Here is a 57,671-nt window from a genome sequence, read left to right as displayed (position 1 = left end):
TTACATAAGAACCTACTAGACGCCGGGCTTCCCGGACATATATCTGATGGCTCCAACCACCATTATCCCGAAATTCATCCTTCGCGAGGCCCCAGGCTGCCATGTCTGATCGTACCTCAGGAGGTACTCGATCATCATTGGACAAGAAATACATCAGACCTTGCTGATACTCTAGGTGCTCGTTGAATATTTCACGCCGCCGATCGTAGCTACCCTCGGGATAATTATAGTTGTAGCCGATGTTGTCTGTACTGAAGGGACCGTGATTGTTGACATCCGCTTTCAGATTGGGAAGCGGATCGAACTTTTCGAACTTGTCCCGCCAGCCAGTTTCAAAGATGCGCAGCAGCAACTCGTATTGGGCCGGATCGTAATCAGCTGGCTTGAAGAATCGCATGCGGTTTTCTGGGACAGTCGTCAAGCACATGCGGAAGCAGTATGCCTGAACACGGTGATCGCCCTCACCTGGCTTGCCCGGCGGATCGGCGCTAATTCTAGGTAGCAGGCCGCTCGCTGGAACACCCGGAACAACGTAAGGATCTACGGGCCGAGGCAATAATTCAAAGTGATGGTCATGGTGCGCCAGACTGGTTTGAACCCCATTATGCGTTTCATCATAGACCTGATTTGCTTCGCGGCCAACATGGTATTCGACCCCCGCAGCGGCTAGGAGGTCACCTTCATAGGTGGCGTCGAGAAACATTTTCCCTCGATATATGTTGCCACTCAGCATCGTGATAGCCACGATACGCCCGTCCCGCATGGTGACCCCTTCACCACTTGTTCGATCAAGCCACTCGTCGCGATGCACGGTGACATGATGTTCTGCAATCAGGTCCTCAAACACACGTTCGGCTACATGCGGTTCAAAGACCCACATGGTACGAGCCTCGCCATCCATTGCAAGGGATCCTTGTCCCTGATTGCCGAAGTCTGAACGTGCCTGCCAATTCCAAGCAGCATCGTCTTGATAATGTTTCCAGATACGGTGGTAAAACTCGCGTGATAGGCCCCCAATGACCGCTGTTCTGCCCGTATCGGAGAACCCCAATCCACCGCTCGACATACCGCCAAGATGTTTATCGGGGCAGACAAGCACGACGGATTTTCCCATAGATGCGACCTGAACAGCCGCAATTACCCCCGCACTAGTCCCGCCATAGACAACCACATCATACGCCGGTGCTTGGCTCTCTCCCCACGTGCAGGTCGCATGTGCGATCCAGACAAATACACATTTGACTAACAAATACTTCATTTCGATGACCCGAACTTCCGAGAGGGAGCAAACCAACAACGGTAAATTGTATTTGGCATCACAAACTTGGTCCTTGCAATTCGAGCACCACCTCTGGAGTGCCTTCCAGCTGAATGTCCGCTGTCAGCCCGCTCGAATTAGCCCTTGTATATTTCAAAGGAATCAAAGATTTGCCCAGCAGCATTCCTCCCTCTTCATCATCCAGTAGTTTGGCTTTCTCTGAGTCGTGAGCTTCGTAACATAGGACGCTCACTTTATAGTGACCGGGTATTACGCCGTCTTCCTTACGGAATGTTGATAGGTCAAAGGTTCCATCAGACTGAATCTCGGCTTGAGCGACTTGTCCCTTAGGAGGATGAAACATGACTACGCCAAATTTCAGGGGCTCGCTGTTGTAGAGTACTTTGCCTTTGACCGATGTCATCGGGGGCGGTTGAGAGCAGCCATGGATCAAGGTAAAGCCCGCTATGAACCCCATCAAGAGAGCTGTCATTCGAGCTTGCCTCCTAGTCAGCATATGCCACCTCCCCACCATTGACCGTTGCTCGTGCATGGTAAGCTGTGATGTCAATATCATCGGACACGCCATGCACACTGCCGTCGACATGCACAAAGTGGGTGATACCTGGATGATAACTTCCCATGGGCATGCGATTCCATCCCTGTAAACTGCGGGTAAGGCCACGCGTGTTCGGCGAATACTCTAATTCTTTGAATGAATAAACCAACGGAATCTGTCCGATTCCCGACTGAAATCCACTAATATACCAAGGTCGCACGTTTCCAGGAGGATCGCTACATTCTCCTCCTACTGTGCAATCTCGGTGGACGAATTCACCGATCATAAATGTTGCGCTTTGACCATCGGTAATCTCTTTAGCACTGCGTTGATGGCCCACGATCTCCGTGGGGGACTTTTGCTTGAGAGCAAACGCACCGTTATCCGGGTATTCTCCCCCAATCAGTTCGACAGTAGGACTAGAAATTGCCCCTCCGACTCCTGCATACGTGGTTAGGGCTCCAATTTGCGATGGGGTACCCGCTTTCATCACCGCTTGGTCCGGCCAACTTGGGCATAGATAGATGTTCACAATCTGATCGCGAATGGGATCATCAAAAGCCGTTGGGGGATTCGTCTTATCAAATTGGATTTGGTCATATACAGCTTGTTGTTCCATAAAAGGTAATAGGGCGGTGAAGATCCCCAGTTTCTGGAAACTACCTTTGTCTCGCAAGTAACCAGGAGGCAGAAGTCCATGATAGGTAGACATGTGATTCTGACCGCCCAATCCCATCTGCTTCAAGTTGTTAATACACTGAGATTTCCTGGCAGATTCCCGCGCGGCCTGAACAGCCGGCAGAAGCAATGCGACTAGCACTCCAATAATGGCGATCACCACTAACAGTTCCACAAGTGTAAAACCATGTAGGGGCCTCGAGCTATGGGTATCCCTCTCCGAAGGATACCGACTTCTACGCAGCCCTGGACCAAGTGTTCTAATATGTAATTTGCGATGAATCATTTTCGTGCCGCTCCACTGAGTGTCTGTGCAGAATTGTGAGCCGAGGTGTCGATCGTCGTGAGAAGCAGAAGTCGGGCCACTTCTCGGACCAGCTCCTGTCTAGTCTCAGCCTGGAGTGTGAAAGCATGCGATTTCAAATCCTTCGAATTTACTCTTTCGATCTGAACATTCTGCAATCGTTCACTAACTTGATCGAGTTCCTTGCGAGTCACGCGCTTGTTCTCGTTAAAGTCCCATTCGGTAAAGTCGATTAGTTCATAAAGACTTGCCAACTGAACAGCTTTCCAAAGTTCTGTGCCATGGACAACATCCGTATAATAATCTAGTGCCAGTGTGCTACCGGCATCCAACAAAGCTTTTTGTACCAATAGCGGCGGTACCTCACGAGGTTGCAAGCTCATGCGACAAGCCACACCAGCAATAGCCCCAGAGGCTTGCCCGGTGAGCATTGTCACAGGTTGCAAGCGAGTAGCGCCGCTGGCGATGCGCGACTGTGAAAGATTCTTTTCTGCGGGCAACAGCCCATCTACATCCCGAGGAATAAACGATCCGAAGGGAATCTGAAATGGGCCGTAGCCCCATTGAATCCAGCGTTCTGGTAGATCAATCTCCTCATCCAGATCGAGCTCAACCTGTAGATTGCGATTCGCTGCTTCCCCGTGAACATCGACCGGGTAATCACCAATCGCCAAGGCCGTTTCAAAGCGTACCGGCTTAAAAGGAGGTGTTCTACGGATTTCTTTTGCACTGAGTGTGTAGGTTCCTACGATTCGACGACTCTCACGTGCGTAGGCAATAACAGGGAAATGATACAATATCTCGCGATACGGTTCTAAATCGGGAAATTCTTGGATAAGTTGTCCGGTCTTTTCGCGATTGTAAGGAGAATCGTAGCCGACATCGTTCGCCACAGACCAATCATCAATATTCATCACATTTTGAATATAGTACAGGACACCCAACGTCCTCAGGCGGGCACGGTATTCCGCCTGACGGCGTTTATCGCGATCTTCGACATCTAAAACGCTGAAAGGTTGATCATTTGGATGGAAATTGATATGCGAGCGAGTCAGGGTTAAACCCGATCCATTGTGGGCGCTCAGCGGACTCGAAGAATCTGGCATGCCTCGATATTTCAGGAATCGCTCCCATCTCCAAGGAAACTTTGATGTGCTGGTGCCTTTGGGAGAAAGTGAACGACTGATTAGTTTTTCATTATATTCGCGAGGAGGCTCGGTAATCTTCAACTCCTCGGGTAGTCCTTTTGGATATTGTTTGATGCTGGCCGTCCAAGTGATTGGCTGCGCTGGAGGAACCATCTGAGTGGGTGGGTGTTCACGATCCGATAACCACACCCCAACTCGGTAGAGGGCACCTGTAAGTGGGATCACGTCCCCATACTCAGTGGCGTCTATCACGATTTGGCTGCCGACGTTTTCTTCTCGAACGGAACCATCTTCCGCTACGTTCTCTACGGTTACGCCGCGAACCGTTTGACCATCGCGAGCGACGGCAGTCACCTCACCACGTAGCAGCAGATCGAGAACTACGGGCTTGCCCTCCGGAAGGGGCATTTCACGTGTATCGCGAATCATGTCATAGAGCAATCGCTGCGCAACGTGAGGTTCCACGGCAAAATGATCTTCGGAAACTGCGCAGGTATCGGTGGATTTTCCTAAAGCCCGATAGTAGGCAACCGCTCGATGCCAGAATTCGCCATAGATACCTCTTTCACGTAGGCGTTCTCGAGGAGGGTAGCCTTCGTCTAAGCTCGTGACACCCGCCGCCGCTAACTGTCCTCCAATCCAATCGGTAGGTTCAACCAAGAGCACACTTGCCCCCAATCGGGCAGCTTGGAGAGCAGCAGCAACTCCTCCGGTTCCGGCCCCAATTACAATCACATCATATTCGTTCCGCAACCTATTTCCTGCGACTCCATCGACACTTGTACAAATGATGTCGTCTGCCCAGGATGGTGATAATCCCAGTCCCACGCACAGAACCGAGCTGACCATCGCCAACCTGCAGACTCGTACAAAGCACTTCAGGGATTCACTGGTGAAGTGCGACAATTGGCTGCAGCTTTTGTCTAGACAATTTGATGATAGGAAGAGATGAGTTCGCATGGATTTGTAATGCAATTCTGGAAAACTGCCGTCCGACTTTCTTCGTTCGAGGCTAATGGTGTTATTTGTCATCCTTCGCCCCAGGCTGCACGAGAGCGACTCGTCGTTGCAAATCCTCAGCACTCAAGGCTCGACTGTAGATTGCCAATTCGTCCAAATCTCCTACCAACGGCCTCACACTGCCAAAGGAGAATAGCTGTCCCACAAGAAGTGTTAACTTATTTGGCAATTGCGTCTCGTCTAGTTCAGAAGCCACTTCTGTACCATCAACGTATAATCGCATCACGGACCCTTCTTTGACGGCTGCCACATGTTGCCATGCCCGGGGCCGATAAGGCGTTATGGAGAAACACGAAGTCCCTGTCAGCGTCTCACTGGGAGGACTTCGATGCAGGAAGCGAAGCGATTTGGGCCGTATTTCCATTACGTCTGTCGCTAGATTTGCCGATTGCACCTCCAGGAGCAAACCGTGCCTCTCTATGCTGCCAAGTTGATCACTCGATTTTTCGACCAGCGAGACCAGTGTGCCCCGATGAAAGTGGCTCGGCTTTGTCCATAGCTCGACCGTGTAATCACGGCCCGACAGCTCATCAAATGTATCCTCCGATACAAGGCAGCCAGGCTTCTCACGGACAGTGAACCTTGCCACATGATTGTCACCATATTCAACATTTTGGATTTGACCACCTAAAACACGCAGATTGTGTTGCGGACCGATCTGGTTGGGGATGACACGCGAATCGATCGAATCAAATCGCCAATATGCCACGGGATCTGACTCTTTGATAAGCTCCACATACTTCGGTGGAATAGCAAGGTGATCCACGCCATTCCCCGCATCAAACTTAAATGCATTGGGATCGGCTTCGGTGCTGAAAAAAGACAATTCCGAGCGAGCAGTCTTACGAAGCCGGATAGCCTCCCCAGCGACAATGGCTAACCGATCCTCCTCTTGAGCCGTCGGGACTACGGTGGCGTTGCCTTCCAACACATGCACGACTACTTCTTCGCCAAACGCATCCACTCCGACCAGCGATCCACTTGGAATCCAGGCATTCGCCATAGGCATATTCAAATGAAATCGTTCATCGTGGATATTCCTGACAACCAACTTACCGTATTTAATTTCGGGAGTACCAGAAGCACTGAGAGAAAAAATCGCCGGCCCCTTGATGCGTGTCGTCACACCATTCTTAAACTCCACCTCAGCAACACCATCCAGAAGAGCGACCGAATTTCCCGCATGAAGAGAAGCACCTGTTTCCATGGCTACTCTCGCCTGGGGATCCCACATGTAGCTGGTTGTGCTCACCAATGTGGCAATAGGAACGGCCGATTGCTGCGGTTGTATCAAGTCGAGATCCGCCACATGACGATCGGTATCCCAGAAGCTTCTCGAGGAGTTGTTGACCCACTGAGTCACTGCCACACCTACCAGGAATGTTGCGGCCAGCGACAGACACGTCAGCGCTTGCTGCGTCCATTGATGGTTCCACAAACTGCCCGAGGCCAATTCAGAAGTCTCTGATACGCCACCCCGGGTCGAAATTGGGAGGCCAGGAGATGTCTCGGATTTCGTGGTAGCTTGATTGTCGAGGAGTGTGTCCACATTGGTTGGCAGCCGACTTTCCCATTCGAGATCAGCCAAATGCGTAAGCCCTGTGACAACAGCATCTCGGACATCTGGTTCTGTACGTACCAATTCATCGAGATGAGCAAATTGCTCTTCATTGGCGTCGCCGCAGGACATTTCAACCAACAGTTGCAGAATGTCATCGTTGATAGCCGTATTAAGATCCACCCTGAGACTCCTGGGAAAGCATTTGCTGGATACATGCGAGCAGCCAGGCATGGGTTCGTGCCAGACTACGATATAAAGAGGCTAAGGAACTTCCCATTTCACTAGCAAGCTCTTTGGCGCTACGCTCATGATAATACCTCTGTTCGATCAGCCACCTGGACTTCGGGGCCAGCTTCTGTATGCAGCTGGAGAGGGCTGTCAATCGACCTGGGGTATCGTCGCTTCGGGCATGAAACTCTGCATTCAACGCTTCTAGCGCTTCATCAGAGAATAGGTGGCGACGTCTGCCGCTTGATCGCATCTTGCGGATTTCAAAGAGGGCAATTTGGCACCCCCAGGCAAAAAAATTGCCTCCCAATGTGAACTCCTGGAATTTGCGCCACATCACCATACTCGTATTCTGATAGACATCGTCTGCATCATTTCGGTTAGGAACCAGAGAACGAATGTAACAATAGATTCGTCGCGAATTCCTAGCGAATTCAGCAATGAACTCGTCGTGCGTATACGAAGTGTCTTCATTGAATTCTTGAGTCATTGCCTATCCTCCGCCACTACTCTCAACATTCCTTAGCTACACCTACAGCCCCGGTAACATACCCGTCGAGAAGCAGGATTATTCTCATAAAAACGTCGTCGAATCTCGATTCCATAGCAGAATCAACTATTTTCTAACCAATCAGCCTCTGAGGCATACGGCACCAACCGGGACTCAAATTCTGCTAGTATCTCATGATGCTGAGCGAGTACCCTTGGGTAGTCCTCGGCGATGTTGACAGTCTCTCCAGGGTCATCAATGAGGTCGAAAAGCTGCAGCACTCGATCACCCTGATAACGGATGGATTTGAATTGCTTGTCAACCACCATTCGACCGCCAAAGGAAGAACTGGCCACCAACGCCTCATTAGATCGATTTCCCGAATCTAATCGTGCCAGAATACTCTTACCACATAGCCCTTTAGGATGTGGCATGCCTGCGACATCGCAGAACGTGGGAAACAAGTCCACGCTAGAAACGAAGACGTCGTCGTTAGCCACTCCTTCGGCTAGCCGGCCGGGGAACGCCATCACAAATGGAACTCGCACCGATGCTTCGTACATAAAAGCTTTCCAGTAAAGACCATGACTTCCCAGCCCTTCGCCATGATCCGAAGTGAATACAACGAGCGTGTTTTCCTCTTCGCCGGACGCTTCCAGGGCATCGAGCACCCGACCCACTGAAGCATCCACCATCTCACAGTAGCGGTAATACATCCAGTTGTAGAGCTGCCAATCATTCTCCGTCCAGTTCCGAGAGGATAAACGTTTAAATGAGTTGCGAACTTTCTTAACTAGCGTATCTGGCTCCTTCGGCCTGGCACTAAAATTGTCCGGTAATGGTGGTAGTTCAATTTCTCCCGGTAGCGGGAGCGGTCCTTGTCCGGGACGCAAGCAACCGATTTGACATATGTCGTGCGGATTCATCAGCGAAACGTGTATAAAAAATGGTTTCTCTTCCCTGCGGCCAAGTAGATACGACTGGGCACTATCGGCAACCGGATCGTCACAGTATTGCCCCGAAGGATACGTGCCGGTGTAGACGTTAAAACTCCTTCGTGGATCGCGGCCCGGTGAGTGCCACTTCCCTATGTGAATGGTTTCATATCCGTGCTGTCCAAACCACTGACCAATATCAACGATCGAGCTAACCATTTTCGATCTATTTCCAGCCACGCCATGCTCATTCGGCATACGCCCGGTCATCCAGCAGGTCCGTGCCGGCGCGCAGACGGGGTCCGAGGTATAGGACCTTTTGAAGTCAATGCCCCGTGCAGCCAGTCGGTCAGTATTTGGGGTCCGCACATGCATGTTGCCATGGAATCCACCCACGGCATTGTTCCATTGATCGACACTAATTAGCAGGATGTTTGGAGGTTCGGACCGTCCCGTACTCCCTGCGAAGGACGAGTGTGAAAATGCTGCCGAAGCCCCGGCCACGGCACCACTATAGAGAAATTTGCGTCTGGAAATATTCAAGCTCATGCCGTGTCCTCCACCCTGGTGAGGATAAAAGCTTTGCTGACTCCGTTGAACACGTAGACTACGAGCCCATGTTCATTGACCCAGAATTCGGTTGGAAAATTCCCCTGAGCATCAAGCAGAAAACCAGTGAGTGACTTGGCAAGGTGATGGTGCTGCAAAGCTTCGGTGCTACGCAGCATTCGAGCGGAACCGGTCACCACCAAATCTTCGCCCAACAGTTTTGTCGGACTCCCAGGCTCACCTGCTTCAAGCGGGAAACCTGCCATCAGAGCATAGATGCTAAGGAGCCTTTCGGCTGTTTCCGTCTGTACTTGCTGGTGCGCCGAACCAGTGTACGTCTGCTCCAGCTTGCCGCCCTGCCAGCGGCCCTCGACCTCCACTGGATCAAACCGAGCCGCTCTGCTGAACATCGGCTTGAATATCCGACGGAAAGACCAGTAGTGGGGGGAATGCCACGTGCCGGAGCACTTCATGTTACCAGAGAGGTTGCGCACATAGTCGAGTTTCCACGTGTGGTTGATTTCCAATTCCGTTTCCGCATTGACACGGCGAGTAATTTTGAGTCCTGGCAACTCATCCATGTTGACCGGCCATTGCTCAGTCTTACTCGACTTATCGTGAAAGTATGTCAGGGCACGCTCCTCGAACCAGAGTGATCTATTCACCGCAGGCTGTGCAGTGCGCAGTTCGAGAGCAAGTTCAAGCTCCTCCGTAATCAAATCAAACGGATGCCACATAGGTTTATTTCCGTTCTCAATACCCGGTAGAGCGGCTAGATTCCACCAACATCGTAAAGGGAGATGCCGGCAGACCATCGCCGTTAAAGAGAGTCGAGGTGGGATTGTTGCTCCAGGCATAACGCACTGCCGAAGGCTCGGGCACCACTTGTGAGAAGACCACCACCTGGTCCCCTTCGATCCGAGCACCCCCAGGGCGGAACTTTCCGTCTGGGCCGGCCAGTTCAAATCCAGTGAGGGAGCCCGCTTGGTCTTGCAGACCACTGGAAGCTTCCTCGAATTGAAGCACCACTTCGCCATTGTTCAACTTTGCCGATCGGCAAAGGGGTCCCGTGGCATCTCCTTTGGTAATGCCATAGTGCCGCACTTCCGCCAGCCGAGCAAGTCGAGTGCCAACATATTCCTTATCCGGCGGGTGGCCATCGTTTGGTGTCGAGCCGTCGATCACAATAGCGGCACAAACGTTTGGGAGTGTCAGAGCTTCCATCTGCGCTTCGCGAAATTTGGCCCATTTGATTCCAGTCCGGTCGTAGGTCCATTCGTAATTGGGTAATTGAACAAAATAGAACGGCATATTCTTCGAGTTCCATTGGCGGCGTAACTCTTGGATATGAGAGGGAAACATTCGACTATAAGAGTTCGCATTGCCACAGTTGCTCTCGCCCTGATACCAAAGTATTCCGGAAATGGAATAGGGAACAAGAGGCGCGATCATGCCGTTGAACAGTCCCGACGGAGCAAATTTAGTTGCGGGTCCCGGTGGAGGCTTGGGATACTTCCGCCAATTGAATTTGGTGCCAGTTGCTTTGGCCTCTGTCACTTTACTTTGGTATTCTTCAAGCTCTTTTTCGTATGTTATCTGCTTAGTGGGAAGCTCTTCGAGGGTCCGATTCCACTTGTCTGCCACTTCCGAAAAGTTCTTCAGCGCTTGACGGCTCATCCAGGGCTGGATCTTGGTTCCGCCCCAGGTTGCATTGACAATACCGACGGGCACTCCGAGTTTCGGCTGAAGCTGGCGGGCGAAGTAGTATCCAACGGCAGTGAAGTCGCCGGCAGTGTCAGGTGTACAAGGAACCCAGGTGCCTTCTGCGTCGATTGAAGGCTCTTCGAGTGAGTTGTGTTTCACCTTGTACTGGCGAACCAGCGGCAAGTCAGATTCTGCCAACAAGTGTTCGGCACGCGGATCTTGCTTTAGTGGCCACTCCATGTTCGATTGGCCGGAGCAAAGCCAAACTTCACCGACGACGACGTTATCTAAGATAATTTGACCGGCATCTGATTCGACAATGAAAGGCCGCCCCGCTGAACTAGCTTCGAGTGGGGCCAAGTTGGTTTCCCAGCGGTTGTCCGTATCGGCGACGGCCGTGGCGGTTTGACCAGCAAATTGGATCGTCACGGAACTTCCAGATGGGGCGGTTCCCCAGATCGGCAGTTCAGTGTCGCGCTGCAGCACGGCACTATCCGTGAAGAGGGGTGCGAGCTCAACGGTTTCTACCGGTTGGCTCTGATCAAACTCAGAAGCGACTAGCGATACAATTGCAAAGAATGGAAGGCCCAAAAACAGCGAAGTTGCCAGCAGGGTTTTCCCTCCCGAATTCGATCTCTCGGCAAGATGCACTGATTTCTCCAAATGATTAATGGCAACCCGGGAGCCGAACTCGAAACTTTCAGCTCTGCAAGAATATCAGATTCCATCGCGGCGTTCAGTTCTCGTACCACGGTAGAACACTTTTCTCAGGCTAACGTCGCAGAATCCGACTCAGAGCAGGCACTCCGAACAGCAACAATACCAGACTGGCTGGCTCAGGCACGGCCATGGTGACTGGCACAACGGCAGCCGAACCATAGCCACTCGTCCAATAATTGAGATCCGTTTGATCGATTGCACCATCACTGTTGGCATCTCCTTCGCTTCGCAATGCGCCTGTTGTAGCACCGAAGCCGCGCTGCCAGGTGAGAAAGTCGGCACCATCGACGTCGCCGTCGCCGTCGAAATCCGCGGAGCCTCCGACGACATCTTCCCAGGTAGTGCCGAGTCGTGGTTCGTCGAAACTAGCAGCTTTAGAGTAATCGATGCCGGTGAGGGTAAGATGAGTGAGGTCGGCATTGGTATCTAGCGCAAAGGTTCTAAATACCAGCGGTGTTACTGAAGCGGAGGCCGCCGCTTCGGTTGTAACATTCGTAGGATCTTGCCATATGGTCAGCTTGGAATTGCCGTTCAGGTTGCCCGGATCGTCATTGAACTCAAGCTTTACGATTGTGTGGCGGAGGTATGGCGAGGTGGTTTCTGGAATGTTCTGGATGATGTTATCTAGCAAAATGTCATTCTGAACAGTACCTGAAGAGCCAACATGACGCACCACATAATCGGTTCCAGAGACACCATCTCCGGCAGCACCGATCAGCAAGCCCCGAAGCGAATTTCCTGAGATGAGATTGGCATCGGTTTCAGAAACCGTAGCCCCTATATTGGTGAACCCGATGCCCACAAACCCGTCAAGATCGAGTTCATCGGTTAGCACCTGTGCCCCCAGCGAAATGTAATACGTGTCGCTGGCAGTGTAAGGAGACAAAGCTCGCTGCACACGTCTCTGCAGGTTGTCCACGCCAGCAAATCGCGTTCTCCCTCCAAGTTGATAGGGGAATTCAGAGCCCAAAGGATCTAGCTCCGCTGTCCATTGCGCCACTCCTAGTGAGCCCGATGTAACATTTCCAGACCAGGGATCGACAAAGCCTGCGACAGTCGGATCCTGACCGCCGCCATTGGCATTGCCTCTTCGCAATTGATTCTTAAATGCAGTCAAATCGTATTCACCCAGGAGAGGATCGCCGGGAATGCCGCCCAGAAAATGATCCGTAGCAATGAGTTCCGCACGAGTCTCTAAAACCAGTCCAGACAGTAGAGAGACAAACAGTGCGGCGGAGATAAAAGCTGGCAACGGCGCCCACACCACAGCAATTTTCAATGCTGGCCGTTTCAAGTGGCGCTTAAAAATCGACAACATACAGAAGCCTTTCATTTAGTTCGTTCTCAACTCGGATCTGCGAGAAGGAAGATTGTCCGTGACCGCGCAGCAAGCCCAATGCAATTCGAGAGACGGCATCTTCTCTCAACGCAGTTATAGCAATCGCTGCCCCAGCAAGCATGTGTCCCTCATGATCGCGATTGCTGTAAACTGGAAAACGTGTCGTGGCTCCACTGGAAGCCGCGGATTCAGTGGAAGCATTCATACATAATGGAAAAACCCTTAACCAATAGTCATCCGGCGTTTGCGGGTCATACCACTAAACAATAGGACCGATGCAATCAAGACAGCCGTACCAGGCTCAGGAATAACAGAGGCCCAGCTCGTGCCTAAGGTAGGCTCGTCAAAGCTGGCGGCCTTGGAATAGTTGAGGCCGGTCAGTGTTAAGTGCGTCATATCGGCATTGGTTCCCAGAGCAAACGTTCTCAGTACCACTGGTGTTACCGACGCCGAGGCAGCAGACTCCGACGAAAAGTCCGTCGGATTTTGCCAGACTGTTAACTTAGAGTTTCCATTAGGATTTCCAGGGTCGTCATTGAACTCCAATTTCAGGATAGTGAGAGTCGGAATAATATTGTCAATATTTGACTCAAGTACGTCATTCTGCACGAAACCAGTTGAACCAACGTGCCTGACGACGAAGTCCGTAACTGAGCCATCTGAAGAAGCGGCACCAATCAACACTCCACGCAGGGCACTGCCTCCGACAATATTGGCGTCTTGCTGGGTTACGCTAGGATCGCTGTTCGTAAAGCCTGCGCCCACAAAGCCGTCTGCCCCCGCCAGATCACCCGTTGCAATCTGGGTGATCAGCGACATGTAATAGGTGTTACTGGGGGCATAAGAAGAAAGTTCTCGTTGCACGCGGCGTTGTAGCGCATTGACAGCCGAAGAGCCACCAAACCGGGCACGACCACCTTGCTGGTAACCGACGGTTGACCCAGTAGGAGCTGATTCCGCTGTCCACTGAGCCACAGCCAAAGAACCACTTGTAACGTTGCCGGTCCAAGGATCGGTAAAACCTGGAATTGTGGGATCTTGACCGGCACCATTCACTTCGGAACGCCGCAATTGAGTGACAGAATACTCACCATTGGCTGTATTCGCAGGATTGCCGGTGAGAAAATGATCGACAGCAATCTGGCCTGCATCGGCCTGAGTTGTCAAACCACTTCCGAGAAATGTGAGTAGTACCAAGAAATACCCAATGGCGCAGAAACCGAAGGCTGGAGAAGATGCTCTTTGATCGTTCGTTAGAAGCGTACTGAGTACTGGTGTGTCAATAAAGTGCTGTTGCATTCGAAGCATTAGCTATTCCTCCCCCAATAAAGATGACAAAAGACCAAAAATACGTGCAAGCAATTCACATAGCTACTAGTTCAATCTGCTCACACCTGAAATAGTTACTGAAGCTGGTTGACGACAAATTCATAGACAAGAAAACGACAAGCGAGCCAAGGATATGTACTCAGCCACTAAGGAGTAACCCATTTGAAACCTTAAGATTCTCATAATAATACAAAAAAGATCCAAGAAGCAAACTTTTCTTACCAAACAACCCGATTCGATGGACATGAAGAATGGGCCTGAATGCACGTAACTTCTTCATTTTGAAGGATTTACGGACAAGGTCTCCGACAATTGGAATGAGCCGTAAACGTATTTAGCTAGAGAAAAAAGGGCTCGTTCTATGTTTTCCAAAACTAGTTCAATCGCGGCTCACGCTGGAGAACCTGCATCTCCGACTTGGACTATCACATGAGATGTTCTGCAATTAGCATGAATTCTGACGCGTCGAGGCGATTCCCAACAGCTCGAATGCGGTAAACAAGCATCTTTCCAGAAATCAAACAGATCCTGTGAAATCAATGCGCGGCTTAAGTGACGTTTTCGCACTTATAAATGTTGAGTCATATGTTTCCCTATGAAATTGCCTTGCACATTTGAACTGCTCATCATTCCAAATCCGACGAGGGATTGTTCATATTCGTTTAGAATTCAGCTTTGTTCGGAAAAGGGGTTAAATACCCAAACATGAGAAGATTCGAAGTACTTGAAGATCGACACTTATTGAGTGCTGCGCCATTGCTTCTTGAAGGATTCGATACTGAGCAGTACTCCGTCGGTAGTCAACTCGATGGATCTGCTCCGACCGTCTCCGGGTTCGACGGGATATGGGCCGGTTCTGGATCCGCGTCGATCGAGTCTGGTAGTCTGCACTATGCAGGTCTAGGTGTCGCTGGGACAAATCATGTGCAACTGAACGATTCGATTACCATATCTCGCCAATTCTCAGTGGGATCAGGTGATCCACTGGAAAACTTCGTTGATACAAACGGAGACATCGGCATCTCGGCGAATAGTGATCCCTTGTATCTATCCGTGCTGATGCAAGTCGATGGCACTGCCCCCCCCACCTCGACCTTCTCACTCTTTAATAATGGGACTTCTTCAGCCAATCGTGAGTTCCGCATACTTTACTCTCAGACTAACACTTCGTTTCAAGCTATAGCTGGCCCAAGCGGTACTGCGGCTAATCTTGACCCATTAAACAATGCTATTAACCTGTTCGTGTTCAAGTTCGAATTCTCGACAGGGAATGACATAATCAGTGTCTGGCAGAATCCAACGGCGGGTGCTCCTGAATCCACTCCCGATGCTCAGTTTACAACCTTCGACATCGCATTCGATCGCCTGGCATTCACACGGTTTATTGGTACTGGCACAGCGAAGTTCGATGAAGTGCGACTCGGTACCGAGTGGTCGGCGGTGACTGATGAGACAGCTCTAGATTTGGTACCAAAGGCCCCAATCACTACGGATGGATTTAATAACGTGGAGTATCTCGCTGGAGGTCTCATCGATGACGTCTGGTCGTACATTCCTGGTTTTGATGGTGCGTGGGCTACGACCGCGGCATCGGCGACGACCGAAGCAGGGAGCCTAAACTACGCGGGATTTGGCACTGCGGGTGCAAACCGTCTACAACTCAACGGAACCGAAGTAGTGTCGCGATTGATTCTCGATGGCAACAATGGCCCTCTGGCAAATTACTTGGATACTAGTGGAGACATCGCCACTTCCTCGGATAGTTCGGAATTGTATTTTTCATTTTTGATGAAGGTCGATGGCTCCTCGCCCCCAACTTCCACGTTCTCCTTGTATAATGACGGAGTAAGTTCCGAGGACCGGGTCTTCCGCATCCTGTACTCGGCAAGCAACTCTGCTTTCCAGGTCATAACAGGTCCGGCTGGGACGGCCATAAACCTTGATCCACTAAATAACGGCACTAACCTCTTCGTGGTTAAAGTCGATTTCGCTTCTGGCAACGATACGATAAGTGTGTGGCAGAATCCCGTTGTGGGAGATCTGGAAGTTACTCCGGACGCCGTAATCACAGACCATGATTTGGCGTTTGACCGCATCGCCTTCTCACGGTTTAGTGGCGTGGGGACAACGCAGTTCGATGAATTCCGGCTCGGCAGTACATGGTCAGCAGCTACCAGTGCGGCAGCCCTTAATCTATTGTCGGGCCCACAGGCAATTGTCGGCTTGCAAGGTTTGCCTCCTTCGCCGCTAGGAGGTTCACTTTACCCCCAGGGTTTCTTTCCCTTTATCGACGAATTCGGGCAATATCGGTATTTGAACTGGACAGACAAGATTAACTCATTGGATGAACTGATCCAATCTGTCTCAACAGAAGCAGCGGACCTTACTGCGAATCCTGGCCCAGCCGATTTTGATCTCTTCGGTGGGTGGTCCGCAGGGCCACAACTGACTGCCACGGGGTTTTTCTACACCGCAAAAGTGAACGACAAATGGTGGCTAGTCGATCCCGAGGGTCGATTGTTCTTCTCTAACGGAATTACCGGCGTGAGCGACCCCGACCGATTTGAAAGCACCGAAGTAGCAGTCAAGACGGGTGTCACAGATCGAGAAGAATACTTTGCCTATCTGCCTGATGCTGCTGACCCGGCGGAAGAGTTTCTGCAACTCGAAACCAGTACCGTGACTAGCGGCAACTATCAGGGAAGTCGCCCGCTGACGATGAATTTTTTCGCTGCCAACGCACTCAAAAAATATGGCACAGACTGGGAAGCACAATCTCAACAGATCGCACATGAACGACTGCGAAGTTGGGGCATGAACACGATCGCTGGCTGGTCAGATGAAGATGTCTACTTACAGCAACGAACCCCCTATACGATGGTCTTGTTTCCTCAGAATCCTTCTTTGATTAACTCTAATAGCAAGTTTGCCGACTATTTTGATCCAAACTACTTGGTCAATGTGAAAAACCGCATCAACGAAGAAGCGGGGAAGAGTCTTAACGACCCCTGGACCATTGGGTACTTCATCCACAATGAGTTGAATTGGACGCGGGGAACATTGACTGATGATACCGAGGTGGGTTTGGAGGCCTTGGCGGCCGTGTCTACACAGCCCGCCAAGATCGCATTCCGAGATCAAATGCAAAGCAAGTATGGCACTATTCAGAACCTCAACGCACAATGGCAAACCAGTTATGCATCCTGGAATAGTTTCCTGACTCTGCGCAATGTCACTCCTAACTTGGGTGGCGCCAACGCTGACCTCGTGGCCTTCGACGTGTCCTATGCTGAGCAATATTTCAGCTCGACTAAACAGGCAATGCAGGAAGCGGCTCCGAATCACCTTTATCTTGGTGCTCGTTTCACTGGGAGTGTCCGATTGGCTCCGGCCCAGGCGGCCATGGCCTACGCCGACGTGGTAAGCATCAATCGTTATGGCCCAGACATCTCGGTTCTACCTCCAGGTCTCGTAGGCGACGTCCCGCTGATTTCAGGAGAGTACCATTTTAGTGCGAACGACACGGGGTTGTGGTCCGACGGCTTGAAAACTGCCACTGATCAGGCAGACCGGGCTGAAAAGTTCACCACCTATCTGGAAAGTGCCCTCAACAGCGACCGATACGTGGGCGTGCATTGGCTCCAATACTGGGATTTCCCCTCCAGCGGCAAGCTCAACAGCAATAACAACAACAGCAACCTCGGGTTCGTGAGCATCACGGATACGCCATACAGCGAGATAGTTGACGCTGCTCGTTCGGTAGGTGCCAGCCTTTACGAAACGCGAGTTGGTGACTTTGGGATTATTGTAGACCGCACCCTGTATCTCAACGGAACCGAGTCCGCCGATCAGTTCACCCTCAGTGCCGGGGTGAGTCAACTCAGTGTGACCCGCAATAGTATTACCCAACCCTACACGTTGTCAGAATTCGATACCGTGGTTGTTAGCGGCGGATACGATGCGGACTCTCTGTCGGTCTCGGGACTGATCGGCAAGACCCTCATTGTCCGAAACGCCGACTCCAGCGACACGATCGAAATTCTGGATGGCCAATTGATTCTGACAGTTGAAACAGACGCTATGGGGCCAAGTGTCTCGATCTGCTCGGCAGCGGCAATCCAGTTAACTGCTGGCGCGAGATTGAGCGATCTAGATGTCCAAGGGCAAGTGAGCATCGAGTCCACACAGAATTCGCCGGATGTGGTGACCGTGAGTGTACTCACATTGGGACCTTTCGGAATGCTCGATCTGGGGAACAACGGCCTGATCATTGACTATACACTCACTTCGCCGCTGACGGCGATTGGCCTGGCGGTCAGTAGCGCGTATCAATCAGGGAATTGGAACGGTGCAGGCATCACCTCGAGTTACGGTGATGCGTTCCAGTCGGCCGTTGGGTACGGCGAGAGTGCGGTGTTGCTACCTCCGGGAGGTATGTTCCTGGGAACGGCGGTCGATTCCACTTCGATCCTCATCCGACACACACTTTACGGCGATGCCAATTTGAATGGGGCCGTCGACGCCTCAGACTTCAATATTTGGAATCAAAACCGTATAAGTGGCGGCAACTGGTCTGCTGGGGACTTCAATTACGATGGCGCGGTGGACTCGAACGATTTCGATCTGTGGCTTGGCAATATCTTCACTGATGTGAGTAACATTGCACCTCCCATCTTGTCGCTCCAAGTCGAAACGGTAATTTCCCCTATCCCAATTATCCCTCCAACTGATACTGTCGGTCTGATGCCGGATTCATCGCAAACCACGGTCTCCGATGTGGCTAAATCAGTCACTGTCAGTTTTCCCCTGGTTCTTCCCGATAGAATGTCGCTTGCTGGCCGGTTGAAAACGCACTCTACAAGAGCGGATGAGACTGCTGTCATCGACCAGGTGTTTGCTGACTTGGCGTTTGAATCAACGCAACTCTTTGAGCAGGGACACAAAGAATTTGACGAATTGGGGGAACTCCGCAGAAACCGGTTCATTCCCTCTTCAAAAAGAACCAGTCTGACCCAGTCTTCGAATGAACAATCGCCAAAATTGGATGACTTGCAGTGGAGTCCCAATTCAATGGCACTAGAAGTAGAATGGGCAAGGGCGTACATGTCGCGGTGATCAGCGGCTGTCAAAGCCCAAAGCGGAAAGAACTAGAAACTATGTTGATATTTGCCTTCGCTAAACCATGGAGTCGTTGAAATTGTTTGTTGCGGCTTGTCATTCCTTGAGGTATTTCGTGTTTGCGCATTGCAGGTTTCTTCTGTCTGGATTGTTGCTCATTTCGGTGAGTCTGATCGCAACACGCGCCTATTCCGATGGCCTACCTGGTACTGGAATCGCAGATTTCTACTACAATCGCGCCACGGGAGCCATGTTTTTTGATACCGACGGTCAGACAGCCGTTTCGATGCTACTTGAAGGTCCTCCCGCCACGTCGATTGATCGTTTTACTGGTGTCGATTCAGCGACTGGTACCAGCTGGATTCAAGACTATTTTGCCAACAAAGAACAATGGATTGAGCTTTCTCTCACCGGTGTGCAAGGGGTTTTCAAGATCGCCACGTATCCCTCCGGGCTCATTGAGACGGACTTTCTTTCGGCTGAATATGGAACTCTGGGTGGCGGCATCGAGTTCACCGACGTAACTCTCCTAGAGTTTGCAGGGGATTTTGATCGCGATGGCGATGTGGATGGCACCGACTTTCTCGTGTGGCAGCGCAACCCAAGCGTCGGCAGCTTAGCCGAATGGCAGACCCATTATGGCAGTGGATCTCTAGCAGCGGTTGCCGCAGTGCCAGAACCGTCCAGTGTAGTGTTGTTGTTGACACTGGTAACCGTCAGCGGTTTTCATCGACAGCGAACCTTTGCCGTCAATATCCTTTCTTGAAACCGTCCGCTCAAGCTTACCTCGTCTTGGCACTGGGCGTCTTGTCCGTGTCGACCGGGGCGATCTTCGTCCGGTTCGCCCAGCAGGAAGCGGCTTCGCTGACCATCGCTGAGTATCGCTTGGGCATCGGATTTGTAGTGATGTTGATCCCCACGCTCGTTTTCCGCCGCCGAGAGTTGCTTATCTCTCACGTATCGCGATGTGGCACTGGAGAACCGATCTTTTCAACGATACTTGCCTATCTTCTGTTCGATGAAGCACTCTCTATCGTTCAGATTGGCGGCTGCATAATTATCCTCATCGGTATTTATCTCGCAGCACGAGCCGCAAATCTGGATGCTGCTATTGTTCGCAGCTTTGGGAGGTAATATCTCCAGACGCCAACGAGTCTCTTAGTGAGTCTCAAGAATTAACTGATACGTGACACTACCAACACCCCACCCTTTTGCAACTCGATAATCTTGTCGGAACCTGCTGAGGTGTCCGCACCGCTGTCAATTCGCCCTCGCTGAAACTCGCAGCGGATGCATCATCCGACCGCTCGAAGCAATTTTGCTAGGGCGCAGCGGTCTAATTTCTCGGGAGAGACCTCCGTAGATAGCCTTGTGCCCCTCCAGCGGGCGGCTGGTCCAACCTCGCTCAGTTTGGAAATCCGCGAACTGCGGGAGGTCGATTCGACCGAAGTAGGTTTCGCTTGCGCCCAAGGACGGCCTGTCTGTGTGCAATCGTCGAACTTCACACCCCCGAACCGGAACCCCGAAAAAGGGGCAGTTGTTGGGAGTGTCAAGCATCAAAGAGTTCTTGAGACTTGCTAGGTGATTCATCTCCTTCTGGCGAGCTTGCTACCCACCACTGCGAGCGACAAAAGACCCTCCCTGCAAAGACCCCTCATCGTAACAATACGTGCGTGTGCACATTTTAGATGTCGTTATTAGCAATGGACTTGCTGAGTTTGAGTCCCATTCGGTAGGTGCTGAGCGAACGAGACGGTTTGCAAAGTATTGAAACCGCGAAAGACGAGATCGGCGCTCGCTCGCCCTATCTCGCTTTAGGGGTGGCTGCATCATCGATAATGGAGCGGCTAATTAGATTCATTTGGAGTAAAACGGATGTGGCAAGTTATTTATACAGGTCGGTGCTTTGAGCACCGAATCAGAATCTGTCACTCGGGCATGATGGCATTGTTGTGGCTATCGAAATCACTTAACAGTGATAATGGAGGCTCTCGCCGAGTAATGGATCGGCACTTGGCACAGGTGCCGCTTTGGCGAAGGACCGGAAGAACAACCATCCGAATGTGCCAATCAATAGACATCCTCCGGCAAGTTCCCACAGGCCAAAAACCGGCCAGTCACCCATCGTGGTGGGAAAAACCATCACGTAGAGGTCGACCCAACGCCCGATGAGCACAATGACAGCCACTTTCATCATGACGCTTTCGCTCCGTTTGCATGGCCTGGGTAGCAAAAATAAAAATGGAGCGATCCAATTCAGCACAATATTGACGACCATAATGGGTCCCCACGCGCCCTGCATTCTGGGAATGAAATAGGACGCTTCTTCTGGAATGTTGGTGTACCAAATTAGCATGTATTGGCTGAACCAGATGTACATCCAGAAACAACTAAACCCCAGGAGCAATTTTCCTAGATCGTGAAGGTGATCGTCTGTAAAGATACGCCGCAGAGGGCCTCGCGATCTAAGCACAAGTGCCAACACGATCATGGTAGCGAGTACCGCTTGAACCATGCCTGCAAAATTGTACACGCCCCAGATTGTACTAAACCATAAAGGCTCGAGCAACATGAGCCAATCACAACTAGCAAGCGAAAAAGTCACTGCATAGACGAAGAGAAATAGGGCGGACAATCGCTTATTGGCGATGGTTAGGCCCAGTGTTCCGGTGTTGTCTTGGCGCCGCGATACAGTCACCAATGCACGAGACAACAGAATCCATAAGGAGACATAGACAGCCGCCCTGCCAAACCAAAAAGTCGAATTGCACCACATCTCTTTGAACCAGAAGGTACCAGCGTCACCGGTGCCGTGGGGATGCCAGTCGTAGTGCTCGCGTCCCAGGGCAAGGACCGCCAAAAGACCCAAGCCAACCGGCGCAAGCAGGACGGCTAACGCTTCTGGAACTCGGCGAAAACTTACATTCCATGAAGCGTTGCAGACATAAGTCAAGGCAATGAACAGTGCACCACCAAGTCCTAATGTGACAAGGTAGAAATTAATAATCAACAGATTGCTCCATGTGCGAACAGGTGAAATTGCTGCACCAATGGCCAGGGTAATGGCTGAGACTATGGCAAGGAGAGCCAACCGACGGCTTAGAGTTGAGAATGGAGCACTTGCAGGAGTCATGGTTGAGCTTCCGTATTGGCTGAGATTGCCAGAGGCGCTTCTATTTTCCCAGAAGGATTCGAGTACACGGAACTTTCAGTGGTGATTGGAGGCGACTCGTTTTGGATACGTCGGATATAGTTGATAAGATCCCACCGGCTTGCGGGCGGCAATTGGGCTGCGAACTGCGGCATGCTGTTCTGACCATAGGTGAGAATGTGAAATAATTGTCCGTCTTTCATTTCGCGAGACTTGCCAGTCAGAAGGGACGGAGGAGGAGGAAAACCCCACTTCGCCACCGGACCGTTACCTGTGCCGTCAGCACCGTGGCAAGATATGCAAAAGACAGAAAACAGGGCATCCCCCCGATCCGCGGAAGCGATCCCTGCTTCCGAACTAGGATCGAAGGGGTTCGGCAGTTCTGTGCCCGCTCGCAGCGCACCCTCAGGCGTGGCTTCAAAGGAAAACAACTGGGTGCCTCGCGCAATTGTCCCGGGCACGGGATCCTGCAGAGTGCGACCATTGGCGAAGTTGCTATTGGCTTCGAACGGAGTGAAGGCTGGCGAATAAGTCATGTCGTCGCCCAGATTCACTTGGTAATTTGGGCGTGAATTGTCGACTCTCAGAACCATCAACATCACCAGGATTGCTCCCAGCAGGACTAGCAAGCCAATATTCAAACGGTAAATCATCGCTGCAATCCCTCCGTCGTGACAACCCGCTCTTCAAGTGCAGCAAGGTTGAATGGCTTGAGCATCGCTTCAACTTGAGACATGTCGAAGCGAGCATCTGCTTCGTCGAGTACCAGTACAAATCGATCGTCGGTCACACGCTCTAGCACTGGCTGAACCTTCTTTCCCGGATACAAACGAGATACTCCCAACAGCGCGAACACACTGCCAAATCCTGCCAGCAGTACGGCGGTTTCAAAAGCAACGGGGACATTCGAGGGAAGCGAATTCCACGGCTTACCGCCGACATCGATTGGCCAGGAGATTGCACCTATCCAGTATTCAAACCAGAGCATTCCCAAGGCACCCACCATGCCGCAAACAAAACAGACCCAGGTAAGCCGCGAGGGCTTGAGGCCCATGGCGTGATCGAGGCCATGCACGGCATAGGGAGTAAAGGCATCGACGATCCTGTATCCCTTGCTATTGAGCAGTGTGGTGGCTGCCAACAGGTCTTCTTCACAGTCGAAGGAAGCAAGAAGTCTACGGTCACTCATGCTGCATCTCCTCTTGCCGAATCGTGCTTTAGATCACGCTGGGGAGATTTCAGCACTCCCTTTACTTCGGCCATGGCAATCACGGGCATAAACCGGCAAAACAGCAAGAAACAGGAAAAGAACAGGCCAAAGCTTCCTACCAAGGTGGCGACCTCAACAATCGTGGGCACATAACTGGCCCAACTTGAGGGTAAGAAATCGCGATGCAGGCTCGTGACGATAATTACAAAGCGTTCAAACCACATGCCGATATTGACAACAATGCTGATCAGGAAGACGAAAGCGAAGTTCCTCCGCAGCGACCTTAACCACAACAATTGCGGAATCAACACGTTGCAAGAAACCATGGTCCAATAGGCCCAACTAAACGGTCCTAGTGCCCGATTGAGAAACACAAACTGTTCGTAGGGATTGCCGCTGTAGGCCGCGATAAAGAATTCCGTGCCATAGGCCAAGCCCACAATGCAGCCCATTGAGAGCATCAGCTTGCACATCGCTTCGATATGCAGGACGGTTATGTAGTCTTCGAGATGCATTACCTTGCGGGCAATGAGCATGAGGGTCAGCACCATGGCCAACCCGCTAAAGATTGCCCCAGCTACGAAATAAGGAGGAAAGATGGTCGTATGCCAACCGGGAATCATGGCGGTGGCAAAGTCCATACTCACAATCGTATGCACGGAAAACACCAGCGGCGTAGCAAGACCAGCTAGCAACATATAAACCGTTTCATAGCGATGCCAAGTGCGTGCCGAACCGTTCCAGCCGAGACTGAAGAACCCTGTAATGCGTCGACGCCAACCCGGTTTGGATTTGTCGCGAATCGTGGCCAGATCAGGAATCAATCCTACGTACCAGAAGACGGCTGAGATGAGCAAGTAAGTGGAGATCGCAAAGACATCCCAGAGCAGTGGTGACTTGAAGTTGACCCAGAGTGAGCCGCGCGTGTTGGGATAGGGGAACATCCAAAACGCCAGCCAAGGACGTCCCATGTGAATCACGGGGAAGAGACCGGCACAGACGACAGCAATTAGCGTCATTGCCTCTGCTGAGCGATTCACCGAAGTGCGCCACTTCTGCCGAAACAGAAAGAGCACGGCCGAAATCAGCGTGCCGGCATGGCCAATACCAACCCAGAACACGAAATTGGTAATGTCGAACGCCCATCCTACGGTTCGATTCAATCCCCACGTACCGATACCCGTGGCGATTTGGTAGGTGACCGCTATAGTCCCCACGATAAGGGCAGTCATGGACACCGAAAAGGCGGACCACCACAGAGCGCCAGGACTATGATCCAGGGGAGCACAGATATCGCGAGTCACATCCGCGGGCGTCTTTCCGCCAGTGATCAATTGGGGACGCAGAGTCGCCAGCGGGTCGGCAGCTTGCACTGGAGCAACCGGAGTCGTTCGTTGCTTTTTTGACTTAGCCATGCTGAGACTCCTCGTCGCGATTTCTTACGACTCTCAAATAGGAAACCGCTGGACGCACGTTGAGTTCTTCGAGGACTCGGTAACGGCGGGGGTTCTCCAGAGCCAGATGAATTTCGCTCTGCGGATCGTTCATGTCACCGAAAACAATTGCACTGGCTGGACAAGATTGCTGGCATGCCGTCTGAATAGCACCATCAACAATCGGCAACCCCTGACTGCGGGCTTCAATCTTCCCGGCTTCGATCCGTTGGAAACACATCGAACATTTTTCCATAACGCCCCGCGAACGGACCGTTACCTCAGGGTTGAGCACCAGGTTTTGCAGAGTATCGTCGTAGGGATACTTGAACCAATTGAAACGACGGACTTTGTATGGGCAGTTATTCGCACAATAGCGCGTGCCGACGCAGCGGTTGTAAACCTGTTCGTTAAGGCCTTCGCTGCTATGGACCGTTGCCAAAACAGGACACACGGTTTCACACGGTGCATTGCCGCAGTGTTGACACATCATAGGTTGATGCGCAACGTTCAGGTCTTCGTCTTCCCCATCGTAGTATCGATCGATGCGTATCCAGTGCATTTCGCGTTGGCGTCGCACTTCGTCGTAACCGACAACGGGGATATTATTTTCAGACTGACAAGCAATTACACACGCTGAACATCCGGTACATTTATTGAGATCAATGACCATTCCCCAGGTATGGTCTGGTTTGGGATGGTCTTCTGGCCACAATTGCGTCTCGGTGCTAAAGTGCTCCTCGACAGCGCCTGCCTCGGCATCCTTGGTGAAAGCGGCAAGAGTCGTGTGCTGAACGATCTTGCGCCGTTCTGCACCATGCGGCGCTACCTCTGGCGGCAACTCCAGGGAGTTGTACTCTTGGGTAGCGGCGAGTTCGCGATGCCTGCTAGTCTTTGCCAGAGAAAAACCGGCCCGCGTGTAGCGCTGGGTGCCACCATGAAACGAGACAAAAACTGCGGCGTTTACCCCAACCAAGCCATTCTCCGAAACACTCGGGCGGGCTTCGATCCATTGTGGCCCAATCTTTGCAAAGCGATCGGTCCCTTTGCATCCGTAAGCGAGGGCAACCGCCAAGACCCCGTCATGTTGACCGGGCTGTATCAGGGCTGGTAACTCGATTCGGGATCCATTCTTGCCGGCTGAAACCTTAACCACATCACCATCTTGAATACCGAGTTCTGCCGCATCCCGCGGTGAAATACTAACGTAGTTGTCCCAAGTTACTTTTGTGACTGGGTCGGGTAGTTCTTGGAGCCAAGGATTATGGGAGTGGCGGCTGTCAAGCATTGACACTTTGTTGTAGAGCACTAAGGAGAAGTTCTCAGACATCCTCTCCTGAGCTACTGGCTCTAGAACACTGGTCTCAAACCTTCCAATCGTAGGGGCCTCCGAACTGACTTCGACAAATCCGTCCCGCAGAGCTTGTTCCCAGAAATCGAGGAACTGGGAAGAGCCCGTCGACCGGCGGCGAGGGAAGATTTTCTTTTCCCAGTGGTCTTTAACCACCTCATAGGCTGCCTGAGGTTGACCAGACCAGACTGCCAAGCTTTCCACGATGGCTCGAGTATTACTCAGAGGGCGGATCGTCGGCTGAATCAAACTGATCAAACCGCTGATCGGCTCAGCGTCAGACCACGATTCTAGCGTGTGGTGGTCAGGGCACACAAATTTGGCAATCGCGGCAAACTCATCCACACGATGCGAAAAGCTAATCGTCAACGGGATTTCACCGACTTCGGCGGAGAGCGATTCATGCCCGGCGAGATCGTATAGCAAATCCACCTCGGCGACGATCAGTGCACCAACCTGCTTAGCGCGGATATCTTCGACCAGTTGCTGGACTTCTCGGTCGTTCCCTTGCCGCTGAAGGCTTGGACGCTCAATATCTAACGTGTGTTCGTAGTTGCCCAGCAGGTCATTGATGAAATTGATTTGTGTTTGGACGCCAACTTCCTGACTATCACAGAGCACAAGGCTCTTTCCCCGAGCATTCCACAAACGCTCGGCAAGTTCAGAGACAAGATTCTCGTCGCTCTCTGCAATCCTCGGTGCCAGTGGTTCGTCTAGCTGCCTGCCCGCCGCCGCCGCCAACTTGTCCGCCAGACGTGCCACCAGCGGCCCTTGGTTGCTCGGGTGAATCGCGATTCGGCGATCCGCATTACTCCCCGTGAGAGACATCCGACTTTCCAACTGGACATGGTAAGACATCTCGGGGGACTGCTCTCTGGGAACTCGCCGAGCACTCCAGTCCGCAGTAAACTCGACGGGCGAAATCCAGGTACCGAGAAAATCGGCCCCAAAAGACACCACGACCTCGGCGCGATCAAACCGATAATGGGGAAGCACGCGTACCGCATGGGTTTGTTCGTGTGCATCCAGAATAGCTGAGGAACTTACGGCATCGAGCACGACGTGTTTGGCATTCTGGAACTGATCAAGAAAGCTGTCGATACTAGCTTGGATCGTTGGGCTGGTGATTGTTGACGTAACAATCACAACTTGCTGTTCTTGGTCTTTAATCTGGCGGAGGCCTTGAAGGATTTCTTCGTCAACCTGTGCCCACTCTGCTTTCTTGCCTGCACGAAGCAGGCCTATCAGGCGTTGGCTGTCATACAGGCCGATTGGCAGTGCTTGTCCCACCGCACAGAGTCCCCCTTGAGAGAGCGGGTGCTCTGGCAGGCCTTCCATCTTTAATGGTCGGCCATCGCGGGTTCCAATGAGCAGTCCGCAAGCTGCCGGACAACCCGCGCAGGTGGAAGCATAGTATTGGAGACGACCGGGAATGGCACCCACGGGCTGGATGGGAAATGGCAAAGCAGATTCAACAGGGGCTCGGCCACAGCCGCTCATCGCTGCCAGCGAGAGCGAAAACCCGGCGGCTTCTAAGAACTCGCGTCGGCTCAGCGCCGGAGCTTCTTCCGTCGAGACGAAATAACCATTGGAAAGTCTTCGTAGACCCCGGGGTTCAGTGCCGAGGGATCGATGGTCGTCAGAATTCTGATTCATAGCATTCATGTTCGAAAACTAGTGGTGGCAAACAGTGCAATCGGTGGCAGCGTGAACCTCACGGCCATTGACGCCATCCCGGGTTGATTCGCGATGGCAATTGACACACCAACCCATCGAAAGTGGCGCAAACTGGCTCACGCGCTCCATCGATTCAACCGGGCCATGGCAAGTCTGGCACGTCACCCCCGCCGCGACATGCGCCTGGTGGTTGAAACATGCAAAGTCGGGGAGATTGTGAACTCGCACCCAAGGAATCGACTGAGGCGTACCGTTTTCAATCGGCTGGAGGTTCTCATCGAGCGCTAAGGAATCGTAAAGTTTCTTAAGTTCTGGCGAGACAATCGTCTCAGGCTTACGTCCTTCTTTGTCAGCCAATTGCAGTTCCTGTTGCATCTGGTCGTAGGGAGCAGTCACATAGCGATGGCACTTCATACAGACTTCAGTTGAAGGAATGCCAGCGTAGTGACCCGACTGCGCCGCAGAGTGACAGAATTTACAGTCGATCTGCAATTCACCGGCGTGGAGTCGATGCGAGTAATTGATGGGTTGCTCAGGGGCGTAACCTTGCTGGTTGTCGGGCATGTGCCACAAACTCATCGCTGACACGAGCAGCGACAGGCCGAAGCCAACACCAATCAGCAGTACGATTAAGAGGACTCGTTGTTGCATTGCTTTTTGTCCGAACTTACCTGTCTCTTAGCACTTGATTTCTGCACCAGCACGAGCATAAAACCACCAATTCACAATCAGGCAACTGGCGTAATAGACTGCGAATCCGTAGAGCGCGTATTCTGGTGTACCGGCTTCAATCTGCGTCGCGAATACCTGGGGTATTAGGTAGGCACCGTAGGCCGCAATGGCAGAGGTCCAACCGAGGACTGGTCCCGCTTGTTCTTTGGAAAAAATAATGGGGATCATACGGAATGTAGAACCATTACCGATTCCTGTAGAGGCAAATAACACGACAAAAGTCACCAGGAACGGAATGAAATACTTTTCGGGGGTCTCGCTTTGTCCTGCCAACGCAACGATATAACCCGCTAATACAGTCGCGGCGACCATGACCCAGGTGTCCCACTGAGTGACCCGCGCACCTCCTAATTTATCAGACAGCCAACCCCCCACCGGACGAATGAGCGCCCCTACTGCTGCACCAATCCAAATGTAATGCGAGGTAACAAGTCCGTTGGAAGGGGTGACGAAGATATCGTCGATCAGTTTGGGGAAGGCGTTTGAGTAGCCAATGAACGAACCAAATGTCATCACATAGAGCCATGTCATAACCCAGTTGTGCTTATTGCGGAAAATGGCAAACTGGCCATTGAGCGGTTGTTGAATGGCCTGCGGAGTCATGAATCGCATGCCCAGCAAGGTAGTGATCACCGATACGAGCAGCACCAAGAAAATACGTACCAACTCCGGAATTGGCATTGGTACAAACATCAAGAAGATGACCCCCACTGCTGTGCCGAGAAACCCGATCATCTGTAGCCAGAGATATTTGCCGATCGCCACAGGCGTTGGACCACATTTGTGCTGTGGCAGATTGTTCATGAACACCCATGCCATGATTGTCAACACGATCATGATCGGCACCCACACCAGCGCCGCATTCTGGATCCAGAGTTGCTGAGTCTCATTTTTGACGAGGAATTCCTGAGGATCTCCGCCGATTCCACCAAACAAGCTCCGGGTGATCACCCAAGGAACGAGGAACTGCATTACGCTGACTCCCACATTCCCCAGTCCCGCGTTGAGCCCGAGCGCCAGACCTTGCATCCGCTTGGGGAAGAAGAATGAAATGTTCGACATGCTGGACGCAAAGGCCCCACCGCCGACACCCGAGAAAGCAGCCAGGATGATATAGACGGAGAACGGCGTTTCCGGATTTCGGAGAGCAAGCCCCGTCAGCAAGGCGGGTATGATCAGCATGACCGTGGTCATGAACTTGACGTTCCTCCCACCACAGATCGCAATCATAAACGAATTGGGGATCCGCAGCGTCGCACCCGCCAGTCCTGCCACTGCCGGCAGCGTGAATAGCAGAGCCCGGTAGCCCGCCTCATCGTAGGCTTGGCCTTCATTATTAAACGTGAAATTGAATAGCTCGGTGTTGGCGAAATGCAGGCGCTGCATCACCTTGACGATCATGCCCCAATACAACCAGACAGAGAATCCGCAGAGGAGATTGGGAATCGAAACCCACAGGTTGCGATTGGCGATGGATTTGCCTGTCGAATCCCAAAATACAGAATCCTCGACATCCCAGTGTTCAGGTGTTCTAGCCATAATGTGTTACAATACTATTTCCGGTTCCGCTTCGACGTCGAGGCGCAACAAATGGTCGAGCGACAAGGGACCAGATCCCCGCCACACGAAGAGTACGAGTGTGAAGAAAACGAACGCAGTAAATTGGAAATCGACGTTTGTTCCGAGGACGCTTTCGCTTGCTGCGGTGCCTCCCAAAGAGAACAAGACGGCGCCAAAGAGAATCAAAGCGTTTGCAGCTGCGGCTACACGCGTTACGAAACCGAGCATGAGGCAGGCTCCACCAATAATGTGTGCAAACACCACAGACCAGGCGATCATCGTCTGCCCTTGACCAAGGCCTTCGCCGAGAGTCGACTCAAGTTCGGCCATATTCGTGATGAAGTAGATACCCTTGATAAACAGGGCGACGCCTAAATAGATTCGCAGCGCATCCATGGGTCGAAGGTGACGAATTCCGGGAATGAGTTCGCGAAGCGGCTTGCGATCTTTGAGTTCTTCACGCCTGCGGGTCATGGCCAGATCAAACTCATCGGCAGCCTCTTTCTCTGCGGCAGGGCTGAACTTCACCAGCAAAGTAGAAAACGAAAAGACACAAACAGCTCCGCCAAGAATCAAGAGTGCCTGGGGATAGCTCAGGCCTTCTGAACGAAACAAGAAGCCTGCACATACGGCACCCATGTTTCCACCCGCACCCACGATGCCAGCCACGCTACCCAAGGCCTTCTTATTAATAAACGGAACTACAGAAAAGGTGGCCCCCTCGGACATTTGCACGAACAAGCTGAAAACAATCATGGTCGGAATAGCTAAGGCCAGCACTTGCATTTGAGAGAAGAGCAGCAGTGCGAACCCTTCTACCAAGAGTGCAAAAAATAGCCATTGGACACGGCCTTTGAGTCCTGCAATGCGGACAAATCGGTCACTAATGAACCCACCGAGTGTACGGGCGAAAATATTCATCAACCCAAACAGGCCAGCGACGAGCCCCGCCGTTTTCAGGCCCAAGTCGAAGTAGTCCATATAGTAAATTGCTGCAATGTTGTTGATAGTCAGTTCAACACCAAAACAAGCAGCGTAGACCAGGAATAATGCCCAGACCCGATAGTCCCGAGCGGCGAGCCAAAAGGAGCCTTTTCCTTTCTCGGTTGACGAGATTTCCCCAGAAGCACGTAGTTCTTTGAAATTGCCATCAGGCAAGTCGGTCGTGAAGAAGTAATATGCGACGCCTGTCACGAAGCAGACCGCACCCGCGGCCACCATCGAGAGACGCCAAGCAGTGGGATCACCGTAGCCAAGCCAGATGAAAAAAGCGAACACGAGAGGCATGATCATTTGAGTGACCCCACCACCCAAATTCCCCCAGCCTGCACTCGTGGCGTTGGCTGTACCGACTACATTCGGGGCAAACATGACCGAGGTGTGATATTGAGTAATAACGAACGATGCCCCAATCACTCCGATACCGAGACGAAACAGTAAGAAGGACTCATACGAGTTGGCCAATCCTATTAACATGACAGGAATCGAGCCCGTCATGAGTAAGAATGTGTAACTCAACCGCGGCCCGATTCGGTCACAAAGCCAGCCGATGAATAGCCGCGCGAAGATAGTAATCGCCACAGAGGCAATGATCGTGTTGCCGATTTGCTCCTTGGTTAGCCCTAATTCGTCGCGAACGATCGCCATCAACGGGGCGATACCGAACCAAGCAAAAAAGCATAAAAAGAACGCGAACCACGACATGTGGAAGGCGCGCATCGGGCGAGTCTTGAGTGAAAATAATTCGATGCGGGTCGCTTTGTTGCGGACTTCCATGTAACTAAGTCTTTCCTTCTTTCCGACTATACCAACGCACCACTTGCGTCTTCCGCCACAGGTAGGGATTGGGTATTACCAGCACATGGACCAGTCGGGTAAAGGGAAAGAACCCGATCGTGAGAAATGCTAGGACGACATGCAACTTGACCAACCAAGGCATCGCAGCCACAAAGGTGACGTCCGGATCCAGCTTGAGAATCGACCACAGATAGGGCGACATGTTTGTTGCAAACCAGGAAGAACCCCAAGGATAGAACAGGGCGATGCTCACTCCGCTGACTGTCTGTACCAATAACATGAGAAACAACAACCAATCCGTCGGTGTGGTGACCATGCGTACCTTACTGCTACTCATTCGCCGCACGATCACTCCCACCAGACCAATCAGTGTTAGGATGCCGAATGCGAGTGCCGAGATTTCCAACACGTAGAGCCGCCAGGGTTTGCTATTCCAAGCAAGGAGCGATCGTGGAATGAGAAACGCGAGGAAATGTCCCGCCGTAACTACCAGAATCCCATAGTGGAACGGCACGACCGCCCAAAAATGGTGCTTATTTTCTAGGAACTGGCTCGAAAGGCTCGAGTAAGAAAATGACTGCACCCTGTAGCGGTAGATGGTCATCAGAAAAAAAGTAAACAGGCACACATAGGGGAGTGCTACAAACAGAAACTGATCGAAAAAGTGCTGACTCATTTCAATCTCTCATGGGGTTGCCGTTGATGGCGGCTGGTTGGCTTGCGGGGGCTGCATACTGCATCTGCAAGGGCACAAATTCGATCTCCCTGTCGCCACAGGGAGAAGTGGGCATGGGATACGAACGCAGTGGATCATTCATTCCTGGGGGACGAGGACCGTTCTGACCGGGAAAGGAATCCGTGTTCCGTAGCAACTTTTCATCGTTTTCCCCCCAGGACTCACCCTGGCCGTAATACTCCTCAAGCACCAACAACAGACAGCGAATCAGGTGGCGAAAAGGCGACTGATTCTTATCCAGCGATGCCTGCATCTTGAAGAGTGCAGGGAACACGCAAGCATGGGTAAATTGGAACGCCTCTTCATCTGGCAAGGCTGCGATGACAGCTAACACATGGGTGAGATGGTCCGGCAGGTCAGCCGATTCGGGGATCTCATACTTGGCTAGTTCGCCGCGCATCCGCACCAGAAATTGGCCCCGCATGTAGTCTTCACCGAATAGATGCCAGCCGATTTCCAACGCACAAGAAGGGTTCACATCAAATGTGCGTGTGTAAGCCTCTTCCAATTCGTGATCCACACACTGCTCAACGAATTGGCCAAATTCGGAAATCCCTTTCGCTGCCTCGGGCAACTGCGATTGCACAATGAGGTAGAGCATCTCGACCAGTTGGAGGTAGTGCTCGTCAGGGTAATTCAGCAAGCGACTGATCGTACCGAGACTGCGCACTTTTTCTGGAACCGGACTCTCCGAAGAAATTGCTTCGACAATGGGTAAGTCTGTCATTAAAGCCCCCTTTGTGGACAACCGACGAATCCAAAGCCGGTTTCGGCGCGTTGCTCGTGTGGTTCCTTGACCATTTCGATCGCCTGCTCCCGATACATGGGGGGAATAACAAACCGATCCTCGAACGTGCAGAGCGAAGTGAGCTTGTAAATTGCTTCCGCTTCCTCGATTGTGCAATTTGCCTCGCGTAAGAAGCGGTCGGCCGTAGCTCGATCGACGTCGCCAACCGTCTCGGCCCGGCGATGCCAGCGGACAGCAAGTTGCTTGCCCATCGCATAGCGTACAACTCCTTCTTGTCCACCGCCAAAGAGATTGGCAAAGTACTTCATCGGCACTCGTGCTTCGTCGATGCCGTGGAACAGACGCTGCATTTTGTGGCTAGCCAGACCATCTTCAAAGTTAGCGATCACCGGAGACATTGGTGGAACATAAAAGAGCATTGGCAAGGTGCGGTACTCAATGTGCGGCGGAAGGGCGATCTTCCAATCCATCACGAACTTGTAAACCGGAGATCGCTGGGCCGATTCGATCACTCCGTCGGGAATTCCTGCCGACTGTGCTTTGCGAATGATCTCGGGATCATGGGGATTGAGAATCAAAGAACGCTGCCCCTCGACTAACTGGTCGTCGGGTAAATTGGCTACTTCCTCCAGACGATCAGCATCGTAGAGCAACACCCCAAGATAGCGAATTCGGCCCACACACGAGTGGAAGCAAGCAGGGGCCTCGCCGACTTCAAGTCGCGGGAAACAAAGGATGCACTTTTCGCTCTTACCCGTGAACCAGTTGAAGTACGTTTTCTTATAAGGGCAAGCTGCCACGCAACTCCGCCAGGCACGACACTTCTTTTGATCGATCAGTACAATGCCATCTTCACCTCGCTTGTAGAGCGCACCAGAGGGACATGAAGCCACACAGCAAGGATTCAAGCAGTGATTGCAGATACGTGGCAGATAGAACAGCACCAATCGCTCGACCGAACTAAGTTGCAAGCGTTGTTGCTCCGAGAGTCCCTTCAGATTGGGATCGTTGGCCGCATAAATCTCTGACCCTCCTAGATCGTCGTCCCAGTTGGGGCCGGCTTCGACCTTGATGTCTTCGCCGGTAATCATGGAAATCGGCTTGGCGATCGGCTGATCAGAACCCTCTTCGGCGTTGAACAGGTTCTGGTAGTCGTAGGTCCATGGCTCGTAATAATCATCCATACTGGGCATGTACGGGTTGTGAAAAATATTGGGAATCACCCGCACCTTGCCCGTCGACTTGATGTTGATCGGCTGATCGCCATTCTTTTCCCAGCCGCCATGGTACTGTTCTTGATCTTCCCACTTAGTGGGATAACCCGTTCCCGGTTTAGTTTCGACGTTGTTCCACCACATGTAGTCCGCACCCTTGCGGTCGGTCCACACATTCTTACAAGCAATACTGCACGTGTGGCAACCGATGCACTTATCGAGGTGAAACACCATGGACACTTGGGAGCGGATATTCATGTTCGTATTTCCTTAATCCCTCTAGAAATTCACGACGGGACATTTACGGATAATAATGTGGGTGTCGCGATTACAGCCGATCGGCCCCCAATAATTGAAGTGATAAGTAAACTGCCCATAACCGCCGATCATAAAGTTGGGCTTTAATCGGGTGCGCGTCAGGCTGTTGTGTCCTCCTGCACGACGATTCTTTCTTAGTGGCGAACGAGGCACACTGTAGGTTCGTTCCGGTGAGTGGTATTGAATACAAATACCTGGCGGTATCCGCGAACTCACTGCCGCTCGTGTGACTACAACACCGTTGTCGTTGTAAACTTCCACCCAATCATTGTCGTCGACTCCCAATGCTTTCGCATCCTGGACACTTATCCAAATCGGATCGACACCGCGCGAAAGCGTGGTCATCCGTTGGTTGTCACCATAGGTTGAATGGATATGCCATTTGCCATGAGGCGTCAGATAATTGAGTGTCAGAACTTGCGATTCAGGAGGTGCTTCCCCTTCGCTGAAAGTGAGGTCGGCGTACTGAGTAGGCAACGGCTTAGGCTTGTAAGTTGGTACATGCTCGCCAAACTCGATATACACGGGATGATCGAGATAGAAATGTTGTCGGCCGGTCAAGGTCCGCCAGGGCACGTCGGTCTCGATATTGTAGGTGAAGGCCGAATAAGTGCGGCCATTTTCAATGAGTCCCGACCACATCGGGCTATTGATGAATCGCTGCGGTTGGCATTGCAGATCTTCATACGTAGCTCGCACCCCACGGTTCTTCTCCGCCAAATACACCAGGGGCAAGCCCGTCTTCTCCTCCATATTCTTGTAGGAGCGATAGGCCAATTCGCCGTTGGTTACCGTGGCAAAGTGGAGGATCGTGTTGCACACCTCGGTATCGCGGCGGAGTGATGGATAGGTCTTGCCATTCCAAGTCACCGTGGGATGTGTCGTGAGATACTCATCGTATTCTTCTTTGATTCCATAATTCGTGCCGTGGGCTCCCAATCCTCCCTCGCGGACATTCGGACCGTAAGAGATATATTGGTTGAAAAGATTCTTGTAGTCGCGGGTGACAATCTTGAAGTTAGGCATCGTCTTGCCTGGAATCGCCTCGACGCCACCGTCAATCCACTGTTTCATATCCGGCTGCGCGATCTCAGCCGGTGAATCGTGGGCCAGGGGTGCCGCCACCAAGTCCTCCACAGGCTCGGGGAAATGCTTCTCCGCGAGCGCTGAGAACTTCTGGGCAACCAGCTCAAAAATCTGCCAATCGCTTTTCGACTCCCAGCAAGGAGGCACCGCCTTGGAGAGTGGATGGATGAAGCTGTGCATATCGGTCGAGTTAAGATCTGCCTTCTCGTACCAAGTCGCGGCTGGAAGGATGATGTCTGAATAAAGCGCCGAAGTGTCCATCCGGAAGTTGAGATCTACAACCAGGTCCATCTTTCCCTGCGGCGCGTTCTCGTGCCACACGATCTCTTTGACCGAGTCGGCGGCCATGTCCTCATTGACGCAATTGTCGTGCGTACCTAGATAATGACGCAAGAAATATTCATGCCCCTTGGCACTCGCCATCAAAGCGTTGCCACGCCAGATGAACCAGACTCGCGGCCAATTCTCCTCTGCATCAGGATCCTCGACCGATAACTTCATCTCGCGGTTTTTCAGCCGGGCAGCGACCCAAGCGGCGACTTCCTCAGGCGATTTGGCGCCAGCTTTACGCGCCGCGGCGGCGACTTCCAGAGGGTTTTCGGGAAACTGAGGATAGAACGGCAACCAGCCATTTCGTACGGCACGGACCTGCATATCCATCGCATGCCCCTGAGCCATGCTGTCCTTGCTTTGTTGCTTGGGAACTGTGTGGTAGTCCGTAAAATCTTTTTCGTAGCGCCATTGGTCCGAATGGACGTAGTGCCAACTCGGTGCGTTTTGCAGACGAGGGGTCGATTGCCAATCCTTTGCTGACATAATCGACGCCCAGGATTCTGCTGGAGCCAGCTTTTCCTGTCCAACATAGTGGGCTAAGCCACCGCCATTCTTGCCAACGCAGCCGCAAAACATGAGCGCGTGAATGCCTGCGCGGTACATCAGGTTAGCGTGATACCAGTGATTCACACCGGCACCGATGATGATCGTACACTTGCCTTCGGTCAGCTCTGCTGTCTGGCCCCACTCTCGGGCGAAGCGAATCACGTCTTCTCGACCACGACCGGTGTACTTTTCCGTCCAGGCTGGAGAGAAGGGGGCATTTTCATCGTTGTAATCGGTCGGGTAATCGCCCGCCAAATCACGATTCACGCCGTATTGAGCCATCATCAGGTCATAGACGGTTGTCACCTGCACCTGCTGATTATCAGCAGTCTTGATGGTCCGTACGGGGACACCTCGTTTATACACCGACCCCATTCCAAAGTCGTCGAGTTCCACTTGCACGACGCCATCGTTCTTTGGCAAGAATGTGAGTGTTGGATGAATCTCACTCCCGTCTTTGCCATCCTTCAGCAGCAGATTCCATTTGCCTTTCACGTCTCCCCAGCGGTCGCCTGAACTTCCCATGGGCATCTTGGCAGCGTCAGTCTGCTCGTCCCACATGAGGAACTTCCACTCGCCATGTTGCTGGTCGGAATATTGTTTGAGTCGTCCTGCCCGAAGCAGTTGGCCTGGCCGCAAAACCCCGTCAGCACCCTTTTTGACCTCCACCAAGAATGGTGCGTCCGTAAACTTGCGCGTGTACTTATCAAAATAAGGGACCTGTCGCTGATGGTGAAACTCCGTCAAAAGCACATGATTGACGGCCATCCACCAGGCGCCGTCCTGGCCAGCATTGATATCGATCCATTCGTCGGCATACTTAGAAACCTGACTGAAGTCCGGCGAGAAAACCCACATCTTGGAGCCGTTGTGCCTCGCTTCGGCAGCGAAGTGGCAGTCGGGAGTGCGGGTCATGTTCAGATTCGAACCCATCACGGCCAGCAACTTGGCGTGATACCAATCAGCGCTTTCGGCTACGTCGGTCTGTTCGCCCCAGGTTTCAGGCGAAGCCGTCGGCAGGTCACAGTACCAGTCGTAAAACGATAGCGAAACACCACCCAACAACTGCAGCAGTCGTGACCCCGATGCATAACTAATCATGGACATCGCAGGAATCGGCGAGAAGCCGGCAATGCGATCGGGACCATGAGATTTGATCGTATGGATCAAAGAGGCTGCAATGATTTCCAACACGGTCTCCCAATCGGTGCGCCTCAGCCCACCTTTACCGCGCGCCCGTTGCCAACGGCGTCGCGACTCGGAATTCTCTACCATACTCTTCCAGGCATCGACCGGATCCTCGTGATCTCCCCTGGCTTCTCTCCACAAATCCAACATGGCTCCGCGAATGTACGGATACTTAACACGCAGGGGACTATAGAGATACCAGCTGTAAGAGATCCCGCGCTGACAGCCTCGCGGCTCATAGGGCGGAATACCCGATTCAAGTACTGGATAGTCCAGGCCCTGCATCTCCCAGGTGACGATCCCGTCCTTAACATGAATTTGCCAGGTACATCCGCCGGTGCAATTGACGCCATGCGTGCTTCGAACAATTTTGTCGTGTTGCCAGCGATTACGGTAGAATTCTTCCCAACTGCGACCTTTGGGATTGACTTCATCGCGGATCCAAGCGATCGCATCTAATACACTCATGATTTACCTCGAGAGGTATTTGCCTCGACTAGCGTTCTACGAACGCTGTGAAATCGACGTTTCCAGATAACATCGAAAAAGAACACTCCCATCACGGCCAGTGCCAGTCCCGAGAGCAAAAACGTTACACGATTAGTAGAAGTATTTGCGGGTCGCTCTGCAGCGGTCGATTCAAAATAGGCGACCAAAGCATGAATTTCATCCGCCGACAAGGGATGGTTCTTAAATATTGGTTGCATCGTCTCAGTACCTGGTGCCATCAACCAAGCGCTTAAAGCAACACGACCCTCTAGTCGCTCATAGACGTTGGTCAAATCTGGTCCCAGTCGGCCCCCTCCAAGTGCCGTCGTGTCATGCATACTGTGACACGAAACACACGCAGTACCCCCAGCTTCCAAACGTTGAGGCCCGAGAAATATTTCTCGCCCTCGTGTACGATCCGCATCCGTGAATGGAGCGGTAGAGACTTGCAATCCCTTGAACTGAGATTCTTCTAGCAGTGACTCCGCCTCAATCAAGTCGAGTAGTTTTTCAGCCCTTTCGGCAGTGATTCCCGGTGGCGTGGGCATTGGCACATTGCGAGATTCCTCGAAAATCTTCTTGGCATAGGCATCGCCGCTATCTATCACTCCCCGAGGATTCATCAGGAACTTCTTCAGCCACTCGCGATCCTGTCTCTCAGTGGCGCCCTTCAAGTCAGGACCAGTGAGTCGCCCGCCTCCTATGGTGTGGCAGCTAATGCAGTTCTGACGAAAGTAGTCTGGTGTGTCCTGCCCCTTGGCACCGGGGATCGCAAAAATGGAAACGAGGCAAACAACGATGTGTGCCACAAAAACCCTAGGGCAGGATTCACTGATTCCTTCCAAAGACCGTGGTACTGAGACCACGGCAACTGGCAGCCTGGGAAGTCTAAGTAAACTAAGAATGCTGTGAGGCATTTTTTTCTCGCCCTGAAAACTCCGCTCTAAAACGTCTTTCGCAATGAAAAACAAATGGTTCTGCAATTTCAAGACCATAAATCAGATATAACGATCCATAACTCCTTGTTGCAAGTCAATCTACCGGTCGCTATAACGGATGTCAAGGTCTTTATATCTTATTTTTAATTTGAGATACCAAACTTCACGCCTATGATTTCTCAAACGGTTGAATACGCCTTGCGTGCCATCGTCACGATTGCCCAACACGACGGTCTGCCTTGCACTGCCCAGCAGATCTCCAAGATCACCCAGGTGCCGGCACCTTATCTCTCGAAGTTGATGCAGGGACTAGTACGCACCGGACTTGTCAGTTCGCAAAGGGGACCGCACGGCGGGTTCATTCTGACTAGGAAACCAAACGAGTTGACCGTGTGGGAAGTGGTCGATGCAGTGGAACCTTTCCAGCGAATTCTCGAGTGCCCGCTTGGGATCAAGTCCCACGGTTCAAAACTCTGTCAGCTTCATCGACGTCTCGATCAAGCCATGGCGATGGTAGAAGAACAATTTCGTGACACAACGATAGCCGATGTCCTTGCTGAACCAGGAAGTGTCACGCCATTATGTGAAGAGACGAAGGTAATGACTATTGACATAAGTCGCGCATCACGTAACCCACAAAGCAAACAGAGCAAAAGTAAACGACCCACTAACAAATAAAAAGGATTCACGATGATGCACAATCAGCATCCGATCATCATTCAGGGGGGAATGGGAGTAGCGGTTTCGTCCTGGCTATTGGCAAAGGCCGTAGCTTTGGCTGGCCAACTGGGCGTTGTCTCGGGGACAGCTTTGGACACGGTTATGGTTCGCCGCTTGCAATTGGGCGATCCTGGCGGAGCCCTGCGACGAGCCTTTAACGAATTTCCGCTACCAGAGATCGCGCAGCGAGTGCACGATCGCTACTTCTCGCCCGGGGGAAAGGCGAAGGACATTCCATTTGTCGCCACGAAATTATTGACCGAAGCGCCGACCCAAGAACAACTTGAATTGATCGTTCTGGCAAACTTTGCCGAAGTGTTCTTGGCCAAGGAGGATCACGAGGGCTTAGTCGGAATCAATTATCTGGAGAAAATCCAACTTCCCGCGCTGCCGTCGCTATTCGGTGCAATGCTTGCAGGAGTCGATTACGTGTTGATGGGGGCGGGCATCCCGACCTCCATCCCTGGAGTCATCGACCGTCTGTGTGATGGGAAACCAGTTGAACTTGCCTTGAAAGTTGCCGGTGCTGAGCGCGATGACCACTTCTCCACGCGTTTCGATCCTGAGGCGTTTACGGGTGGCCAAGTTCCTTGGCTGCGTCGTCCCAAGTTCTTACCAATCGTGGCTTCCGCGACACTTGCTGCTATGCTGGCCCGCAAATCCAGCGGAACTGTCGATGGTTTCGTGGTCGAAGGCCCTACGGCCGGCGGGCACAATGCCCCTCCTCGCGGAAAGACGCAACTCAACGAACTCGGCGAGCCAATCTACAGCGACCGAGACGAGGTCGATATGAACGCAATGAAAGAACTCGGGCTCCCGTTCTGGCTGGCCGGCTCCTATGGTTCCCCCGAGCAGGTAGTTGCTGCGATGGAAGCGGGGGCCACTGGGGTCCAGGTGGGGACCGCTTTTGCTTTCTGCGAAGAATCGGGGATGCGAGAAGATCTTCGACGGGAAGTTGTCCAACTGAGCAAGTCCGGCAAGCTTGAGGTACGCACCGATCCGGTTGCCTCTCCGGCTGGTTTTCCGTTCAAAGTTCTTTCCCTGCTCGGAAGCGTTTCCGACTCGGCTCATTATCAACTCCGGAAACGGGTTTGCGACCTTGGCTTTCTGCGCCAGGGGTTCAAGAAAGCCGACGGCACGTTGGGATGGCGCTGCCCCGCCGAACCTGTGGCAGCTTATGTGCATAAGGACGGCATCGCGGAAGATACTATGAATCGAAAGTGTGTATGCAATGGCCTCATGGCCAATGTTGGCTTGGGACAAGTACGGGGCGCTGGCGAACACGAGTTGCCCTTGGTCACGTGTGGCGACGATGCCAGGAACCTCTCGCAATTCTTGATAGATCCTGAAGCGGTCAAGTACACCGCTCACGAAGTCGTGAATTACCTGCTCTCACTCGTGGCAATCCGCAACCCTGTAACTGCTCTAGCGAGCCATTGAAAATCTCCCGGTCTCCCATGCGAATTTATTTTCTAACTATCGTCATGCTGTTAATCAGCCCCGGAAAAACCTGGGCGCAATTGGACTTCGACTGTGAACCGATCAACTATTCTACGGCAACACCCTCCAATCCTGTTTCGCGACTACAGGAACGTCTAGACAACGGTGAGGCAGAACTCACTTTTGACAAGGACCGCGGCTATTTACCCTCCGTACTTGAGCAACTGGGTATCTCACTCTCGTCACAAATGCTTGTCTTTTCCAAGACCAGCTTTCAACTCCAGAAGATCACTCCCCGCAGACCACGGGCTGTGTATTTCGGCGACGATGCCTTCGTAGGTTGGGTTCAAGGGGGAGACATTGTCGAGATCTCCACGGCGGATCCCCAACTGGGCGCAGTATTCTACACTCTAGCGCAAGAGGTGTCGGCAACGCCCACCTTCGTGAGAGATCGTGGACAGTGTATTATCTGCCACGCTTCCTCGCGCACATCCGGCGTCCCGGGGCACTTGGTGCGATCCGTGTTCTCTGCCCCCTCGGGACAGCCCCACTACGGGGCCGGCACGTTTACAACCGACTATCGAAGCCCTTTACAGGAACGCTGGGGTGGCTGGTATGTCACCGGTACCCATGGGAAAGCGAGGCACATGGGAAACGTCGTGGCCCCCAACCGCGACGAGCCTGAAGCAATTGATGTCGAAGCAGGTGCCAATGTTACCGACATAAGCAAGCTCCTCAATACGGCACCCTACCTTGCGTCCCATAGCGACATCGTAGCACTCATGGTTTTGGAGCATCAAACTCGGATGCTCAATCTGATCACCCGCGCCAACTTTGAGACCCGTTCAGCTACCCACTACGACGGCATCATGAACGAGGCGTTGGATCGGCCGCTCAACTACCAGAGTGAGTCGACCGAGCGGAGAATCTCCGCAGCAGTAGACGAACTAGTTCAGTGTCTGTTGTTCGCCGATGAATTTCCTCTGGAAGACCCCGTTCAAGGATCTTCAACATTCGCCGAAGAGTTCGCCGCGCGCGGTACCCCTGGCTCTCGAGGACGTTCATTACGCGAACTCGACCTTTCCCAGCGGCTGATGAAATACCCCTGCAGTTACCTTATCTATTCCGATTCCTTCGAAAAGCTTCCCCCAGCGACGAAAGCTCTCGTCTATCAGCGTCTCTTTGACGTCTTGACTGGAGCTGACACGAGCGGAACATACAGCCACCTTACTCCCCACGACCAGCAAGCGATCCTCGATATCCTGCGAGATACGAAATCAGACTTGCCTCATTACTGGAAAACTGACTCATCAGTTAGAGCCATTCAATGACAGGGATCTTGAAGAACCACTCTCAACTCAATAGAAGAGAAATTACCATGCGACCCACCGAAATACTCATGCAAGAACACCGTGTGATCGAACAGGTCTTGGACTGCTTGGAGGTCATGGCCCAACGCGCTGAAGCTGGAGCATTGGACGTCGAGTCTGCTAAACAAGCGATCGACTTCTTCAGTAATTTCGCCGACAAATGTCATCATGGCAAAGAAGAGGATTGCCTGTTCCCACTCCTAGAGGAAAAAGGATTCTCGCGCGAACAAGGCCCGACGGGGGTCATGCTCCACGAACACGAAGCAGGACGCAAGCATGTCCAGGGTATGGCTACGGCAGTTTGCACTTTTGAGACTGGAGTTTCTGAGGCAAAGAAGGACTTTGTGTCCCATGCCAAGGCGTTCATCCAACTACTCAGGGAGCATATCCTCAAAGAAGACCATTGCTTGTTCCAAATGTCTGATCAGGCACTGAGTGAGGAGGATCAATTGGGCCTCTTAAAGTCATTTGCCCACGTCGAGCATGACGACCTGGGACCGGGGACGCATGAGAAGTACCTTGCAATTGCTACCGAATTGGCAAAGCGATTTAGAGTGACATGCCAAGCCTCAAACAGTGAAATGGGTATTTGTTGTAGTGAGCACCAGTAATGCACCTCATCATGAATCGTGAACAGTATCTGGCAGCTTTGGTTTTTTGCCTCAAAGTAGAAACGGCGGGGGCCATTGCGGGCGAAGTGGCCATGCTGTTGCGGGAGGATCCCGTGGAAAAACAGAAGCTCGATATCTATCGCCGCCTGGAGGCAAGTAACAAAATTCTCTGCATGAAAGCTTTAGAGCGGGAAGGGGTCGCTCGCCCGAAAGTCGAGACCTCCTTCTACCGCAACGGCATTAAGCTAGGCCAACGATGGGGGAAGGGGGACTGGAGCTCTTTTCTCGATCGCATGGAAGCAACTGTGCATCCCAATGCATTTGCCGCCTATCTGGTTGACGACAATGGCCAAGAGATCGAGCATGAATATGAAGGTGTAGATTCCCTCCTCCTGAGACACTTGGTTCGCCATGAACAGTCCCAGATGGAATTCCTCGAACGAGAGCGACAAGGTATGTGCGAATCGACCTCAGCAATGGAAGCCGTTCTCAATAGCGAACTATGCGCGGGTTTGATCGGCCCACAGGACCCTGTTGGTTGGTAATTCCCGATAACTTTTATGGTGGTTTCTCATGTCACAGCCTAATTCCAGCCATCCACTGCATCTCAAAGGTACACGTGCCCGCGTGTTGCTCACCAGTGTCTTTGGGCCTTATGCCCAAGACGATGCCTACGGCAGTCGGCTCATCAACCCGATGGAGCTCTACCACAACCAGGTAACCCGCGTGCAACAAGGCTTCTCCTTGCGTACGTTCAATCGCTCTTGGGGACTGATGTTGATCCAAGTCAACCTGCAAGCCCCCTGCACTCTGCTTGATTTCCCCACCGAAGAGCGATTCGTCGAAGAACTCAAGACGAACCAATACGACATCATTGGCATCAGCTCGATCATGACCAACCTGCTCAAGGTTCGCCGCATTTGCAAGCTGATCCGCAAGCTCCAGCCGAACGCCACGATTGTGGTCGGTGGGCACATCGCCAATCTCTCCGTGTTGCCAAAATACGCAGACGTCGATCACGTCGTCCGCGGCGATGGGGTGCGTTGGATGCGCAAGTTTCTTGGCGAAGACGAGCACCAGCCCGTGCGGCACCCCGTGGTGCGTGCCAACATCGGTTCCCGCATCATGGGAGTCAACTTGCGCAATCATCCGGGCGATGCCTGCGCGACGCTGATCCCCTCGGTCGGCTGCCCGATCGGCTGCAATTTCTGTTCGACCTCGGCCATGTTTGGCGGCAAGGGCAAGTTCATCGAGTATTATCAATCCGGCAAAGAACTCTTTGAGATCATGTCCGAGCTGGAATCTTCGCTCGGTGTGAAATCTTTCTTTGTCATGGATGAGAATTTTCTGCTGGACAGGAAACGGGCGTTAGGACTCTTGGAGTATATCGAAGAATATGAAAAACCCTGGTCCCTGTATGTCTTCAGCTCTGCCAACGTGCTGCAGAAATACACCATGGAGCAACTGGTGGCACTGGGGGTCTCCTGGGTCTGGCTGGGACTCGAGGGCAAGGGGTCGCAATATACGAAGCTCTCGGGAACCGATACCGTCCAGTTTGTGAAGAAGCTCCGCGATCACGGCATTCGTGTCCTGGGATCGAGCATCATCGGCTTGGAAGATCACTCCCCGGAGAACATCGACGAAGCTATCGAACATGCGGTGAGCCACAACACAGAGTTCCACCAGTTCATGCTTTATACACCTATTCCAGGCACCCCTCTGTTCAGCGAGCATGAAGCCAACGAATCGCTCAAGAGCCTGGGCGACGTTTCGATTGCTGACATTCATGGTCAGCATGTCTTTAATTACCATCATCCTCACATCAAGGACGGTCAGGAAACCGAGTTCTTGCTCCGCGCTTTTCGCCGCGACTTTGAAGTGAACGGACCTAGTGTGGTGCGCATTGTCCGCACCGTGCTCCGCGGATGGCAAAAGTACAAGCAGCACCCCGATCCGAGAATCCGAGCGCGGTTTGCTCATGAAGCGTCGAATTTGCCAGTCCGCTATGCGGGGGTTCTCTGGGCAACTCGCCGCCAGTATCGCGACAACCCACAGTATGTCGCCCAGATCAACGAACTTCTGGAGGAATTGTATGGCGAGTTCGGCTGGCGATCACGGTTGGCTGCTCCCATTGCCGGCCGTTACTTGTATCACAAGCTCCAAGAACAACAGAAGTTGCTCGAATCAGGCTGGACCTACGAACCTCCAACATTCTACGAAACGAATCATGCCCAAGGGCCGCCTAATTCCAAGCAGATCCAAAGCGTCTTGGCCAGCCGTGAGGTTCATTCAATCACCCCCACTCCCATGATCTCTGCGGCAGACCGTGAGTTGGCGACCCTCGCGTCTTCCCCCACCGAGTAAAATGAGTAACACACCCTCAATGAAAAAGAAATTCTACGACGAGTTCCCTTTGGTCTATTCCTGTTCGGGATGTTCGAACACCGCGCAGCTAGCCAACAGCATTTCCGTTGAATTAGACCGCGAACAGTTTGCCGAAATGTCCTGCATCGCAGGTGTAGGGGGTGGAGTTCCCTCTCTGGTAAACAAAGCCACCTCGGGGTGGCGGATTCTGGCTATCGACGGTTGCCCGTTGCATTGCGTGAAACATTGTCTTGAACAAGTTGGCGCCGAACCGACGCGGCACTACACCCTCACGGAACATGGTTTACTCAAGGTTCAGCATGGGGATTGCTCGCCAGCCGACACAATCAGGATTAAGGCAAGAATTATCCAAGATATAAGCACATTTTCTGGGGCGTCCGATATTTGAAACGTATCCACATCATTGGCGGCAAGAATCATGGAAAGACCACTCTTGTCACGGAGTTGGTTCAGGGGATGACTGCGCGAGGCATACGAGTCGGCACGATCAAACACACGCATCACCAACACGAACTCGACGTCCCTGGCAAAGACTCTCACCGACATCGCCAAGCTGGTGCAGTGGTTGTCGGAATCCTTTCACGATCCATGAATGCCGTTTTTTGGCCGCCTGAATCGATTGATGATTCCTCGCTGGACAGTCGCTACGACGTGTTTGAGTCGAACTTTGCCGACTGCCAACTCGTGCTTGTAGAAGGGGATACGCAAACGCAAGCGAGGAAGATTGAGGTTTGGCGCGAATCCTTAGGCACTGCTCCTTTGGCCCTGAAAGATCCCTCGATTCTTGCTGTCGTTAGCCACGACAAGGTTGCAAATCTCGCCGTACCAGTCTGGCCTCGGGCAGATATTTCACTGCTAGCCGACAATATTCTTGCACTCGATTCGGCAGAGTGAACACGTGGAAGTGAACCACGAAACTAGCTTAAGACTGCCGGAATGTATGCACAGTCCGGCTCCTCGGCAAAGGGATTTTCGGTCAATGCATAGGCTCTCGCCCGGCTCCCTCCACAGATGGTGCGGTATTCACATTGCCGACACTTTCCTTCGAGTCGATTCGGATTACGTAGATCTTTTAGTAAGGGAGACTCTTGATAGACCTGTACTACATCCTGCTGCGGAAACTGGCCGCAGCAGAGGGGCATAAATCCGCTGGGGTAGATCTCGCCGGTGTGTCCGACAAACAGGACTCCCTTACCGTCGTTAATCCCGGTCGCGCGAAACGGTGCCGGCACTTTCCTTTCGGACGGACTCAAGCGTTCCTGTTGCAAAGAATAACGTCGATAGTGGGGAGCCTCGGTCGTCTTAATCCGATAGGGCTGCCGATGCGATTGCGTCCACAACCGCTCAAAAGCGACTTCGCACTGTTCTGCCGAGAGTCGGCCTGAGAATGCAGCGCGCCCCACCGGAACCAAAAAAAACACCGACCACAAGACGATGTCGAACGTGGCGATCAACTTTGCCAGTTCTTCGATCTGACTAAAATTGCCTGGCGTTAGGGTCGTATTTACCTGCGTCGGCAATCCAAGCTGCTGGGCATCCTTGAGGATCTCCAGGCTCCGCGCAAAGCTGCCTGTCACACCTCGAACACTATCATGCGTCTCTGAATTAGCTCCATCGATGCTGATCGCCATGCGATGGATCCCACTGTAACGCAATCGCCTGACCGCCTCCCTGGTAACAAGCAGCGTGGCCGAGGGGGTGATCGAAGTCTCCAAACCTGCCGCCGTCGCATGTTCGATCAACTGGTAGATGTCGGTTCGGCACAGCGGGTCTCCTCCCGTTAACACGAGCATGGGGGGGTCGGGAAAATTGCTCAATTGGTCGATCAGCCGCAACGAGTCTGCGGTCGAGAGTTCGTTGGGGTCTGCTTCCAACTTGGCACATGCGCGGCAATGCGTACACACCAGACCGCACGCTTGGGTAACTTCGTAGAAGACAAGCAAAGGGCTTCGGCGAAAGTCGGTAGCCCGGAAATCGCTCCGGTTTCTTGGTCTAACCATGGAATTGCATCTTCAGTATGCGGTAATGGCAACAGAGTCCGACTGAGTTGACTAATCAAATCTAGCACCGCTATATTGTGGATGTCAAGGTCCGTTTATCCTCTTTTGTCCGGTTTGTCTCTGCTACGACAGGCTTGGAAACATCATGCCGATTGGTCCCACAACTCAGCCGAGAAACAAGGGTCGCCGCATTGCTGTGGTAGGCGGGGGAATTTCTGGACTTGCCGCGGCACGCCGCCTCCTCGACCTCGCACCCGACGTGCAAGTCATCTTGCTCGAAGCCCGTGACCGTTTGGGAGGGGTACTACGAACCGAACAGCGCGACGGGTTTCTCCTGGAGCATGGCGCAGATAACTTTATCACCACGCCCGCTTGGGCTGTGGAATTCTGCCAACGACTGGGAATGGAGGAAGATCTACTCGAGACCAACAGCGAACATCGCCGCGCGTTCGTCGTGTGCAAAGGAAAATTGCGAGCGATCCCCGCAGGCTTTGCCGTCATGGCACCCAGTAGGATCTGTCCCATTGCATCGACTCCCATCCTGAGCATGCTTGGCAAATTGCGGATGGCAGCCGAATTGTTTGTTCCTCGCCGCATTGTCGACGAGAGTGAATCCCTTGCTGGTTTTGTCCGACGACGTTTTGGCTATGAGATGTACGAGCGATTGGTACAGCCCCTTATTGCAGGCATCTACACGGGTGATCCAGAACAGCTTAGTTTAGGTGCAACCATGCCACGCTTTCGCCAGATGGAAGAGGACCACGGAAGTTTGATCCGTGCGATGTGGAAACAACAGAAGGCACAGCGAACGACTGCTCAGCAGAGCAGTGGAGCACGCTACAGCCAATTTGTTGCACCCCGTCGGGGAATGTCGGCTTTCGTGCAAGCGATCGTCGAGCGTCTCGACGAGGCAGCCGTTTTGCTAGACTCCCTCGTCGCACGAATGACGCCTACCGCCCAAGCGGGTTGGCGTTTAACGATTGGAGGAGAGTATAGCCGGAGCCTCGACGTAGATGGCGTCATCCTGGCAACACCTGCACAACATTCTTCCACCTTGCTCAAGTCGGTTGACTCGGAATCGGCCAACGCATTTGGAAAGATTCACTACGGGAGTTGCGCGATAGTTTCAATGGGCTTCCGACGTGAACAGATTGGACACGCTTTGGATGGATTCGGCTTAGTCGTGCCTGCGATCGAAGGGCGAAAAATCCTGTCCACTAGTTTCTCAAGTATCAAGTATGCTGGACGCGCTCCGGAGGGACATGTGCTGCTACGCGCATTCGTGGGAGGGGCCTGCCAGAGCGAACTCCTGAATTTAGATGGCCAGCAACTGGAAAGAATGGTGCGGGAGGAATTGGCTGATCTGCTCGCAATCCGTGGAGAACCAAGCCTCTGTCACATCGTTCGCCAGAACAATGCAATGCCTCAGTATTACGTGGGACATGAGGGGATCGTAAGGCGAATCGAGCAACGCGCCGAACTACTGCCGAATCTCGCCCTAGCCGGCAACGCACTGCATGGCATCGGTGTTCCCAACTGTATTCATACAGGAGAATTGGCGGCAGAGAGCTTGTTGGCAAAGTTGTCACAAAGTCGTCATCCCAGGGACCAGCGACAATATCCCTTTCGTTCAGCTTCAATCGGCTAGAGATGGTTTGGGAAGCGGCAGTTCGCTTGAAGTTGCTTCTTGGCAATCAACTCGGCAATCGTGGTCTGCTTCAACGCCTGCTCCACTTGCGCTGCCGCTTCATCGAGCCTCTTGTGCAGCGGGCACAGCTTGTGATGTTCTGAGAGTCCTAGGGGACAGGTCTCGATGCGTCGGAGGGGAGCGATGACCGCAACAACATCGTAGACGCTAAGCTGCTCGGGAGACCTAACGAGGCTATAGCCACCCCCCCGTCCCCTCTGGCCGTTGACGATCCCCGCCCGAACAAGTTCCTGCAACACTTTCGTGAGGTAATCGCTGGGAACCTGAGTGACCTCGGCTATGTCAAGTCGACTGATGACCTCTTCCTTGTCGGCCAGCAACACGATAGCCCGCAAAGCATATTCGGCCGTTTGAGTAATCATGTGGGCGAATCCAGAAAAAGGGAAAACACGACCTTGACATGCACTATTAGCGGTTTATCCTAACGCTCTCAATAGCACACGTGAAGGATACTCCTCCCGCTTCTTGTCAGAAAGGAAAAAAGACTCGTGCCGATGGAAGAGCATCATCATGATCTCACTGACGACGTCGGGGAGCGGCGAGGATTTCTTGGAGCGATGGCGACCGCCATGATGGCGGGCGGGCTGATCGGCGGCTATGGCACGTTTGCCACCTATGCCGGCAGATTTCTCTATCCTTCAGGCGGAGACAAGACAAGTTGGCAGTTCCTAGCCACGGTTGACCAACTGAAAATCGGCAGTTCAATTCCTTTCGAGACCCCAGTCGGGTCCAAGGTTGTCGTGGCGCGACAAAGTGAAGGAAGCACTGCCGAAGATTTCATTGCCCTTTCCAGCGTCTGCCCCCATCTGGGATGTGCTGTCCATTGGGAATCTCAGAACAATCGTTTCTTTTGCCCCTGTCACAATGGCGCCTTCGATGCCAGCGGCAAAGCGACCGAGGGACCTCCTGCAGCAGCGAATCAGTCCCTGAAACGGTTCCCATTGATGGTTGAGAATGGCCTACTCTTCATTAAAGTTCCCACTGAATCAGTCCGTGGCACACGGGAGGCATGAGATGGGTTCCTTGGACCGGTGGGTGTCAGAGCGAATTCCGATCAGCAGTGCTCAACTGCGGGAATTGACCAACGAACCCGTTCCCAATCATCTCAAACGGTGGTGGTTTTGCTTGGGGGGGACCCCCGCTTACTTGTTTGTCGTACAGATCGTCACCGGCATTCTGCTCGCTTTTTACTATCAACCTTCGACCGGCACCGCCTTCGAGTCGGTCCGCTACATCACAGAGGAAGCGACCTTCGGCTGGTACCTGCGGAGTCTGCACAAGTGGGGGGCAACGCTGATGATTGCGGCGGTCATCTTGCACCAAATGCGGGTGTACTTCACCGCGGCTTATCGCCGGCCACGTGAATTGAATTGGGTCATCGGCATGACGCTGTTGATGTGTACGCTCCTCTGCGGATTTACAGGCTACAGCTTGGTCTTTGAGCAATTGAGTTTCTGGGGTGCCACGGTTGCTGCCAATATCAGCGACGCTGTGCCGGTCGTCGGAGGATTTGCCAAGCACATGCTCCTAGGAGGGGATGAATACAACTCTCGAACCCTATCACGTTTCTACATCCTTCATGCTGCTGTATTTCCAATGACGATGATCCTGCTGATCGGCGTTCATATCGCCTTTATTCGCCTGCATGGAGTCACGGAACTCAAATTCGGCGACGAAGACCCGAACAAGCCCGACCACTTCAACTTCTTTCCTGATCACATCCTGTCGGAATTGATGATCGGCTTGGTGCTCATGATCTTGCTCAGTGCCCTGGCGACAATCCTGCCCGCCACGATGGGGCCCATGGCCGACCCCCAATTGACTCCGGAAGTGATCAAGCCGGAATGGTTTTTTTACGTCTCTTTCCGCTGGCTAAAGCTGTTTTCACTGACCTTTGCGGTACTAAGCACCGGCTTCATCGTGGCGGCGATGTTCCTCTGGCCCTGGATCGACTCATTCTTGCTGAAGCTCACCGGCAATGAGGACATCAGCGTGTATATCGGTATCGTTGCGACGTTCCTCTTGATCGGGCTGACCGTTTGGGAGGCAGCCGTCGCGCATTAGGAGAACAGCTTCTCGGCAACCCACAGACCTCACTATAAGTTAGAACAAGTTTTTATTTTTTCGAAATTTTTCATCAGGCAAGCATTCGTGTTTGCATCTGGAGTGAAGGCATGAGTTTGAAAGTCAAACAAATCATCATCGGCCTGCTGGGCTTGCTATTTCTATTGTCGTTGGTCTTTGTGCAATGGATGGAGGTCGCCCGCAAGCGGCAGGAGGCGGGGTTGGTGACGCACGCCATCTCGATCCCGGCGAAGTCCGCAGCGTGCGTAAAGTGTCATAGCGAGTCTTCGCCAGGCATAACCGACCACTGGACCGGCAGCACCCATGCCGAAAAGGGAGTAGGCTGCGTCGAGTGTCACCAAGCTCAGACGGGGGATGCCGACGCCTACACTCATTATGGCGAACTCATCGCCACCATCGTAACCCCCAAAGATTGCTCGCACTGCCACGAAGAGATTACTAAGGAATTCATGGCCAGCCATCACGCCAAGGCCGGCAATATCCTGGCATCGCTCGATAACTTTCTGGCCGAGACAGTCGAAGGAGCCCGCGTTCCCTTCAATCCTCATTCATCGACACCGGGTCGCGACTTTGACATTGTCAACGGCATGGCCAGCGTGGACACCGGTTGCAAACAGTGTCACGGCAGCGAAATCGCTCTCGAAGGCACGGATGGCAGCAGCATCACAGTCAAGGATCTCCAACCCGATAAGAACGGCAAACCGACGAATCTGCAGGCCGTTGCTTTGATCAAGAAAACCAACGATGGTCGTCCCGTGCTGCAGGCTAGCAGTTGGCCGAATACGGGCATCGGACGGCTCAACCTCGACGGCTCGCTGGGTTCATGCTCTGCCTGCCATTCCCGTCACGACTTCTCTCCCCGCCGTGCTCGGCAACCAGAGAACTGCGGCAAGTGTCATTTGGGCCCCGACCATCCCCAGAAGGAGATCTATGAGGAATCAAAGCATGGTGTTGCCTTCCGTGATCTCAGGGAAAAAATGAACCTAGATGCCGACGAATGGGTGCTCGGCAAGGATTACTCCCAAGCCCCCACCTGCGCAACCTGCCACATGTCGGGACATTCCCGCAATGGAGGCCGCATCACGCACGATCCGGGCGTGCGGATCTCTTGGACTAATCGTCCACCCGTCAGTCTTGTGATGGACACCGACATTGATGGCAAGGTTATTACCGAACAGGATCCTGACGATCGGCAGAAGCTTATCCACAGCTCCTGGCTCGACAAGCGCCTAGAAATGCAGCAGGTCTGCCTGCATTGTCATACCCAAAACTACATCGACGCCTTCTACAAGCAGTACGACGATTTCGTGGTCAACTACAACGAAAAATTTGCTAAACCAGGCAAGCAGCTCATGGCTACACTCAAGGAGCAAAATCTGCTTACACCCAAAGACTTTGATGAAGAGATCGAATGGACTTGGTTCTATTTATGGCATCACGAAGGTCGACGGGCCCGGCATGGGGCCTCGATGATGGCTCCCGATTATGCTCATTGGCATGGCATGTATGAAGTTGCGGAGCGATTCTATATGGAACTGATCCCGCAAGCCCGCGAGATCATCGAACATGCCCGAGCCGAAGGCAACGAGCAAAGCGCTATCATAGTGGAAGGAGTCGTCGAGGGTATCCTCGCCCGTCCAGAACATGAGTGGTTTGAGCAGCAGAAGAAACTGGCAGAGGCTGCTCCGGCGAATACCAGAGAACCCGTTGCCAAGGACTTGGTGGAGGCAGTGGAATCTGACTCCGATGGCAGTGCAGAAGTCAATGTCGAGTAAACCATTGAAAATAAACCTAGTGGACCTCGACTTCCACGGATCCCACGCGCGTTTCGGCGCGCGCCATAATCAAGATTGTGCGCCATTTCAGAACTAGCGGTGTTAAGTGCTCTCCTTTGCTGTCGATCAATTCGGGCACATGGACATGCATCTTTTAATAGATTGAACATGGCTGTCCCGCTCGAAATTCGTCCGTTGCCAAGCATGACGGGCCAAATCGATCATCAAGTGAATAGCAGGCGGTTAGGCCAATCGCATCGATCCGACACAGTCGCGATGGTGTCCGATTAGGCAAACTTTGCGGGTGATTCCACTTAAGGTAGTAACGCCAACCACAACTACCGATCCCATCAATACAGCTATATTACTGCGATATCGATTTGAATGGGGAACGGTTATGTCGCGTTTGTTCTATTTTCTAGGCGCAATTGCGATGCTCTTCGTAACGGATCGTGCCTCGGCGCAATCACATGTTGAATCATCGCAATACGCAAGTGAATTATTCTTAAGGCATGAACTTGAGTCCGACGGCCAACCGTTCTCAACCACAGCAGATGACCAGCTCGTCCAACAGACTGGAGCATATACGGTTGCTTGCTGGGATTGTGACGACTCGGTGGACTGCGGCGATACTGTAGGGAATAACGCTGCCAAGAAACCTAATCCTTGTGCAAATTCTCACAAAGACCTGTTCTTCAACAACGACTTCAGCTACCTGAACGATCCGTACTATCAGGGGCATTGCCTTGGAGATCGTCTGAAGCTCATGACTATCGGCGAAGACGGAAGATGGGGCACACTCGACATTGGTGGCCAACAACGACTCCGTTATCACCACGAGCGCGGCATGGGTCAGCAAGCGGGAGCTACTCGATTTGAGCCAACTACGAACGATTTTGTGCTTACTCGGACGCGGCTCTATGGCAACTGGCAGGTAAACGAATGTGTTCGTTTCTATACCGAAGGCATCTATGCCGCCGACGGGGCCAATTCCGAATACATCCCCAGGCCGATTGACCGCAACTTCGGCGATTTCCTCAATGCTTTTGTCGACCTCAAACTGCTCGAAAGCACGACCTTGAGAGTAGGTCGCCAAGAACTATTGTACGGAAATCAACGACTGATTTCTCCGCTTGATTGGGCGAATACTCGTCGCACTTTTGAAGGAGCTAAGGTCATGATCAAAACCGGAGATTGGGAGACCGATATCTTCTATACGCACTACGTGCCGGTACTTCCGAACGAGCTGGATAGAGCAGACTATGATCAACCCTTTTATGGTTGCTATCTTTCATATAGCGGATTTGAGAATTTCACGGTTCAACCCTACTACATCGGCTACGATAACAACAATCCACCGATTGTAGGATCGGGAGGACCGATCGCCGGTTCCGGCGATTTCTCCTTGCATACATTCGGTATACGCATAAATGGTGGGATCGACGATTGGCTGTTTGAAATGGAAGGTGGCCCGCAATTGGGGCGCCAGAGTGCCCTTGGAGTCAACCAAGAAGCTGGTTTCTGCACTTGTGGAATTGGCCGCAGCCTTGGCTCTCAGCTTCCCTGGTCACCGACCTTGTGGGGCTACTACGACTATGCGTCAGGCAACGCTCCCGGCGGTGATTTCAACCGCTTCAACCAGCTCTTTCCTTTGGCACACAAATACTTGGGTTTCGTCGACGCCGTCCAGAGGTCGAACATTCAGTCCCCCAATATGCTGCTAACGATGAAGCCGACAGAAAAAATCAACTTGCTTTTTTGGTATTACCATTTCATGGCTAACCAGGCCGACGACATTGTGCCTTCCATCGGTGGCACGCCACCTCAAAGCCTCACTCGTAAGGACTTCGGTGACGAATTAGACGTACTTGCAAAGTATCAATGGGGACCACGCTCTAACATAATACTCGGCTGGTCCCACTTATGGCGCGGCGACAAAATCCTGGCCCCCACCGACGCTGACTTTGTTTATTCTCAGTGGGAGTTGGATTTCTAAGCAGCAGCAAAGGGTTCTGACCTGATCGCATCGAGCGACCGTGAACCTCCTTCGGTCCGACACACCGACTTGAGTTCCAACGGTCTCGGATCCGCGTCGGTTGCATCACTTGCGCCAAGCAAAGCTTGGGAAGGGGGAATGAGATGTAAATTACACCTTTGAAACCTTTCATCGAAACCTTGCGGGTGAGAATCCCGTCCAGTAGAGCTTGACCAGCAACTGGAAGCGAGTTTTGCGTGGTGCCGGGTGACCGGTCCTGCGAAGCGTAAACAGCGAATCCGAAAGCCATGCTATTGAGCGTCGAAAGACCCAATCGTGGGAGCCTTTGCCTTTTGATGACCAAGGGCCACGTTGCTGCACTGTATGGGTCTGGTGCAAGCAGTCCTGCCGGCGTCGGTTTGGAACATGTGCAAACGGATGATTGAGGTTCCCCAGGAACTTGGGAGATCCTGTTGCTTCCTCGGCAACATCCCGGACGGAGACACCGGGTTACCAACTCCAGGCCTTGGCAGCTCGCTCGTCTGCCGGGGAGCGAAAGAGAACGAGTGCAACCGAGGTATCGCCAAGCGAAGGAAACGAAGTGCGGCGAGATGGGTAGCAGGAAGTCATAGCGTCTTGATAGTACCGTTGAAGCTGGCGAACTTCACCCTGTTGGAGCCAGTGGAGGAAAGCGAGACGTCGAATCATGGAACCGTTTTTGAGAAACACGACGAATGCCTCGAAATTCGATAGACGTGTACACGAAACAGAGACGGATAGCAGCGTTGGCGAGACGGTCTTCAGAGATGGCCTTCACTTCGCTCGCCTATCTGATGGACATCGACTGGTTAAAGGATGCGTATCGATGCACGCGTAAGGACGGTGCCGCTGGTGTCGACGGCGTGACCGCGGAACAATATGAACAGGATTTGGAGGGCAACCTTCAAAGCCTGCTCGACCGCGCGAAGTCCGGCACCTATAAAGCTCCTCCTGTGCGCCGAGTGCACATTCCGAAAGGTGGCTCCACCACGGAGACTCGTCCGCTCGGAATACCTACGCTTGAGGATAAGATTCTCCAGCGTGCGGTGGTCATGTTACTGGATCCGATCTATGAGCAGGACTTCTTGGACTGTTCCTACGGATTTCGACGTGGCCGCTCGGCACACGATGCGTTGACTTCCTTCCGCGACCAGACGATGCGCCATTGGCGAACGGGCGTGACAGTTTTGGAGGTCGATATCCGGAAGTTTTTCGATAATCTGGATCATCAACATCTCAGGCAGTTTCTCCGACAGAGGGTGCGTGATGGCGTGTTGCTGCGTCTGATCGACAAGTGGTTGAAAGCGGGCGTGATGGAAGATGGTAACGTCAGTTACCCGGACTCTGGATCGCCCCAGGGTGGTGTTGTTTCTCCCTTGATTTCGAACGTGTTCTTGCACTACGTGCTGGACCTCTGGTTCGAACAAGAAGTGAAGCCCCGCCTGCGTGGGAAGGCTTTCCTCATCCGCTATGCGGATGATTTCGTGATCGGCTTTTGCGATCCTCGCGATGCTGAACGCGTGCTGGAAGTCCTTCCGAAACGATTTGGTAGGTATGGGCTGACCGTCCACCCGACCAAGACGAAACTTATATCGTTCCGCCCTCCGTCTTCACGGACGAAGGACGACGATCGTCCTGGCACGTTTGACCTGCTTGGATTCACCCACTACTGGGCGAAATCCCTGAAGGGCTATTGGGTGGTCAAGCTCAAGACTGCCACGGATCGCTTCACCCGCGCTGTTCGTCGCATCGATCAATGGTGCCACGACAATCGACACTTGTCGCTTGCAGAGCAGCAGCACAAGCTCAACCAGAAGCTACGTGGACACTACGCGTATTACGGAGTGACAGGGAACTCGGAAGCAATGAACCGGTTTCGCCAGGAAGTCGAGAATCGATGGCGTAAGTGGCTTAATCGCCGCAACAACATCCACTCGATGCACTGGCAGAAATTCTGCGCATTGCTCCGTCGTTACCCGCTTGCTCCCGCACGCGCAGTTCGTTCGCAGCTTCGTCACGCAGCGAAACCATGATTTGAGGAACCGTATGCTCTAATGCGGGCACGTACGGGTCTGTGGGAGCCCTGGGTGAGTAATCACCCAGGGCCACCTGGTCC

The 57,671-nt window shown here is 52.7% G+C and carries 45 protein-coding genes (1 of these 45 running past the window's edge); 17 read left to right on the top strand and 28 right to left on the bottom strand.

Going from position 1 to position 57,671, the window contains the following annotated elements; translation table 11 throughout:
* From Pla144_RS21445 to Pla144_RS21390, 12 genes are all read right to left on the bottom strand, one after another.
* Positions 1 to 1,258 carry the 5' portion of an FAD-dependent oxidoreductase gene (locus Pla144_RS21445; protein WP_146452753.1) on the bottom strand. 464 nt of this gene lie to the left of the window's left edge, so only the first 1,258 of its 1,722 coding nucleotides appear in the window; the start codon lies at positions 1,256 to 1,258; the stop codon falls past the left edge of the window.
* Positions 1,259 to 1,316: 58 nt separating this feature from the next.
* The gene (locus Pla144_RS21440) at positions 1,317 to 1,751 is read right to left on the bottom strand and encodes a hypothetical protein (protein ID WP_146452752.1); all 435 of its coding nucleotides are present in this window, start codon (positions 1,749 to 1,751) and stop codon (positions 1,317 to 1,319) included.
* A gap of 13 nt (positions 1,752 to 1,764) precedes the next feature.
* Positions 1,765 to 2,739: a DUF1559 domain-containing protein gene (locus Pla144_RS21435; RefSeq protein WP_261342334.1), complete on the bottom strand. Its 975-nt coding sequence runs from the start codon at positions 2,737 to 2,739 to the stop codon at positions 1,765 to 1,767.
* Between the two features lie 38 nt (positions 2,740 to 2,777).
* Positions 2,778 to 4,796, bottom strand: coding sequence for an FAD-dependent oxidoreductase (locus Pla144_RS21430; RefSeq protein WP_197530905.1), 2,019 nt, complete (start codon positions 4,794 to 4,796; stop codon positions 2,778 to 2,780).
* A 172-nt stretch (positions 4,797 to 4,968) separates the two neighbouring features.
* Positions 4,969 to 6,708, bottom strand: coding sequence for a LamG domain-containing protein (locus Pla144_RS21425; protein WP_197530904.1), 1,740 nt, complete (start codon positions 6,706 to 6,708; stop codon positions 4,969 to 4,971).
* Positions 6,698 to 7,246 carry a sigma-70 family RNA polymerase sigma factor gene (locus Pla144_RS21420; RefSeq protein ID WP_146452748.1) on the bottom strand — a complete coding sequence of 183 codons (549 nt, stop codon included), beginning with the start codon at positions 7,244 to 7,246 and terminating at the stop codon, positions 6,698 to 6,700. Before Pla144_RS21420 ends, Pla144_RS21425 begins: the two co-directional genes overlap by 11 nt.
* A gap of 122 nt (positions 7,247 to 7,368) precedes the next feature.
* A complete protein-coding gene (locus tag Pla144_RS21415) occupies positions 7,369 to 8,730 on the bottom strand; it encodes a sulfatase family protein (RefSeq protein WP_146452747.1) in 1,362 nt (453 codons plus the stop codon).
* A complete protein-coding gene (locus tag Pla144_RS21410) occupies positions 8,727 to 9,467 on the bottom strand; it encodes a hypothetical protein (RefSeq protein WP_146452746.1) in 741 nt (246 codons plus the stop codon). Before Pla144_RS21410 ends, Pla144_RS21415 begins: the two co-directional genes overlap by 4 nt.
* 16 nt (positions 9,468 to 9,483) lie before the next feature.
* Complete coding sequence (locus Pla144_RS21405; protein WP_146452745.1) at positions 9,484 to 11,085, bottom strand: sialate O-acetylesterase; 1,602 nt, start codon at positions 11,083 to 11,085, stop codon at positions 9,484 to 9,486.
* Positions 11,086 to 11,206: 121 nt separating this feature from the next.
* Positions 11,207 to 12,472: a hypothetical protein gene (locus tag Pla144_RS21400; protein ID WP_146452744.1), complete on the bottom strand. Its 1,266-nt coding sequence runs from the start codon at positions 12,470 to 12,472 to the stop codon at positions 11,207 to 11,209.
* Entirely contained in the window at positions 12,456 to 12,698 is a 243-nt protein-coding gene (locus Pla144_RS21395; RefSeq protein WP_146452743.1) for a hypothetical protein, read from the bottom strand. The genes Pla144_RS21400 and Pla144_RS21395 overlap by 17 nt, the downstream gene beginning before the upstream one ends.
* Before the next feature lie 17 nt (positions 12,699 to 12,715).
* Complete coding sequence (locus Pla144_RS21390; RefSeq protein ID WP_146452742.1) at positions 12,716 to 13,801, bottom strand: PEP-CTERM sorting domain-containing protein; 1,086 nt, start codon at positions 13,799 to 13,801, stop codon at positions 12,716 to 12,718.
* 726 nt (positions 13,802 to 14,527) lie between these two features.
* On the opposite strand from Pla144_RS21390, the gene Pla144_RS21385 reads away from it, so the two are divergent.
* The 3 genes from Pla144_RS21385 (at position 14,528) to Pla144_RS21375 (ending at position 20,074) form a co-directional block, all read left to right on the top strand.
* Positions 14,528 to 18,937, top strand: coding sequence for a hypothetical protein (locus Pla144_RS21385; RefSeq protein WP_146452741.1), 4,410 nt, complete (start codon positions 14,528 to 14,530; stop codon positions 18,935 to 18,937).
* A 166-nt stretch (positions 18,938 to 19,103) separates the two neighbouring features.
* Positions 19,104 to 19,706: a PEP-CTERM sorting domain-containing protein gene (locus Pla144_RS21380; protein ID WP_197530903.1), complete on the top strand. Its 603-nt coding sequence runs from the start codon at positions 19,104 to 19,106 to the stop codon at positions 19,704 to 19,706.
* The gene (locus Pla144_RS21375) at positions 19,703 to 20,074 is read left to right on the top strand and encodes a hypothetical protein (protein WP_146452739.1); all 372 of its coding nucleotides are present in this window, start codon (positions 19,703 to 19,705) and stop codon (positions 20,072 to 20,074) included. Before Pla144_RS21380 ends, Pla144_RS21375 begins: the two co-directional genes overlap by 4 nt.
* Positions 20,075 to 20,909: 835 nt before the next feature.
* Here the strand turns inward: Pla144_RS21375 and Pla144_RS21370 are convergent.
* Genes Pla144_RS21370 through Pla144_RS21310 form a run of 13 tightly spaced genes read right to left on the bottom strand, consistent with a single transcriptional unit; the run spans position 20,910 to position 39,318 of the window.
* Complete coding sequence (locus Pla144_RS21370; RefSeq protein ID WP_146452738.1) at positions 20,910 to 22,073, bottom strand: hypothetical protein; 1,164 nt, start codon at positions 22,071 to 22,073, stop codon at positions 20,910 to 20,912.
* Complete coding sequence (locus Pla144_RS21365) at positions 22,070 to 22,744, bottom strand: c-type cytochrome (RefSeq protein WP_146452737.1); 675 nt, start codon at positions 22,742 to 22,744, stop codon at positions 22,070 to 22,072. Before Pla144_RS21365 ends, Pla144_RS21370 begins: the two co-directional genes overlap by 4 nt.
* On the bottom strand, positions 22,741 to 23,280 hold the full coding sequence (locus Pla144_RS21360; RefSeq protein WP_146452736.1) for a DUF3341 domain-containing protein: 540 nt from the start codon (positions 23,278 to 23,280) through the stop codon (positions 22,741 to 22,743). The genes Pla144_RS21365 and Pla144_RS21360 overlap by 4 nt, the downstream gene beginning before the upstream one ends.
* Positions 23,277 to 24,716: an NrfD/PsrC family molybdoenzyme membrane anchor subunit gene (gene nrfD / locus Pla144_RS21355; RefSeq protein WP_146452735.1), complete on the bottom strand. Its 1,440-nt coding sequence runs from the start codon at positions 24,714 to 24,716 to the stop codon at positions 23,277 to 23,279. Before nrfD ends, Pla144_RS21360 begins: the two co-directional genes overlap by 4 nt.
* Positions 24,709 to 27,741 carry a 4Fe-4S dicluster domain-containing protein gene (locus Pla144_RS21350; RefSeq protein WP_197530902.1) on the bottom strand — a complete coding sequence of 1,011 codons (3,033 nt, stop codon included), beginning with the start codon at positions 27,739 to 27,741 and terminating at the stop codon, positions 24,709 to 24,711. The genes nrfD and Pla144_RS21350 overlap by 8 nt, the downstream gene beginning before the upstream one ends.
* A gap of 18 nt (positions 27,742 to 27,759) precedes the next feature.
* Positions 27,760 to 28,413 (bottom strand): cytochrome c3 family protein, encoded by a 654-nt coding sequence (locus Pla144_RS21345; RefSeq protein ID WP_146452733.1) that lies wholly within the window; start codon positions 28,411 to 28,413, stop codon positions 27,760 to 27,762.
* Positions 28,414 to 28,440: 27 nt separating this feature from the next.
* A complete protein-coding gene (locus Pla144_RS21340) occupies positions 28,441 to 30,033 on the bottom strand; it encodes an MFS transporter (protein ID WP_146452732.1) in 1,593 nt (530 codons plus the stop codon).
* Between the two features lie 6 nt (positions 30,034 to 30,039).
* Entirely contained in the window at positions 30,040 to 31,830 is a 1,791-nt protein-coding gene (locus tag Pla144_RS21335; protein WP_146452731.1) for an MFS transporter, read from the bottom strand.
* Between the two features lie 4 nt (positions 31,831 to 31,834).
* The gene (gene narI / locus Pla144_RS21330; RefSeq protein ID WP_146452730.1) at positions 31,835 to 32,527 is read right to left on the bottom strand and encodes a respiratory nitrate reductase subunit gamma; all 693 of its coding nucleotides are present in this window, start codon (positions 32,525 to 32,527) and stop codon (positions 31,835 to 31,837) included.
* Between the two features lies 1 nt (position 32,528).
* Positions 32,529 to 33,314 carry a nitrate reductase molybdenum cofactor assembly chaperone gene (gene narJ / locus Pla144_RS21325; protein WP_146452729.1) on the bottom strand — a complete coding sequence of 262 codons (786 nt, stop codon included), beginning with the start codon at positions 33,312 to 33,314 and terminating at the stop codon, positions 32,529 to 32,531.
* On the bottom strand, positions 33,314 to 34,807 hold the full coding sequence (gene narH / locus Pla144_RS21320; RefSeq protein ID WP_146452728.1) for a nitrate reductase subunit beta: 1,494 nt from the start codon (positions 34,805 to 34,807) through the stop codon (positions 33,314 to 33,316). Before narH ends, narJ begins: the two co-directional genes overlap by 1 nt.
* 21 nt (positions 34,808 to 34,828) lie before the next feature.
* Positions 34,829 to 38,488: a nitrate reductase subunit alpha gene (locus Pla144_RS21315; protein WP_146452727.1), complete on the bottom strand. Its 3,660-nt coding sequence runs from the start codon at positions 38,486 to 38,488 to the stop codon at positions 34,829 to 34,831.
* Positions 38,485 to 39,318, bottom strand: a complete 834-nt coding sequence (locus tag Pla144_RS21310) for a c-type cytochrome (protein ID WP_197530901.1) — start codon at positions 39,316 to 39,318, stop codon at positions 38,485 to 38,487. Before Pla144_RS21310 ends, Pla144_RS21315 begins: the two co-directional genes overlap by 4 nt.
* 300 nt (positions 39,319 to 39,618) lie before the next feature.
* Between Pla144_RS21310 and Pla144_RS21305 the strand changes: the two genes are divergently transcribed.
* The 8 genes from Pla144_RS21305 to mobB are packed head-to-tail and all read left to right on the top strand — an operon-like array spanning position 39,619 to position 46,867.
* The gene (locus Pla144_RS21305; RefSeq protein WP_146452725.1) at positions 39,619 to 40,125 is read left to right on the top strand and encodes an RrF2 family transcriptional regulator; all 507 of its coding nucleotides are present in this window, start codon (positions 39,619 to 39,621) and stop codon (positions 40,123 to 40,125) included.
* A 12-nt stretch (positions 40,126 to 40,137) separates the two neighbouring features.
* Entirely contained in the window at positions 40,138 to 41,607 is a 1,470-nt protein-coding gene (locus tag Pla144_RS21300) for a nitronate monooxygenase (RefSeq protein WP_197530900.1), read from the top strand.
* Between the two features lie 17 nt (positions 41,608 to 41,624).
* Complete coding sequence (locus Pla144_RS21295; RefSeq protein WP_146452724.1) at positions 41,625 to 42,938, top strand: hypothetical protein; 1,314 nt, start codon at positions 41,625 to 41,627, stop codon at positions 42,936 to 42,938.
* Positions 42,939 to 42,985: 47 nt separating this feature from the next.
* Positions 42,986 to 43,588, top strand: coding sequence for a hemerythrin domain-containing protein (locus tag Pla144_RS21290; RefSeq protein WP_197530899.1), 603 nt, complete (start codon positions 42,986 to 42,988; stop codon positions 43,586 to 43,588).
* The gene (locus Pla144_RS21285; RefSeq protein WP_146452722.1) at positions 43,588 to 44,133 is read left to right on the top strand and encodes a hypothetical protein; all 546 of its coding nucleotides are present in this window, start codon (positions 43,588 to 43,590) and stop codon (positions 44,131 to 44,133) included. The genes Pla144_RS21290 and Pla144_RS21285 overlap by 1 nt, the downstream gene beginning before the upstream one ends.
* A gap of 28 nt (positions 44,134 to 44,161) precedes the next feature.
* Entirely contained in the window at positions 44,162 to 45,952 is a 1,791-nt protein-coding gene (locus tag Pla144_RS21280) for a B12-binding domain-containing radical SAM protein (RefSeq protein WP_146452721.1), read from the top strand.
* A gap of 19 nt (positions 45,953 to 45,971) precedes the next feature.
* Positions 45,972 to 46,361 (top strand): putative zinc-binding protein, encoded by a 390-nt coding sequence (locus Pla144_RS21275; RefSeq protein ID WP_146452795.1) that lies wholly within the window; start codon positions 45,972 to 45,974, stop codon positions 46,359 to 46,361.
* Positions 46,358 to 46,867: a molybdopterin-guanine dinucleotide biosynthesis protein B gene (gene mobB, locus Pla144_RS21270; protein ID WP_197530898.1), complete on the top strand. Its 510-nt coding sequence runs from the start codon at positions 46,358 to 46,360 to the stop codon at positions 46,865 to 46,867. Before Pla144_RS21275 ends, mobB begins: the two co-directional genes overlap by 4 nt.
* 23 nt (positions 46,868 to 46,890) lie before the next feature.
* On the opposite strand, the gene Pla144_RS21265 is transcribed toward mobB, so the two are convergent.
* Complete coding sequence (locus Pla144_RS21265; RefSeq protein ID WP_146452719.1) at positions 46,891 to 47,973, bottom strand: radical SAM protein; 1,083 nt, start codon at positions 47,971 to 47,973, stop codon at positions 46,891 to 46,893.
* A gap of 145 nt (positions 47,974 to 48,118) precedes the next feature.
* Here Pla144_RS21265 and hemG point away from each other — a divergent pair, with 145 nt between their 5' ends.
* Positions 48,119 to 49,621 (top strand): protoporphyrinogen oxidase, encoded by a 1,503-nt coding sequence (gene hemG, locus Pla144_RS21260; RefSeq protein ID WP_146452718.1) that lies wholly within the window; start codon positions 48,119 to 48,121, stop codon positions 49,619 to 49,621.
* Here the strand turns inward: hemG and Pla144_RS21255 are convergent.
* Positions 49,618 to 50,043 carry an RrF2 family transcriptional regulator gene (locus tag Pla144_RS21255; protein ID WP_146452717.1) on the bottom strand — a complete coding sequence of 142 codons (426 nt, stop codon included), beginning with the start codon at positions 50,041 to 50,043 and terminating at the stop codon, positions 49,618 to 49,620. The two genes, hemG and Pla144_RS21255, sit on opposite strands and share 4 nt — an antisense overlap.
* A 132-nt stretch (positions 50,044 to 50,175) precedes the next feature.
* Between Pla144_RS21255 and Pla144_RS21250 the strand changes: the two genes are divergently transcribed.
* From Pla144_RS21250 to Pla144_RS21235, 4 genes are all read left to right on the top strand, one after another.
* Positions 50,176 to 50,694, top strand: a complete 519-nt coding sequence (locus Pla144_RS21250; protein WP_146452716.1) for a QcrA and Rieske domain-containing protein — start codon at positions 50,176 to 50,178, stop codon at positions 50,692 to 50,694.
* A 1-nt stretch (position 50,695) separates the two neighbouring features.
* Complete coding sequence (locus Pla144_RS21245; RefSeq protein ID WP_197530897.1) at positions 50,696 to 51,745, top strand: cytochrome b; 1,050 nt, start codon at positions 50,696 to 50,698, stop codon at positions 51,743 to 51,745.
* A 110-nt stretch (positions 51,746 to 51,855) separates the two neighbouring features.
* Positions 51,856 to 53,541 carry a multiheme c-type cytochrome gene (locus Pla144_RS21240; RefSeq protein WP_197530896.1) on the top strand — a complete coding sequence of 562 codons (1,686 nt, stop codon included), beginning with the start codon at positions 51,856 to 51,858 and terminating at the stop codon, positions 53,539 to 53,541.
* A 397-nt stretch (positions 53,542 to 53,938) separates the two neighbouring features.
* Positions 53,939 to 55,537 carry an alginate export family protein gene (locus Pla144_RS21235; protein WP_146452714.1) on the top strand — a complete coding sequence of 533 codons (1,599 nt, stop codon included), beginning with the start codon at positions 53,939 to 53,941 and terminating at the stop codon, positions 55,535 to 55,537.
* A 489-nt stretch (positions 55,538 to 56,026) separates the two neighbouring features.
* Here the strand turns inward: Pla144_RS21235 and Pla144_RS21230 are convergent, their stop codons facing one another.
* The gene (locus Pla144_RS21230) at positions 56,027 to 56,224 is read right to left on the bottom strand and encodes a hypothetical protein (RefSeq protein WP_146452713.1); all 198 of its coding nucleotides are present in this window, start codon (positions 56,222 to 56,224) and stop codon (positions 56,027 to 56,029) included.
* 26 nt (positions 56,225 to 56,250) lie between these two features.
* Here Pla144_RS21230 and ltrA point away from each other — a divergent pair, with 26 nt between their 5' ends.
* Positions 56,251 to 57,588 (top strand): group II intron reverse transcriptase/maturase, encoded by a 1,338-nt coding sequence (gene ltrA, locus Pla144_RS21225; protein WP_197530895.1) that lies wholly within the window; start codon positions 56,251 to 56,253, stop codon positions 57,586 to 57,588.
* The last annotated feature ends 83 nt before the right edge of the window (positions 57,589 to 57,671 follow it).

This window comes from Bythopirellula polymerisocia (genome assembly GCF_007860015.1).
GTDB classification, from domain to species: Bacteria; Planctomycetota; Planctomycetia; order Pirellulales; family Lacipirellulaceae; genus Bythopirellula; species Bythopirellula polymerisocia.
This window is presented reverse-complemented; position numbering and strand designations above follow the sequence as displayed.

What these genes read in the sequence shown, in the direction of transcription:
- Pla144_RS21250 (WP_146452716.1), top strand. Translation starts at nt 50,176, where the DNA reads ATGGAAGAGCATCATCATGATCTCACTGACGACGTCGGGGAGCGGCGA.
- Pla144_RS21280 (WP_146452721.1), top strand. Translation starts at nt 44,162, where the DNA reads ATGTCACAGCCTAATTCCAGCCATCCACTGCATCTCAAAGGTACACGT.
- Pla144_RS21350 (WP_197530902.1), bottom strand. Translation starts at nt 27,741, where the DNA reads ATGAATCAGAATTCTGACGACCATCGATCCCTCGGCACTGAACCCCGG.
- Pla144_RS21415 (WP_146452747.1), bottom strand. Translation starts at nt 8,730, where the DNA reads ATGAGCTTGAATATTTCCAGACGCAAATTTCTCTATAGTGGTGCCGTG.
- narI (WP_146452730.1), bottom strand. Translation starts at nt 32,527, where the DNA reads ATGAGTCAGCACTTTTTCGATCAGTTTCTGTTTGTAGCACTCCCCTAT.
- Pla144_RS21410 (WP_146452746.1), bottom strand. Translation starts at nt 9,467, where the DNA reads ATGTGGCATCCGTTTGATTTGATTACGGAGGAGCTTGAACTTGCTCTC.
- Pla144_RS21365 (WP_146452737.1), bottom strand. Translation starts at nt 22,744, where the DNA reads ATGATTTACCGTTTGAATATTGGCTTGCTAGTCCTGCTGGGAGCAATC.
- Pla144_RS21295 (WP_146452724.1), top strand. Translation starts at nt 41,625, where the DNA reads ATGCGAATTTATTTTCTAACTATCGTCATGCTGTTAATCAGCCCCGGA.
- Pla144_RS21255 (WP_146452717.1), bottom strand. Translation starts at nt 50,043, where the DNA reads ATGATTACTCAAACGGCCGAATATGCTTTGCGGGCTATCGTGTTGCTG.
- Pla144_RS21230 (WP_146452713.1), bottom strand. Translation starts at nt 56,224, where the DNA reads ATGATTCGACGTCTCGCTTTCCTCCACTGGCTCCAACAGGGTGAAGTT.
- Pla144_RS21385 (WP_146452741.1), top strand. Translation starts at nt 14,528, where the DNA reads ATGAGAAGATTCGAAGTACTTGAAGATCGACACTTATTGAGTGCTGCG.
- ltrA (WP_197530895.1), top strand. Translation starts at nt 56,251, where the DNA reads ATGCCTCGAAATTCGATAGACGTGTACACGAAACAGAGACGGATAGCA.
- Pla144_RS21395 (WP_146452743.1), bottom strand. Translation starts at nt 12,698, where the DNA reads ATGAATGCTTCCACTGAATCCGCGGCTTCCAGTGGAGCCACGACACGT.
- nrfD (WP_146452735.1), bottom strand. Translation starts at nt 24,716, where the DNA reads ATGGCTAAGTCAAAAAAGCAACGAACGACTCCGGTTGCTCCAGTGCAA.
- Pla144_RS21285 (WP_146452722.1), top strand. Translation starts at nt 43,588, where the DNA reads ATGCACCTCATCATGAATCGTGAACAGTATCTGGCAGCTTTGGTTTTT.
- Pla144_RS21265 (WP_146452719.1), bottom strand. Translation starts at nt 47,973, where the DNA reads ATGGTTAGACCAAGAAACCGGAGCGATTTCCGGGCTACCGACTTTCGC.
- Pla144_RS21315 (WP_146452727.1), bottom strand. Translation starts at nt 38,488, where the DNA reads ATGAGTGTATTAGATGCGATCGCTTGGATCCGCGATGAAGTCAATCCC.
- Pla144_RS21400 (WP_146452744.1), bottom strand. Translation starts at nt 12,472, where the DNA reads ATGTTGTCGATTTTTAAGCGCCACTTGAAACGGCCAGCATTGAAAATT.
- Pla144_RS21305 (WP_146452725.1), top strand. Translation starts at nt 39,619, where the DNA reads ATGATTTCTCAAACGGTTGAATACGCCTTGCGTGCCATCGTCACGATT.
- Pla144_RS21345 (WP_146452733.1), bottom strand. Translation starts at nt 28,413, where the DNA reads ATGCAACAACGAGTCCTCTTAATCGTACTGCTGATTGGTGTTGGCTTC.
- Pla144_RS21240 (WP_197530896.1), top strand. Translation starts at nt 51,856, where the DNA reads ATGAGTTTGAAAGTCAAACAAATCATCATCGGCCTGCTGGGCTTGCTA.
- Pla144_RS21300 (WP_197530900.1), top strand. Translation starts at nt 40,138, where the DNA reads ATGATGCACAATCAGCATCCGATCATCATTCAGGGGGGAATGGGAGTA.
- Pla144_RS21430 (WP_197530905.1), bottom strand. Translation starts at nt 4,796, where the DNA reads ATGGTCAGCTCGGTTCTGTGCGTGGGACTGGGATTATCACCATCCTGG.
- narJ (WP_146452729.1), bottom strand. Translation starts at nt 33,314, where the DNA reads ATGACAGACTTACCCATTGTCGAAGCAATTTCTTCGGAGAGTCCGGTT.
- hemG (WP_146452718.1), top strand. Translation starts at nt 48,119, where the DNA reads ATGCCGATTGGTCCCACAACTCAGCCGAGAAACAAGGGTCGCCGCATT.
- Pla144_RS21440 (WP_146452752.1), bottom strand. Translation starts at nt 1,751, where the DNA reads ATGACAGCTCTCTTGATGGGGTTCATAGCGGGCTTTACCTTGATCCAT.
- Pla144_RS21275 (WP_146452795.1), top strand. Translation starts at nt 45,972, where the DNA reads ATGAAAAAGAAATTCTACGACGAGTTCCCTTTGGTCTATTCCTGTTCG.
- Pla144_RS21340 (WP_146452732.1), bottom strand. Translation starts at nt 30,033, where the DNA reads ATGGCTAGAACACCTGAACACTGGGATGTCGAGGATTCTGTATTTTGG.
- Pla144_RS21370 (WP_146452738.1), bottom strand. Translation starts at nt 22,073, where the DNA reads ATGACTCCTGCAAGTGCTCCATTCTCAACTCTAAGCCGTCGGTTGGCT.
- Pla144_RS21390 (WP_146452742.1), bottom strand. Translation starts at nt 13,801, where the DNA reads ATGCTTCGAATGCAACAGCACTTTATTGACACACCAGTACTCAGTACG.
- Pla144_RS21235 (WP_146452714.1), top strand. Translation starts at nt 53,939, where the DNA reads ATGTCGCGTTTGTTCTATTTTCTAGGCGCAATTGCGATGCTCTTCGTA.
- Pla144_RS21335 (WP_146452731.1), bottom strand. Translation starts at nt 31,830, where the DNA reads ATGGAAGTCCGCAACAAAGCGACCCGCATCGAATTATTTTCACTCAAG.
- Pla144_RS21245 (WP_197530897.1), top strand. Translation starts at nt 50,696, where the DNA reads ATGGGTTCCTTGGACCGGTGGGTGTCAGAGCGAATTCCGATCAGCAGT.
- narH (WP_146452728.1), bottom strand. Translation starts at nt 34,807, where the DNA reads ATGAATATCCGCTCCCAAGTGTCCATGGTGTTTCACCTCGATAAGTGC.
- Pla144_RS21360 (WP_146452736.1), bottom strand. Translation starts at nt 23,280, where the DNA reads ATGAGTGACCGTAGACTTCTTGCTTCCTTCGACTGTGAAGAAGACCTG.
- Pla144_RS21290 (WP_197530899.1), top strand. Translation starts at nt 42,986, where the DNA reads ATGCGACCCACCGAAATACTCATGCAAGAACACCGTGTGATCGAACAG.
- Pla144_RS21420 (WP_146452748.1), bottom strand. Translation starts at nt 7,246, where the DNA reads ATGACTCAAGAATTCAATGAAGACACTTCGTATACGCACGACGAGTTC.